At 43.2% G+C, this 57,671-nt stretch carries 56 protein-coding genes (2 of these 56 cut by a window edge); 26 read left to right on the top strand and 30 right to left on the bottom strand.

Annotated elements, in window-relative coordinates:
- The 9 genes from GPM24_RS06775 to GPM24_RS06735 form a co-directional block, all read left to right on the top strand.
- Nucleotides 1–15, top strand: the final stretch of a protein-coding gene (locus tag GPM24_RS06775) for a four helix bundle protein (protein ID WP_158825956.1). 360 nt of this gene lie to the left of the window's left edge; the window shows 15 of its 375 coding nt (coding positions 361–375); its start codon lies off the left edge, out of view; its stop codon occupies nt 13–15.
- A 116-nt stretch (nt 16–131) separates the two neighbouring features.
- Complete coding sequence (locus GPM24_RS06770) at nt 132–1,310, top strand: FtsX-like permease family protein (protein ID WP_233268748.1); 1,179 nt, start codon at nt 132–134, stop codon at nt 1,308–1,310.
- Between the two features lie 9 nt (nt 1,311–1,319).
- Nucleotides 1,320–1,688, top strand: a complete 369-nt coding sequence (locus GPM24_RS06765; RefSeq protein ID WP_158825954.1) for a hypothetical protein — start codon at nt 1,320–1,322, stop codon at nt 1,686–1,688.
- 122 nt (nt 1,689–1,810) lie between these two features.
- Nucleotides 1,811–2,182, top strand: a complete 372-nt coding sequence (gene rbfA / locus GPM24_RS06760) for a 30S ribosome-binding factor RbfA (RefSeq protein ID WP_199269691.1) — start codon at nt 1,811–1,813, stop codon at nt 2,180–2,182.
- A gap of 17 nt (nt 2,183–2,199) precedes the next feature.
- Nucleotides 2,200–2,901: a peptidoglycan DD-metalloendopeptidase family protein gene (locus GPM24_RS06755; protein ID WP_158825953.1), complete on the top strand. Its 702-nt coding sequence runs from the start codon at nt 2,200–2,202 to the stop codon at nt 2,899–2,901.
- Nucleotides 2,902–2,942: 41 nt separating this feature from the next.
- A complete protein-coding gene (locus GPM24_RS06750) occupies nt 2,943–3,617 on the top strand; it encodes an energy transducer TonB (RefSeq protein ID WP_158825952.1) in 675 nt (224 codons plus the stop codon).
- A gap of 177 nt (nt 3,618–3,794) precedes the next feature.
- Complete coding sequence (locus tag GPM24_RS06745; RefSeq protein ID WP_158825951.1) at nt 3,795–4,769, top strand: ATP-grasp domain-containing protein; 975 nt, start codon at nt 3,795–3,797, stop codon at nt 4,767–4,769.
- Between the two features lie 86 nt (nt 4,770–4,855).
- Complete coding sequence (locus GPM24_RS06740) at nt 4,856–5,884, top strand: LLM class flavin-dependent oxidoreductase (protein WP_158825950.1); 1,029 nt, start codon at nt 4,856–4,858, stop codon at nt 5,882–5,884.
- Between the two features lie 165 nt (nt 5,885–6,049).
- The gene (locus tag GPM24_RS06735) at nt 6,050–6,277 is read left to right on the top strand and encodes a hypothetical protein (RefSeq protein WP_158825949.1); all 228 of its coding nucleotides are present in this window, start codon (nt 6,050–6,052) and stop codon (nt 6,275–6,277) included.
- Between the two features lie 109 nt (nt 6,278–6,386).
- Here GPM24_RS06735 and infB read toward each other — a convergent pair whose 3' ends face one another.
- The 5 genes from infB to ypfJ all read right to left on the bottom strand — a co-directional run bounded on the left by infB (nt 6,387) and on the right by ypfJ (nt 13,219).
- Nucleotides 6,387–9,497, bottom strand: a complete 3,111-nt coding sequence (gene infB, locus GPM24_RS06730; protein ID WP_158825948.1) for a translation initiation factor IF-2 — start codon at nt 9,495–9,497, stop codon at nt 6,387–6,389.
- 61 nt (nt 9,498–9,558) lie between these two features.
- Nucleotides 9,559–10,794, bottom strand: coding sequence for a transcription termination factor NusA (gene nusA, locus GPM24_RS06725; RefSeq protein WP_158825947.1), 1,236 nt, complete (start codon nt 10,792–10,794; stop codon nt 9,559–9,561).
- A gap of 1 nt (nt 10,795) precedes the next feature.
- Nucleotides 10,796–11,263: a ribosome maturation factor RimP gene (rimP, locus tag GPM24_RS06720; protein WP_158825946.1), complete on the bottom strand. Its 468-nt coding sequence runs from the start codon at nt 11,261–11,263 to the stop codon at nt 10,796–10,798.
- Nucleotides 11,264–11,444: 181 nt separating this feature from the next.
- On the bottom strand, nt 11,445–12,281 hold the full coding sequence (locus GPM24_RS06715; RefSeq protein ID WP_158825945.1) for an N-acetylmuramoyl-L-alanine amidase: 837 nt from the start codon (nt 12,279–12,281) through the stop codon (nt 11,445–11,447).
- Nucleotides 12,282–12,376: 95 nt separating this feature from the next.
- Nucleotides 12,377–13,219: a KPN_02809 family neutral zinc metallopeptidase gene (gene ypfJ / locus GPM24_RS06710; RefSeq protein ID WP_158825944.1), complete on the bottom strand. Its 843-nt coding sequence runs from the start codon at nt 13,217–13,219 to the stop codon at nt 12,377–12,379.
- Nucleotides 13,220–13,336: 117 nt separating this feature from the next.
- Between ypfJ and GPM24_RS06705 the strand changes: the two genes are divergently transcribed.
- The 6 genes from GPM24_RS06705 (at nt 13,337) to GPM24_RS06680 (ending at nt 17,163) form a co-directional block, all read left to right on the top strand.
- Nucleotides 13,337–13,672: a tRNA-binding protein gene (locus GPM24_RS06705; protein ID WP_158825943.1), complete on the top strand. Its 336-nt coding sequence runs from the start codon at nt 13,337–13,339 to the stop codon at nt 13,670–13,672.
- Complete coding sequence (locus GPM24_RS06700) at nt 13,672–14,148, top strand: nucleoside deaminase (RefSeq protein ID WP_158825942.1); 477 nt, start codon at nt 13,672–13,674, stop codon at nt 14,146–14,148. Before GPM24_RS06705 ends, GPM24_RS06700 begins: the two co-directional genes overlap by 1 nt.
- A gap of 80 nt (nt 14,149–14,228) precedes the next feature.
- Nucleotides 14,229–14,843: a superoxide dismutase gene (locus GPM24_RS06695; RefSeq protein ID WP_158825941.1), complete on the top strand. Its 615-nt coding sequence runs from the start codon at nt 14,229–14,231 to the stop codon at nt 14,841–14,843.
- 104 nt (nt 14,844–14,947) lie between these two features.
- A complete protein-coding gene (locus GPM24_RS06690; RefSeq protein ID WP_158825940.1) occupies nt 14,948–15,121 on the top strand; it encodes a phosphatidate cytidylyltransferase in 174 nt (57 codons plus the stop codon).
- 20 nt (nt 15,122–15,141) lie between these two features.
- Nucleotides 15,142–16,137, top strand: a complete 996-nt coding sequence (locus GPM24_RS06685; protein ID WP_158825939.1) for a zinc-binding dehydrogenase — start codon at nt 15,142–15,144, stop codon at nt 16,135–16,137.
- 9 nt (nt 16,138–16,146) lie between these two features.
- Nucleotides 16,147–17,163, top strand: a complete 1,017-nt coding sequence (locus GPM24_RS06680) for a ferredoxin--NADP reductase (protein WP_158825938.1) — start codon at nt 16,147–16,149, stop codon at nt 17,161–17,163.
- A gap of 143 nt (nt 17,164–17,306) precedes the next feature.
- On the opposite strand, the gene GPM24_RS06675 is transcribed toward GPM24_RS06680, so the two are convergent.
- Both GPM24_RS06675 and GPM24_RS06670 read right to left on the bottom strand, forming a co-directional pair.
- On the bottom strand, nt 17,307–18,515 hold the full coding sequence (locus tag GPM24_RS06675; RefSeq protein ID WP_158825937.1) for a PepSY-associated TM helix domain-containing protein: 1,209 nt from the start codon (nt 18,513–18,515) through the stop codon (nt 17,307–17,309).
- A 3-nt stretch (nt 18,516–18,518) separates the two neighbouring features.
- Nucleotides 18,519–20,900, bottom strand: coding sequence for a TonB-dependent receptor (locus GPM24_RS06670; RefSeq protein WP_158825936.1), 2,382 nt, complete (start codon nt 20,898–20,900; stop codon nt 18,519–18,521).
- 177 nt (nt 20,901–21,077) lie between these two features.
- Between GPM24_RS06670 and GPM24_RS06665 the strand changes: the two genes are divergently transcribed.
- The 6 genes from GPM24_RS06665 (at nt 21,078) to GPM24_RS06640 (ending at nt 27,395) form a co-directional block, all read left to right on the top strand.
- Nucleotides 21,078–22,238, top strand: a complete 1,161-nt coding sequence (locus tag GPM24_RS06665; RefSeq protein ID WP_158825935.1) for an ABC transporter permease — start codon at nt 21,078–21,080, stop codon at nt 22,236–22,238.
- 42 nt (nt 22,239–22,280) lie between these two features.
- Nucleotides 22,281–23,519: a PP2C family protein-serine/threonine phosphatase gene (locus GPM24_RS06660; RefSeq protein ID WP_158825934.1), complete on the top strand. Its 1,239-nt coding sequence runs from the start codon at nt 22,281–22,283 to the stop codon at nt 23,517–23,519.
- 29 nt (nt 23,520–23,548) lie between these two features.
- On the top strand, nt 23,549–24,145 hold the full coding sequence (rnhB, locus tag GPM24_RS06655) for a ribonuclease HII (protein WP_158825933.1): 597 nt from the start codon (nt 23,549–23,551) through the stop codon (nt 24,143–24,145).
- A 57-nt stretch (nt 24,146–24,202) separates the two neighbouring features.
- On the top strand, nt 24,203–25,414 hold the full coding sequence (locus tag GPM24_RS06650) for a glycosyltransferase family 4 protein (protein WP_158825932.1): 1,212 nt from the start codon (nt 24,203–24,205) through the stop codon (nt 25,412–25,414).
- A 62-nt stretch (nt 25,415–25,476) separates the two neighbouring features.
- Complete coding sequence (gene gcvT / locus GPM24_RS06645; RefSeq protein WP_158825931.1) at nt 25,477–26,559, top strand: glycine cleavage system aminomethyltransferase GcvT; 1,083 nt, start codon at nt 25,477–25,479, stop codon at nt 26,557–26,559.
- A gap of 113 nt (nt 26,560–26,672) precedes the next feature.
- Nucleotides 26,673–27,395 carry a 2-phosphosulfolactate phosphatase gene (locus GPM24_RS06640; RefSeq protein WP_158825930.1) on the top strand — a complete coding sequence of 241 codons (723 nt, stop codon included), beginning with the start codon at nt 26,673–26,675 and terminating at the stop codon, nt 27,393–27,395.
- Here the strand turns inward: GPM24_RS06640 and GPM24_RS06635 are convergent.
- Entirely contained in the window at nt 27,387–27,659 is a 273-nt protein-coding gene (locus GPM24_RS06635) for a hypothetical protein (protein ID WP_158825929.1), read from the bottom strand. The two genes, GPM24_RS06640 and GPM24_RS06635, sit on opposite strands and share 9 nt — an antisense overlap.
- A 116-nt stretch (nt 27,660–27,775) precedes the next feature.
- On the opposite strand from GPM24_RS06635, the gene GPM24_RS06630 reads away from it, so the two are divergent.
- Nucleotides 27,776–28,552, top strand: coding sequence for an SDR family NAD(P)-dependent oxidoreductase (locus tag GPM24_RS06630; protein WP_158825928.1), 777 nt, complete (start codon nt 27,776–27,778; stop codon nt 28,550–28,552).
- A 74-nt stretch (nt 28,553–28,626) separates the two neighbouring features.
- Here the strand turns inward: GPM24_RS06630 and GPM24_RS06625 are convergent, their stop codons facing one another.
- The 7 genes from GPM24_RS06625 to GPM24_RS06595 form a co-directional block, all read right to left on the bottom strand.
- Nucleotides 28,627–29,928, bottom strand: a complete 1,302-nt coding sequence (locus tag GPM24_RS06625) for a M20/M25/M40 family metallo-hydrolase (protein ID WP_158825927.1) — start codon at nt 29,926–29,928, stop codon at nt 28,627–28,629.
- A 2-nt stretch (nt 29,929–29,930) separates the two neighbouring features.
- On the bottom strand, nt 29,931–31,760 hold the full coding sequence (locus GPM24_RS06620) for a M61 family metallopeptidase (RefSeq protein ID WP_158825926.1): 1,830 nt from the start codon (nt 31,758–31,760) through the stop codon (nt 29,931–29,933).
- A gap of 623 nt (nt 31,761–32,383) precedes the next feature.
- On the bottom strand, nt 32,384–33,346 hold the full coding sequence (gnd, locus tag GPM24_RS06615) for a phosphogluconate dehydrogenase (NAD(+)-dependent, decarboxylating) (protein WP_158825925.1): 963 nt from the start codon (nt 33,344–33,346) through the stop codon (nt 32,384–32,386).
- A 76-nt stretch (nt 33,347–33,422) separates the two neighbouring features.
- A complete protein-coding gene (locus tag GPM24_RS06610; protein ID WP_158825924.1) occupies nt 33,423–34,739 on the bottom strand; it encodes a GntT/GntP/DsdX family permease in 1,317 nt (438 codons plus the stop codon).
- A 248-nt stretch (nt 34,740–34,987) separates the two neighbouring features.
- A complete protein-coding gene (locus GPM24_RS06605; protein WP_158825923.1) occupies nt 34,988–35,758 on the bottom strand; it encodes an exodeoxyribonuclease III in 771 nt (256 codons plus the stop codon).
- Between the two features lie 33 nt (nt 35,759–35,791).
- Complete coding sequence (locus tag GPM24_RS06600) at nt 35,792–36,508, bottom strand: peptidylprolyl isomerase (RefSeq protein ID WP_158825922.1); 717 nt, start codon at nt 36,506–36,508, stop codon at nt 35,792–35,794.
- 5 nt (nt 36,509–36,513) lie between these two features.
- The gene (locus GPM24_RS06595; protein WP_158825921.1) at nt 36,514–36,858 is read right to left on the bottom strand and encodes a hypothetical protein; all 345 of its coding nucleotides are present in this window, start codon (nt 36,856–36,858) and stop codon (nt 36,514–36,516) included.
- Nucleotides 36,859–36,946: 88 nt separating this feature from the next.
- Here GPM24_RS06595 and GPM24_RS06590 point away from each other — a divergent pair, with 88 nt between their 5' ends.
- Entirely contained in the window at nt 36,947–37,936 is a 990-nt protein-coding gene (locus GPM24_RS06590) for an alpha/beta fold hydrolase (RefSeq protein WP_233268747.1), read from the top strand.
- 95 nt (nt 37,937–38,031) lie between these two features.
- The gene (locus GPM24_RS06585) at nt 38,032–39,582 is read left to right on the top strand and encodes a right-handed parallel beta-helix repeat-containing protein (RefSeq protein WP_158825920.1); all 1,551 of its coding nucleotides are present in this window, start codon (nt 38,032–38,034) and stop codon (nt 39,580–39,582) included.
- A gap of 85 nt (nt 39,583–39,667) precedes the next feature.
- On the opposite strand, the gene hisS is transcribed toward GPM24_RS06585, so the two are convergent.
- Nucleotides 39,668–41,041, bottom strand: a complete 1,374-nt coding sequence (gene hisS, locus GPM24_RS06580) for a histidine--tRNA ligase (RefSeq protein WP_158825919.1) — start codon at nt 41,039–41,041, stop codon at nt 39,668–39,670.
- A gap of 84 nt (nt 41,042–41,125) precedes the next feature.
- Nucleotides 41,126–42,376, bottom strand: coding sequence for a peptidase T (gene pepT, locus GPM24_RS06575; RefSeq protein WP_158825918.1), 1,251 nt, complete (start codon nt 42,374–42,376; stop codon nt 41,126–41,128).
- Between the two features lie 75 nt (nt 42,377–42,451).
- Here pepT and GPM24_RS06570 point away from each other — a divergent pair, with 75 nt between their 5' ends.
- Nucleotides 42,452–42,811 (top strand): MmcQ/YjbR family DNA-binding protein, encoded by a 360-nt coding sequence (locus tag GPM24_RS06570; RefSeq protein WP_158825917.1) that lies wholly within the window; start codon nt 42,452–42,454, stop codon nt 42,809–42,811.
- A gap of 157 nt (nt 42,812–42,968) precedes the next feature.
- Here the strand turns inward: GPM24_RS06570 and GPM24_RS06565 are convergent, their stop codons facing one another.
- The 8 genes from GPM24_RS06565 to GPM24_RS06530 all read right to left on the bottom strand — a co-directional run bounded on the left by GPM24_RS06565 (nt 42,969) and on the right by GPM24_RS06530 (nt 51,939).
- Nucleotides 42,969–43,739, bottom strand: a complete 771-nt coding sequence (locus GPM24_RS06565) for a TerC family protein (RefSeq protein WP_158825916.1) — start codon at nt 43,737–43,739, stop codon at nt 42,969–42,971.
- An 85-nt stretch (nt 43,740–43,824) separates the two neighbouring features.
- The gene (locus tag GPM24_RS06560; protein ID WP_158825915.1) at nt 43,825–45,228 is read right to left on the bottom strand and encodes a hypothetical protein; all 1,404 of its coding nucleotides are present in this window, start codon (nt 45,226–45,228) and stop codon (nt 43,825–43,827) included.
- On the bottom strand, nt 45,209–45,775 hold the full coding sequence (locus tag GPM24_RS06555) for a hypothetical protein (RefSeq protein WP_158825914.1): 567 nt from the start codon (nt 45,773–45,775) through the stop codon (nt 45,209–45,211). The genes GPM24_RS06560 and GPM24_RS06555 overlap by 20 nt, the downstream gene beginning before the upstream one ends.
- Nucleotides 45,772–46,332 (bottom strand): RNA polymerase sigma factor, encoded by a 561-nt coding sequence (locus GPM24_RS06550; protein ID WP_158825913.1) that lies wholly within the window; start codon nt 46,330–46,332, stop codon nt 45,772–45,774. The genes GPM24_RS06555 and GPM24_RS06550 overlap by 4 nt, the downstream gene beginning before the upstream one ends.
- A 73-nt stretch (nt 46,333–46,405) precedes the next feature.
- On the bottom strand, nt 46,406–46,933 hold the full coding sequence (locus GPM24_RS06545; RefSeq protein WP_158825912.1) for an AAA family ATPase: 528 nt from the start codon (nt 46,931–46,933) through the stop codon (nt 46,406–46,408).
- Between the two features lie 9 nt (nt 46,934–46,942).
- Nucleotides 46,943–47,578 (bottom strand): nicotinamide riboside transporter PnuC, encoded by a 636-nt coding sequence (gene pnuC / locus GPM24_RS06540; protein ID WP_158825911.1) that lies wholly within the window; start codon nt 47,576–47,578, stop codon nt 46,943–46,945.
- A 111-nt stretch (nt 47,579–47,689) separates the two neighbouring features.
- Nucleotides 47,690–49,744, bottom strand: coding sequence for a M13 family metallopeptidase (locus tag GPM24_RS06535; protein ID WP_158825910.1), 2,055 nt, complete (start codon nt 49,742–49,744; stop codon nt 47,690–47,692).
- Between the two features lie 143 nt (nt 49,745–49,887).
- Nucleotides 49,888–51,939 carry a M13 family metallopeptidase gene (locus GPM24_RS06530; protein ID WP_158825909.1) on the bottom strand — a complete coding sequence of 684 codons (2,052 nt, stop codon included), beginning with the start codon at nt 51,937–51,939 and terminating at the stop codon, nt 49,888–49,890.
- Nucleotides 51,940–52,654: 715 nt separating this feature from the next.
- Between GPM24_RS06530 and GPM24_RS06525 the strand changes: the two genes are divergently transcribed.
- Nucleotides 52,655–53,869: a peroxiredoxin family protein gene (locus GPM24_RS06525; RefSeq protein ID WP_158825908.1), complete on the top strand. Its 1,215-nt coding sequence runs from the start codon at nt 52,655–52,657 to the stop codon at nt 53,867–53,869.
- Nucleotides 53,870–53,898: 29 nt separating this feature from the next.
- Here the strand turns inward: GPM24_RS06525 and GPM24_RS06520 are convergent, their stop codons facing one another.
- From GPM24_RS06520 to GPM24_RS06500, 5 genes are all read right to left on the bottom strand, one after another.
- On the bottom strand, nt 53,899–54,333 hold the full coding sequence (locus GPM24_RS06520) for a low molecular weight protein-tyrosine-phosphatase (protein ID WP_158825907.1): 435 nt from the start codon (nt 54,331–54,333) through the stop codon (nt 53,899–53,901).
- A gap of 134 nt (nt 54,334–54,467) precedes the next feature.
- A complete protein-coding gene (locus GPM24_RS06515; protein ID WP_158825906.1) occupies nt 54,468–55,265 on the bottom strand; it encodes a S1/P1 nuclease in 798 nt (265 codons plus the stop codon).
- 8 nt (nt 55,266–55,273) lie between these two features.
- Nucleotides 55,274–55,798: a fumarate hydratase gene (locus tag GPM24_RS06510; protein ID WP_158825905.1), complete on the bottom strand. Its 525-nt coding sequence runs from the start codon at nt 55,796–55,798 to the stop codon at nt 55,274–55,276.
- Between the two features lie 62 nt (nt 55,799–55,860).
- Nucleotides 55,861–57,258: a class II fumarate hydratase gene (gene fumC, locus GPM24_RS06505; protein WP_158825904.1), complete on the bottom strand. Its 1,398-nt coding sequence runs from the start codon at nt 57,256–57,258 to the stop codon at nt 55,861–55,863.
- A 158-nt stretch (nt 57,259–57,416) separates the two neighbouring features.
- Nucleotides 57,417–57,671 carry the 3' end of a hypothetical protein gene (locus tag GPM24_RS06500; protein WP_158825903.1) on the bottom strand. It continues 468 nt past the right edge of the window, so 255 of the gene's 723 nt are visible here — the last part of the coding sequence; its start codon lies off the right edge, out of view; the stop codon is at nt 57,417–57,419.

The raw sequence follows: 57,671 nt of genomic DNA, 5'->3' as shown, positions 1-57,671 counted from the left end.
ACAGAAACAACATAATTTAAAACGCTAATAACCGATTCAAGTACCTGACAACAGACACCCCACAACAGACAACTAAATAAGTGAACACCTCGATATACATAGCTAAACGATACCTTTTTTCGCGCAAGAAAATGCACGCGATAAATATCATATCAGGTATTTCGATGCTGGGTGTGTTGGTGGGTAGCGCGGCGCTGATTATTATATTGTCGGTTTTTAACGGGTTCGAAAAGGTGATACTATCCATGTATAACAACTTTACACCCGAACTAAAGATTGAACCGGCGCAAGGCAAAACGTTTGACCCTAACGTGGCGTACTTTAAACAGTTAAAGCACGATGTACGGGTATTTTCTTTTACCGAGGTATTGCAGGAAAAAGCCCTTATCCGCTATAATAACCGGCAATTCATCGGCACCGTGCGCGGTGTAAGCGACGATTTTTTGAAAAACAAACAACTGGATAGCACCATTCAGGTAGGCTCTTTTACATTGAAAGCCAATGGCAAGCAATATGCAGTAATAGGCGGCCTGGTGCAAAACAGTTTGGCCATTAATGTAAACGACCCGTTGGCCACTATGCAGGTATATTCGCCCCGGCGCAATTCGGCGGTCAATTCTATAAATCCGGCCGATGAATTTACGGTACAATTCATCAACCCATCAGGCATATTTGCGGTACAGCAAGATTTTGATGATATGGTGGTAACGCCTATTGAGTTTACCCGCCGTTTGCTGGATATCCCGGTGCAACTATCATCCGTTGAGCTTAATTTTAACAAAGGCACTAATGTAAATGCCATCAAAAAAGAAGCGGAAGATAAACTGGGTAAAGCCTTTGTAGTTAAAAACCGCTATCAGCAAAATACCGAACTGTATAAAACTTTAAACTACGAACGCTGGTTTACTTATTTGATACTGACCTTTGTACTGATTATAGCTATTTTCAACATCATCGGCTCGCTCACCATGCTGGTAATTGATAAGCGTAAGGATATTGCCGTACTAACCAGTTTGGGTGCGGGCAAACCGCTTATACAAGGCATCTTCTTTTTTGAAGGGATGATGATATCGGCTATTGGCTGTGTGGTTGGTATGATACTGGGACTGGGCTTTTGCATACTGCAACAACAATTTGGACTGGTAAAAATGGGCGGACAAATGATGGTGATTGACGCCTACCCGGTTGACATAAAAGCCACCGACTTTTTACTCGTTTTTTTTACCGTAACCATTATATCAGTTATTGCATCAGGCATCAGCGCACGCTTAAGTGTAAAAGGCTTAGATGAAATTAAACAGGATTTATAACTTTGCAACATGCAGTTAAGGCTGAGGATATATATATTGGGAGTGTTGGTGGCCGTATTTTGCTCATGTACCAACAAGTCGGACAAAGCCGGAAAGCCACAGGTTTTCAAAGGCTTATACAGTTTCGGACCCGAAATTAAATCGTTCAAAAACTGTGATGATACTCATGAGTATTGGGTAACCGACAGTTCGGCCCAGCTGGAATTGCAATACTCGCAAATGAATTTTGAAAAGCCTTATGAGCCGGTTTATGTAGAGGTAGAAGGCCATAAAGTACCATCCGGCACCGAGGGTATGGGGTCGGAGTTTGACAGTACCCTGGTAGTAAAAAAGGTACTTAAAATTACCAGAGAGATACCCGAGGATATGTGTAACTGATAATAGGTTTATACTATTATTCAGACTAAATCACTCCTGTTTCCCTTTATCATTCACCTATCATCTTAGCCTTTCTGCCTCACTATAAAATAACCTTTTACGTTTAACAACGTTACATTAACATGGAATCAAAACGTCAACAAAAATTTGCCGGTGTTATCCAGCAAGATCTGGCCGCTATATTTCAGCGCGAAGGCATGAGCTTTTTGCCTAATACACTGGTAACTATTACCAAAGTACGGGTAACGCCCGATTTAGCCATAGCCCGCGTTTTTTTAAGCTTTTTTAATAACACCAATACGCAGCAATCGCTGCAAACTGTAAAATCGCATGCTTCCGAAATTCGCTATAAATTGGGCGCCCGCATTAAAGACCAAGTACGTGTAATACCACAACTGGAGTTTTTTGTGGATGATACCAACGAGTACGTGGAACGTATGGACAAGATTTTTGACAAGATCAGCAAAGAAGATCGTCAGAAAGACGAAGAATAAGCCATTGCCCTGCTTACATGAATAAACATCAGCAACTGGCGGCCTATTTACAGCACCATCCCGAGGCAGTAGGCAAAGTGGTAGATTTTGATTGTACTACTGATTGCCTGTTGCCTTTTGATTTTACCGCAGCAAATACCAACCTAAGCGCAGATGACATTGCCGACACCGGCAAATTTAGCCAGTGGGTACAGCAACAGATAGCGCAAAGCGGTTGCCGTTACGGCATAGGCGGCTATATGGAACATCGTACCCTATATGCCCGCAGTGCATTGTTTGATACCGCCGGGCAGGAACCCCGCCGCTTACATTTAGGTGTAGATATTTGGGCTGCAGCAGGCACGCCTGTATATGCGCCATTGGCAGGAAGGGTACACAGCTTTGCCAATAACAACAACTTTGGCGATTACGGTCCAACCATCATACTGCAGCACAATCTGAACGGCTTGACATTATATAGCCTATATGGCCATTTAAATGCGGCTTGTCTGAACCGCCTACAGGTTGGTCGGCCCATACAAAAGAACCAGCAGATTGCTCTTTTTGGCGATGCTGCCGAGAACGGCAGCTGGCCTCCCCATCTGCATTTCCAATTAATGTTCGATATGAAAGGTAAAGCCGGCGATTATCCGGGCGTAGGCCGTTACTCCGAAAAAGACACCCTGCAACAAAATATTCCCGATCCGGAACTGATTTTACAATTCCACAAAACACTATAATGTAAATTAACTGTTAGCGTTTTATATACATGATTTATAAAATGTTAAAGTATTTATTTACCACAGCCTTAACGGCTTTTCTATATCTATCTCCGGCTCAGGCGCAGCCCATTTTTAAAGGCGGGCAAACTGCATTCAATAGTTTTATTGCCAGCCATTTAATGTACCCTGAATTTTCACGTCAAAATTGTATTTCTGCAGTGGTTCGTGTAGGTTTTCAGGTAGATAAAACCGGAACGGTATCTGATGTGCGTGTAGAGCAAGGTCCGGGTATTGATTTGGATGAGGAAGCCGTACGGGTAATTAAGCTTACCTCGGGTAAATGGACCTTACCCGAAAACATTAGCAGTACCCGCCTTATTTTACCCATACGCTTTACACCTGATGCAGCACGTTGTGCACGTGTCAATAACGGACAGCCTGTGGATATAGGCGCTGCCGTGTTAGCTTATCAAAACCGGCAAGAGTTGGAAAATGCCATTACCAATTACTACGCCAACAAATATAAAGGCACTGCCGATCCGGCCAAAGAGGGCGAAATTATTGCTCTTAAAAAGCAGTTAGGTATTGATGATGACGTTTTGAATGATTTATTGGACCAGGCCAATCAAAAATTTAAACAAGGTGATACCGAAGGTGCTTGTAAAGACTGGAACTTTATCCGTAATCTGGGCAGTACTATAGCGGATACTTACATAGCCAAGAACTGCAAATAAGCTGTAAGAAAAGAAATCTGCAATTTGTAAAAAAAGCAAACCGCATCTGCTTACTCTACTAAAAGAGTAGATATTTGTAACAGTTTCAATATAGAGGCGCTTTTTTTATGTAGGCACTTACATTTAATTTGTGCGTTTCAATAACTTAATTACTTTTGAATTTAATAACTGACTATTATGCAGCCATTTGCTATATTTCATGAACACCCGGATTGGTTTAAACCTTTGTTTGCCGAACTTGAAAAAAGAGGCATTCCTTATCAATCAATAGATCCTACTCAACACCAGTTTGCCATCGAAGAAAAAGCACCGCAGTTTGCGTTATTCTTTAACCGCATGAGCCCCTCGGCTTATTTGCGCGATGGCATTCAAGGTACTTTTTATACATTGAATTACCTTAAGCACCTGGAATTGCATGGCGTACGCGTAATTAACGGCTATCGTGCTTTCACTTACGAAACGTCTAAAGCACTGCAATTGATATTGCTGCAACAGCTGGGTATCAAATATCCAAAATCAAGAGTAGTAAATCATGTTTCACAAATTGAATCGGCTACCGAAGGCCTGCGTTTTCCAATCGTTGTAAAAGCCAATATTGGCGGCAGCGGCGCCGGTATCGAAAAGTTTAATTCGGTTGAAGAAGTTCGTGAAGCGATTAAAAATAACCAGATTGATTTTGGGGTAGACCATACTGCATTGGTGCAGGAGTTTATTCCGGCACGTGGCGGCTATATTACCCGTGTAGAAACTTTGGGCGGCAAATACCTATATGCTATCCGCGTATACACCACCGGTGAGAGCTTTAATTTATGCCCGGCCGATATCTGCCAGACTACTGCCGGTACCGAATTGGTTCGTAATGCTTGTGCTTTAGATGCTCCTAAAAACGGCTTAAAAGTAGAAAACTATACCCCGTCTGCCGAGGTAATCAAAAACATTGAAACCATTGTTCAGCAAAGCGGCATTGACGTAGGCGGCATTGAATATATCATTGACGACCGTGACGGCGAGATTTATTATTATGATGTAAATGCGCTATCCAACTTTGTAGCCGATGCTGTAAACGTAATTGGCTTCAACCCGCACGAGCGCTTGGTTGACTTTTTAGAGCAGGAAGCCGTTAAAAAAAGTGAGGATATAGCGGTAGTATAAATTGAGGGGGTGTGTTGTCTGTTGTGAGTATAAAATTGTATTCACACAAACACACAACACACCCTTGATGACACACAAGTAAAAATATGAACTACGGATATTGGATGCCGGTATTTGGCGGCTGGTTGCGCAATGTAACTGATGAAAATATGCAGCCTACTTGGGACTATGTCAAAAAGCTGGCCATCAGAAGTGAGGAAATTGGGTTTGACATTGCCCTGATTGCCGAGCTATATCTAAACGATATAAAAGGCGAGCAAGCACCATCCTTGGATGCATGGTCTACCGCTGCGGCTTTGGCTGCGGTGACTAATAAGCAGGAACTGATGGTAGCAGTTAGACCTACCTTTCATAACCCAGCACAGCTGGCTAAGCAGGCGGCTAATATAGATCACATCAGCAATGGCCGCATATCGCTCAACGTAGTATCATCGTGGTGGAAGGATGAAGCCGAGAAATACGGCATCCAATTTGAACAGCATGACGACCGCTATGCACGCACTGCCGAATGGCTGGAAGTAGTGGACAATGTTTGGAAACAAGATCATTACAGCTTTAACGGCAAATACTATAAAGTAAATGATAACGTACTGCAGCCTAAACCGGTATCCAGCCCACGCCCTAAAATTTATGCCGGCGGCGAATCGGAAGCGGCTAAAGACCTGATTTCCTCTACCTGTGATGGCTACGTAATGCATGGCGACTCGCCCGAACTGATTGGTCGCCGTATTTCCGATATGCGCGAACGCCGTGAAAAGAAAGGCTTACCGCCTATGCTTTATGGTGTGGCGGGTTACAGCATTATCCGCAACTCGGAACAAGAGGTAAATCAAGAGCTGGAACGTATTACTAACGTACAGGAAGGTTCATCCGGTTATAAAAATTATCAGCAGTGGCTATCAGGTACACAGCTTGAACAGCGCGTATCGCTTTCCGACTACTCGGTTTCTAATCGGGGCTTACGTACAGGGCTTACCGGCACGCCGTGGCAGGTACAAGATCGCATTGCCGAATTTGAAAAGGTAGGCGTTGATTTCTTTTTATTGCAATGCAGCCCGCAGTTGGAAGAAATGGAACGTTTTTCGGAAACCATCATTGCAGCGCAGATTAGCTAGGTGGCATATCTTATTAAAGCTTAAAAGGCTGTAGTCAATGGATATAGCTTTTGAGTTAATAACTTATCTATATGTAATATAGGCTTTGACCTTAAGCATTGCCCCATACCGTTTTAAAACCAAATTTGTCAAGCGCTGTTAACCCTGTATAAATCACACAAAAACATGAATAACTTTTTCAGAGCTTTAATTGCAGGATACGGAGCCAAAAAATTAGGTGGTGGCTGCTTTTCTACGATCATCATATTTATAGTCATTTATACTTTACTTGGCAAATGTGGCAACGGTAACCAAAATAGAACTACCAGTGTAGTACCAGCTAAAGTTAAGACGGAAGTGATGTGTCAGGAGATTCCGGTATCGGAAAAACAAGTGATGGTAACCAGACGCTAATTCTATATTCAATTGACTTGTGTACAAAGTATACTAACAATTAAATATTTTACTATAAAAAAAGCCGCTTTGTATTATCAAAGCGGCTTTTTTTATAATTATCAGTGCATTATAACTTGCGTTTTACTTCCACGTTTTCATAAGCTTCTACAATGTCGCCTACTTCTATGTTGTTGAAGTTTTGGATGTTCAAACCACACTCGTAACCGGCGTTTACTTCTTTCACATCGTCTTTATAACGTTTCAGTGAAGCCAGCTCGCCAGTGTAAACCACTACGCCATCACGAATGATACGGATTTTGCTGTTACGGGTTATTTTACCGTCCAGTACCATACATCCGGCAATAGTACCAACTTTGCTGATCTTGAAGGTTTCGCGGATTTCCACGTTAGCCACAATCTTCTCTTCAAAGGTTGGTGCCAGCATGCCTTCCATCGCTGCCTTAATCTCGTTAATCGCATCGTAGATGATAGAGTACAGGCGAATATCAATCTGCTCTTGCTCGGCCAGCTTACGGGCACTGCCTGAAGGGCGTACCTGGAAACCGATGATGATTGCATCCGATGCCGAAGCTAACAATACGTCTGATTCGGAAATCTGACCCACCGCTTTAGAGATAATATTTACCTGTATCTGATCAGTAGATAGTTTCAGTAACGAGTCGGATAAAGCCTCGATAGAACCATCCACGTCACCTTTAACGATGATGTTCAACTCCTTAAAGTTACCGATAGCCAAACGACGACCAATCTCATCCAGCGTGATGTGTTTCTGCGTACGCAGGCCTTGCTCACGTTGTAATTGCAAACGTTTGTTGGCAATTTCACGGGCTTCCACCTCGCTATCCAGCGCGTTGAATTTATCACCTGCAGTTGGTGCACCTTGCATACCCAACACCTGTACCGGTGTTGACGGGCCAGCCTCGCTTACACGCATGCCACGCTCGTTGCTTAAGGCTTTTACACGGCCGCTATAGCTACCGGCCAGTATCGCATCACCTACACGTAAGGTACCCGATTGCACCAGTACGGTGGTTACAATACCACGGCCTTTATCTAACGCAGCCTCAATTACGGTACCTACAGCACGTTTTTTAGGATTAGCTTTCAATTCCAGTAACTCTGCTTCTAGCAATACTTTTTCCAGTAACAAGCCTACGTTTAAGCCCGATTTTGCAGAAATTTCTTGCGCCTGATATTTACCACCCCAATCTTCCACCAAAATATTCATGGAGGCTAATTGTTCGCGCACTTTATCAGCGTTAGCACCTGGCTTGTCAATTTTGTTAAAGGCAAAGATGATTGGCGCACCGGCAGCCTGTGCGTGGTTAATAGCCTCGCGGGTTTGCGGCATCACGCTATCGTCAGCAGCAATAACAATGATAACAATATCGGTTACCTGAGCACCACGGGCACGCATAGCGGTAAACGCTTCGTGACCTGGCGTATCTAGGAATGTAATTTTACGTTTATCTTCCAGTGTTACCTCATAAGCACCAATGTGCTGAGTGATACCACCTGCTTCGCCACCAATTACGTTGGTTTTGCGGATAAAATCCAGTAAAGATGTTTTACCGTGGTCAACGTGACCCATAATGGTTACGATTGGCGCACGTGGAATCAAATCCTCCGGAGCATCTGGTACGTCCAAGTCAGCTTCGTCTTCCTCAGGTTTTACAAACTCTACCTGGTAACCAAACTCGTCGGCCACAATGGTAAGGGTTTCTGCATCCAACCTTTGGTTAATGGATACGAACATACCCAAACTCATACAAGTTGAAATGATTTGGGTAACCTGTACGTCCATTAAAGATGCCAGCTCGTTGGCGGTTACAAACTCTGTAACCTTCAGCACTTTTGATTGTGCTGCTTCTTCCAATGCTGCTTCCTCGGCCGATGCGGCTACATCATCACGTTTTTGACGGCGGAATTTAGCCCGCTGTGCAAATTTACCTGATTTACCAGCACCGCTTAAGCGGGCCAGTGTAGCTTTAATCTGGTCTTGTATTTCTTTTTCTGTTGGTTCTTCTTTAGGTGTGCTAGGTTGTGGCGCATTGCGATTACCCTGATAGCCGCCTCCAGGACGATTACCCTGATAGCCGCCTCCAGGACGATTACCCTGGTAGCCACCACCAGGACGATTACCCTGGTAGCCACCACCACCTTGACGGTTACCTTGGTAGCCGCCACCTTGTTGGTTGCCTTGTCCATGACCGCCTTGGCCACCTTGTTGGCCTTGGCCTTGTTGTCCTTGCTGACCGCCTTGTTGACCTTGACCACCACCTTGCTGACCGCCTGGCAAATCTTTGCGCTTGCGCTTGCGTTTGTGATCAGCGTTATTAGCGTTTGATGATGACGCAACCGGTTGGTTACGTCGTCCATTGTCAACCGGTAACTGGATTTTACCAATTACGTTTGGTCCGGTTAAACGCTCGGCCTTAGCACGAATCACTTCGTTTTCTGGCGCTGGCGCAGCGGCAGGTTCTGGGGCAGCAGGAGGAGCCGGAGGCGTTACCACCGGAGCAGCAGGCGTTGGTGCCGGAGCTGGGGTGGCAGGCTTTTCGGCCACTGGTGCCGGAGCAGCAGGCGCAGGCGTTTCTTTTACCGGCTCTGGTTTCGGTTCCGGCTTAGGCTCTGGAGCCGGCGTTGGTGCCGGAGCAGCAGGCTTCTCAGCCACCGGAGCAGGGGCAGGCGTTTCTTTTACCGGTTCTGGCGCAGGGGCCGGAGCTGGTGTTGGCGCCGGAGCAGCAGGCTTCTCAGCAGGCTTTTGAGCCACAGGTTCTTCTTGCACTTCCGGACGAGATGGGCGCGCGTTTAAGTTGTTCAGGTCTATTTTACCTACCACTTTAACGCCAGGCAATGAACCTTCCGGCTTATCAGCTGGTTTAGGCTTATCGGTACCTGCAAAATTTCCTGCATTTTTAATCAGGATCTCGTCGCGTTCAAAGTCTTTTGAACGGTGCTCTGTTGGTTTGTCAGGAACAATACCAGGCTCATCACGGCGTATTTTGCCGATATTGATTTGCTTGGCTTTTTCCTTCTGATCTTTGTCAGCAGCAAATTCTTTTAACAATACCGAGTACATGTCACCGTCCAGCTTGGCCATAGGTTGTTTGTCTACCTTGTAGCCTTTAGACGCTAAAAAGTCGACAATGGTACCGATACCAATGTTAAGCTCTTTTGCTGCTTTAATTAATTTTATGCTTTTGTCTTCTGACATTTAATAGTTCTTTCTCTGCTTATTATATGCAAAAATACGATTTTTTATTGGCATATTTAGCTTATTCAAATTCAGCTTGCAGAATTGATACAACATCCTTAATGGTTTCTTCTTCCAAATCGGTACGTTTAACCAATTCACCCAAGTTTAAAGCTAATATGGATTTTGCGGTATCTAAACCAACGCGTTTAAACTCATCAATAATCCAGCCATCAATTTCATCTGAAAACTCTTCCAAATCTACGTCTTCTTCGTGCTCGTCGGCTTCACGGTATACATCAATTTCATAACCAGTTAATTTCCCGGCCAGTTTGATGTTGTGTCCGCCACGACCGATAGCTAACGATACCTGATCTGGTTGTAAGTAAACAGCAGCGGTTTTTTTCTCATCGTCAAGCTTAATTGATGTAATTTTAGCCGGCGACAATGCACGCTGGATATATAACTGAATATTGTTAGTATAGTTTATAACATCTATATTTTCATTTTTCAACTCACGTACAATACCATGAATACGTGATCCTTTCATACCCACACAGGCACCTACCGGATCTATACGGTCATCATATGATTCAACGGCAACTTTAGCACGCTCGCCCGGTTCACGCACAATTTTTTTAATGGTAATTAATCCATCAAAAATTTCAGGCACCTCTTGCTCAAACAAACGCTGTAAAAATTCAGGGGCCGTACGTGAAATGATAATCTTCGGATTACTGTTCATCATGTCTACTTTATGCACCACTGCTTTTACACTGTCGCCTTTTTTAAAGTAGTCGGCCGGAATTTGTTCGCTTTTTGGCAGCAATAGTTCGTTGCCTTCGTCATCCAGTACCAAAGTCTCTTTTTTCCAAACCTGGTATACTTCACCGGTAATAACTTCACCTACGCGATCTTTATATTTTTTAAAGATCTCATCTTTTTCCAGCTCCAGAATTTTAGATACCAGTGTTTGACGGGCAGCTAAAATAGCACGACGGCCAAAGCTTTCTAAAGTAATTTGCTCAATAAACTCCTCACCCACTTCCAAATCCGGATCATGTTTGTGAGCCTCGGCCAATTCAATCTCCAGGTCGTCATCTTCCGAAAAACCATCTTCCATTACGGTACGAGTGCGCCATATTTCCAAGTCACCGTTGTCGGTGTTTACAATTACGTCGCAATTTTCATCAGTACCATATTTTTTACGAATCATGCTCCGGAAAACGTCTTCCAGAACGCTCATCATGGTTGGGCGATCAATGTTTTTAAAGTCTTTAAACTCCTGAAAAGACTCAATTAAATTAATACTGCTCATTTTATTTAAACGATATTAAAACTTTTGTTTCTACGATATCATCCGTTGGGATATTGCTTTCTATCAATTCAGCTTTTTTACCCTTCGGTTTAATTTTTTCTTCAATTTTTAAATGGTCGGTTGTTAAAGCCAACAGCTTGCCTTCGCGCTTAGAGCCGTCTTGCAGCTTTAAACTTACCTGCCGCCCATAGTTTTTCACAAACTGGCGGGGCAGCGTTAATGGTGCATCTATTCCTGGTGAAGATACTTCTAACGTGTAAGCATCTGCTAAAACATTTTCTTCTTCCAAGTGAAAACCTACATGTCGGCTTATCTCGGCGCAATCGCCTACATCCAAACCATTGTCGCCATCAATCAGAATTAACAACTTACCCTGACTGTGCATTTTTACACTTACCAGAAACAGATTAGGCTTTTCGGCAATTTTCTCCTCAACCAGCTCTGTTACCCTTTTTTCAACGTTCGTCATCTGCAGATAATGGTTAATAAATAAAAAGAGGGGACACCGGTCCCCTCTCTCATTATTGCAAAAGTAATAAATTAAGAATTAACAATCAAGTATTTGTGTTGATTAGTTAACAAATCTCTATTATAAGCAACAACATCAATAACTACAAACACACACAATTCAACCATTATATTAATTCAACTTAATATTTTTTATAAACATTAAACAAAACATTTAAATCAAGTTGGGTAAGCTGCGGAGTGGTATCCATTTGTACAAAATGCAATTTAAAGGCTTGCACCGCTGCATTTACATTTTTGGTATCATAACCTATTAAACGCAGGGCAGTCACATAATCAAAATCTTCGGGGGCCAGTTCCAGCACATCATCGCTCCAAAACCCAAATCCACGTTCCGCCAGCGTTTTCCACGGAAAGTATTTACTGGGGTCAGTTTTACGGCCGGGAGCAATATCTGAGTGGCCTATAAAGTTAGCTGTCGGAATATTGTACGTCTTTTTGAGATAGGCTAATAACAACAGTAAACTTTTAATCTGCGGGTCGGTAAAAGGCTGTAACCCATTGTTATCAATTTCGATACCTATAGAACAGCTGTTCATATCCGTTACGTTACCCCATTTGCTTACGCCTGCATGCCACGAGCGCAGGTAATCGTTTAACATATGTACTACCTTGCCATCTCTGCCCACTACATAATGAGCGCTTACCTGCGTACGGGTAAGCGAAAAGGTTTTGACGGTTTGGGCCAGCGAATCTTGGGCAGTATGGTGTATAATAACGTAATTTGGTTTGCGCAGATTAAAGTTTACCGTACCTATAAAATCGGCAGGGATAGGTGTGCCTGCGCTATCTACCAGTAGGGTAGGCTGCATTTGTTTGGCAATATCCAGAAAACTGTCAATTTGCGACTTATATACCTTCTTGTTATCTACCGTAGTTACCACGGCTTTTTTGGCTTTACAGGAAGCTATCAGAATAGTTAAAAATAGAATATAGAATGAAGGTTTCAATAATTTCATACCCGGTTTAGATACGCGCAAAAAAGTGCTTTAAACTTTGCTAATGTAAGCAAAGTATTCGGCGGTTTAAGTCGGTGTTACAGTAATCTATTTCTCTATTCAACAGCGCCCGAGGCAAAGGTGTTGCCCTGCTTAATATCGCCGGTTTGATAGCCTTTTTTAAACCAGTACATGCGTTGCTCGCTGGTACCGTGGGTAAATGAGTCGGGCGAAACGCGGCCTTGCGTCAGGCGGTCGTCGCCTACCGCACTAGCGGCATTTAGTGCCTCATCAATATCTCCCGGGTCAAGCAATCCTTTTTGCTGAATATAATGCGCCCAAACACCGGCATAAAAATCGGCCTGCAGTTCCAGCTTTACAGACAGCTTGTTGTATTCGGTTTCACTCAACTGCCGCCTCGCCTGTTCCATTTTTTGGGATGTTCCTAATAAATTTTGCACATGATGCCCCACCTCATGCGCTATTACATAAGCCCGTGCAAAATCGCCCGAGGCACCAAACTCATTTTGCAACTGTTCAAAAAAACCCAAATCAATATATACTTTTGAATCGCCCGGGCAATAAAATGGACCTGTTGAAGACGCCGCAAAACCGCAACCTTCGGTACCTACTTCGCCGGTAAAAAAGTGCAGAGTGGGTTGCTCATAACGGCTGCCCATATCCTGAAATATCTGCCCCCATACATCTTCAGTATAACCAAATACCACAGCAGCAAATTTTTCCTGCTCGGTTTTAGGTGTGTATTTGCGGTTTACCTGTTGCGTTTGCCCTTGGTCACTGCTGCCATTGTTAAGCAGCTCCGTAGGGTTTACACCGGTAAACATGTAAATTACAAAGCCAATAATACCTATAATACCACCGCCTAAGGCCATGCGGCCACCGCCGCCGCCGCTACCTTCTTCAACGTTACCGCTTTCGCGTCCGCCAATCCATTTCATAATATCCTGAATTTTTATGTAATGGAGGTAACAGGGAGGTAAGGTGGTTTGTTTGTTTATGAACAATATCACATATCTATTTGCTTTACGCACCTGCCCCCACTTATCTTTGCCGCAATGGAAACCATCACCTGGCACGATTTCGAAAAAGTAGAATTAAGGGTAGGCACCATTTTGGAGGTGCAGGACTTTCCTAAAGCCCGCAAACCCGCTTATCAATTGAAAGTGGATTTTGGTCCGCTAGGTACAAAATGGTCTAGTGCGCAAATTACTAAGCACTATACCAAAGAAGAACTGATTGGCCGCCAGATTTTAGGGGTAGTTAACTTTCCGGAAAAACAGATTGCAAACTTTATGTCGCAGTTTTTGGTTACCGGATTGGCCGACGAGAATGGAGATATTGTACTGGCTGCTGTTGAAAGGCCGGTACCTAACGGAAGTAAATTAATTTAATGCGCTATATAAGCTTTGATAATGAGAATACTGTATCGCCCGATGAGTTCTTTATGAACGAGGCGTTACGTGAGGCCCGAATGGCCTATGCCGAGGATGAGATACCTATTGGCGCCATTGTAACCTGCCAAGGTAAAATTATAGGCCGTGGCCATAACCTTACCGAACGATTGAACGATGTATCGGCCCATGCCGAAATGCAGGCGCTTACTGCAGCAGCTAATTATTTAGGTGGCAAGTATTTAAAAGACTGCACGCTATATGTAACTATGGAACCTTGCGTAATGTGTGCAGGTGCATCTTACTGGTTTCAGATTGGTAAAATTGTATTTGGCGCTTATGATACTAAATTGGGCTTTGGCCGCCTGAATCAAAAGGTTACGCACCCTAAAACGCTGATTACCGGCGGCATCCGCGAAAACGAATGTGCCGAGCTGGTGCGTGAGTTTTTCAGGAACAAGCGTCAAAAAATTTAACATTAAACTGAACAAATATGATAGCCACGCCTTTATATTTGCAGCAATACATCATTTTTTAACCTTTAAAAAATAACCATATGGCATTTGAATTACCGGCGTTACCTTACGCTACCGACGCACTGGAACCACATATTGACAAAGCAACTATGGAAATTCACCATGGTAAACACCACCAGGCTTACGTAACCAACCTGAATAAAGCTTTGGAAGGCAAACCAGAGGCAACCAGCAGCATCGAGGAAATCGTTAAACATATTTCTAAATACCCGGCTGCGGTACGTAACAATGGCGGTGGTCATTACAATCACACTTTGTTCTGGACACTGTTATCACCAAATGGTGGTGGTCAGCCAACCGGCGAATTAGCCGATGCTATCAAAAGTACTTTCGGTTCTTTTGACGAATTAAAAACTAAAATGAACGAAGCTGGTGCTACCCGCTTTGGTTCGGGCTGGGCCTGGTTAGTTGTTACTGCTGATAAAAAACTGGCTGTAACTTCAACGCCTAATCAAGATAACCCTTTAATGGACCTACCTGAAATTACGGTAAAAGGTACGCCAATTTTAGGTATCGACGTTTGGGAGCATGCTTACTACCTGAAATACCAAAACCGTCGTCCGGATTACTTATCAGCTATCTGGAATGTAATTAACTGGAACCACGTAGCAGAGTTGTACAACAAAGCCAAATAATTTTATAGCTTTCGGAAGGAAGCTGTAAATAATAAATTTCCGGCAAAGCCGCTGCAACTAATTTGCAGCGGCTTTGTTGTTTTTGAACAATTCAATAACAAGTTATGAAAAAAGCTTTGTTACCCGCTTTAATGGCACTGGTGGTGCTGTTAAGTAGCTGCGATGCTATAAAAGGCGTTTTTAAAGCCGGGATGTATGCAGGCATTGTGGCAGTAATTATTATTGTAGCAGCAATCATTTACTTTTTCAGCAAATTTAGTGGCGGCAGCAACCGCTAATCTTACATTAATATATATACATGAAAGCAATAGTACTTGTAAGCGCCGATGAGCCGCTTACTTATAAAGACGTAGAAAAACCAACTTTAGCCGCAGGCGAAGTATTGGTTCAAATAAAAGCAGCCGCCCTTAACCGTCGTGATTACTGGATATCTATCGGCAAGTATGCCGGTATTAAATACCCAACTATTTTAGGCTCAGATGGTGCCGGTATAGTATCTGAGGTTGGCGAAGGCGTAGATCAATCGCTTATCGGCAAAGAAGTGATCATCAACCCATCACATTACTGGGGTGATAACCCGGATGTACAAAGCGAAGACTTTAAGATTTTAGGACTCCCTGAAGATGGTACACTGGCCGAATACGTAAAAACGCGAGCTGAATATATACACGATAAACCTGCTCATTTAACATTTGAGCAAGCCGCAGCATTGCCTTTAGCGGGATTAACCGCCTTCCGCGCGCTGTTTACCAAAGGCCGTGCTAAGGCTGGCGACAAAGTATTGATTGTGGGCGCAGGTTCCGGCACCGGAACATTTGTGTTACAATGGGCCGTAGCCGCAGGTTTACAGGTGTTTGTCACTTCGGGTAGCGGCGAAAAAATTGAGCGTGCCCGCCAAATGGGTGCTGCCGCCGGTGTAAGCTACAAAGCGCAGGATTGGGCCGATGAACTGAAGCACATGGCAGGCGGTTTTGACGTAGTGATTGACAGCGCCCTAGGTAAAGATTTTGCTAAGATACCGGGCTTATGTAACCCCGGCGCACGCATTGTATTTTTTGGCGCTACTGCAGGCAACATCCCTGAACTGGATGCTCGTCCAATTTTTTACAAGCAACTGCAATTATTAGGCAGCATGATGGGTACTGCCGATGAGTTTAAGGCTATGCTTGATTTTGTAAAAGAGCACCAGATTGTACCTGTAATTGACGAAGTAATGCCTTTGGCCGACGCTCAAAAAGCCGTTGATAAAATGGGAAACTCAGCACAGTTTGGCAAGCTGGTACTAACTGTATAATACAACACTATGCTGCAAATATGTGTTGAATCTATAAAAACCGAAACGCCCGATACTGCTACCTTTTACCTAAGGCCGGTATCGGGCGAGCGGATACCTTATAAAGCAGGCCAGTTTATTACGTTGGTGGTTAATCATCATGGCGAAGAAATCCGGCGGTCGTACTCGTTAAGTTCCTCACCCGATGAAGATTTGCTGTCTATTACCGTAAAGCGGGTAGCTAATGGCGAAATATCCCGTTACCTGCTTGCATATGCTAAGCCAGGCGACGTATGGGATGTTGTAGAACCGGCCGGCCGTTTTACCGTGCCTAATGACGCTGGTAACAAAGAACTGTTATATTTTGCCGCAGGTGGTGGCATACCGCCGGTTTATGCACATCTCAAATATTTACTTAAACATAGTACCGATTGCCGAATTACGCTTTTTTACAGCAATATCAATCCGCAATCCATTATTTACAAAAAGCAGTTGGATGAATTGCAAACACAGCATCCCCAACAACTTAAAATTATTCATTTGCTGAGTAGTGAAGTACAGCGACTGAATAATATTATGGTAGAAAAGCTGGTAAAGCAGTATGTAAAAAAGGATATAGATGATGCTGAATTCTACCTATGCGGCCCTTTCAGCTACATGCGCATGGTGCGGCTAACACTATTGTATATGGGTATACCACCCGAGCACATTCATCGCGAAACGTTTGTGCTGGAAACGGTACCGGTAAGTACGTCGGTCACCAATTTTCCACCCCACAAAATGCGTATCCACTATCAAGGCGAGTGGCATGATTTGATGACGGGCGAGAACCAAACTATTTTACAAGCCGCCCTGCAAAACCAGCTACACCTGCCTTATAGCTGCGCCAACGGTGTATGCGCTGCCTGCGCCGTAAAATGCAAAAGCGGCAAGGTAACCATTGTAAAAAATGAAGTGTTAACAGATGATGAAATGAAACAGGGCTGGGTGCTTACCTGCACAGGGTATGCAGTAAGTGATGATGTGCAGTTGGATTATGAAATTTAGGGCATCCAGAGACTATCTTGGGAAGGTTTTTATGATATAAAATAAAAATGCCATCTCGAACGATAGTGAGATCTTTTAGAAGCGATAAATTAACTAGTCGCTTTTAAAAGATTTCTCGTTAGCACTCGAAATGACAACATACCCTATTTGGCCGCAGCTAAAACCCTTACCCGTTGCTGCGACTTATGGTGCGCTACATCTTTCACCTGCTTACTTTTAGATTTTTTGCCCTTACCAAGCCAGATAATTAACCCGGTTACCGGTAAGCTTGTAGCAATTAAACTGGCTAAAAAGGCCAGTATCTTACCCGGCAATCCCCAAATGGCACCAACATGCAGATCATAGGTCATGCGGATGAGTTTTTCGCCTGCATTTTTATCCTGATAGTTTTCGCGATCGAGTAGTTTGCCGGTATATTGATTAAACTGCAATACATCAAAATCGTAAAAAATCTCTTCACCACGATAACCAGTAGCGTAAATAACCCCTTTGTTGCCAGCGGCAGGCGACAAACCAATACGCTCTGCATCGGCTAATTTTTGCTTGGCTATGTTAAAGGCTATATCCATAGGGTAAGGCAAAGCCTTTGACGTGGTATCTGAAGCAAATAGATGTGGCTTAGGCGGCGTAATAGAACGGGAGGCCACTACATACACCGTTGTTTGAAACCACTTCAAAGCCATCATCATACCGGTTAATCCTAATATCAGCGCAACAAGCATGGCATAAAAGCCCGGTACATTGTGCAAATCATAATTAACGCGTTTAAAACCAGCTTTCCATTTAACTTTAAAGCTTTTGTTAAAGTTGGATTTTTTTAAATTTTTAGGCCACCACAGCACCAGTCCTGAAATCAGCAATATCACAAAAATTAACGTACTGTAGCCTACTATGGGCTGCCCATATTTGGTATTAAGCAGTAAACTCCAGTGAAGGTATTTTACGATTACAAAAAAGTCGGTTTCATAATCGTGCACCATAGTTACCTGACCGGTATAAGGGTTGATAAAGGCAGATTTGTAAGTATCTATCGTATTAAAAAACCAAAAAGCATCTTGATTACCCGCCTGGTAACACATAAACTCCCAAGCTCGGTCAGGAGCATTATAAGTAGTGATAAAACTGGCTTTACCCTTAAGCGTTTTCTGTGCAATATCATTCAATCGCGTAAGCGGCAAAGTAACGCCCTGCTTAGGTGGTGTTACAAACATTTGCTTATGGTACACTGCTTCGGATATCTCTTTCTGGAAGCAGAACAAACAGCCGGTGATAGCCACTATAAACACCACTAGCCCGGATACCAATCCGAGCCAGCGATGTATAAACAATATTGCTTTTTTAGTTTTGGTCATAAATTAAAATCTGTAACCAATAGATGCTCTGATATTACGAGGCGCTTCGGCTTGCCAATTGTAAACTGTAGCACCTGCTCCATTCAGGTAATCCTGATGACCACCTGAAATCAAGAACGCATTGAGTACGTTATTTACATTAACAGCAACGTTGAACCTTTTAAACTGGTAAGAAGTACCGGCATCCAGGCGGAAATAGTTTGGTACATCAGTACCACGAGTGCTTAAGCTCCATGGGTAACGGTGCAATTGCCACAGGTAGCCAGCCGAAAAGCCCAAACCTTTTAATTCACCGCTTTGTAAACGATAAGTTAACCAGGTATTGGTTACGTGTTTAGCAAAGCCAGGTACTGGAGCACCTACACGAGATGCCGTTAAATCTTTTGAAATTTCAGAATTAGTATAAGCATAATTGGCCATTAAGCTTAATCCCGGAACAATTTCGCCGCGGGCGTCAAATTCAACACCATGCGTTTTAGTTTGACCTAATTGAAGTACTGTTCTACCAGTTGGATCTTCAGGGTTTGCGATAAGCTGGTTGTTTTTAGTGATTTGATAGATTGATGCTGTAGTACTCCACTTTCCACCAAACCAATCTCTTTTAATACCACCTTCTATGTTATTACCGGTAATAGGATTTGGGTTGCCACCGCCATTGGCCAGAATACCACTTTGTGGTAAAAACGATTGATCATATACGCCATATACCGATGTTCTATCATTAATAGAATAGCTTAAACCTATACGCGGCGAAAATTTATTGTCGCTGATAGCTTGACTAACATCTGCATTTGACATCCAAACATGCGTATAGCGTCCGGCTAAAGTAAGGCGTAACTTTTGGTCAAAAAACCCTAACTCATCCTGTACATAGGCCGATTGATAGTGCTGCATACTAACCGCACCAAGGCCACGCTGACCAAGCGGTAATGAACGGTCAAAAGTTGGCAAGGTAACCGGACCGTTATTTGGATTATAAATATTGAATGGTGCATTTTCTGGATCTAAAGCTCCTGATTGGAAATAATCAGCGATATAATATTTATCACCAACATCAACGCCTCCCAAAATTCTGTGTTTAACTGCGCCGGTTTTAACCTCGCCGTTTAAAAAGGCTTGGGCATATTTACCACGGTTGCTGGCATCCCATAAACCTAAACTACGGATAACATCGCCATTGGTTTGGATACTGTTAATCCAATAGCTATAGCCGTTTTGCTTATAATTAAATATAGCACCCTGAGCAGTGAATTTCCACTTGTCGTTGAATTTATGCTCATAGTTCAAAAATGCACTATGATCATAAATGTCTGATGCAGGTCCGTTAGATGGCACATTGGTAAAATCTACCGGCAAATCTTTATAGCCTTTTGTTGAAAATAAATAACCCGCGCCAAAAGCGCTCATATGTTGATACTGATAAGTGTACTCAGCAGTAATCATGTTTTTATCATCAAACTTGTAGCGCAATACTGGAGCAACTAAAAAGCGGTTGGTAAATTCATTAGGGCGCCATGAGTCGGCCTTTTGTCCCATTACATTAAGGCGGTATTGCAGTTTACCATTTTTAGTAATCACGCCGTCAAAGTCGGCAGTAGCCCGATAGTTATCAAAGCTACCGGCACTAAAACTAAATGCCTGGTGGGTTAAGCCGGTTGGCTTTTTGGTAACAACGTTGTAAAAGCCTGAGGGATTACCATTGGCCAGCATAAAGCCCGCAGGGCCTTTCACAAATTCAATACGGTCAACAAAAGACATATCTTCTGTTAATGGCCCCCAAGTGGCTTCAATATTAAAGCCATTACGGAAAGCGGCAATTCTATCACCACGACCATACATAAGGGCGTAATTACCCCAGTGCTCTTGTAATACCACACCACTTACGTTACGTGACACCCCTTCCAACATATTAAAAACTTGTTGTTCTTTAACCTGGTCGCTGGTAATTACCTGAATATTTTGCGGCACCTCAAGCAAAGGCTCGTTTAAGCGCAAACTTTGTGATGGCGCATCAACTTTATACTTACGACGGGTATCAGAAATAGAAACCTCTTTTAAATCGTGAGCACTTTCTTTTAACATGAAATCTACAGTTACTGTAGCTCCTGCTGTTATTACAACCGGCTTTTCTTCGGTCATTAAACCAATTGCTGATACGTGCAGCATATAGTTACCAGCCGGCGCTTTAAAACTGAATTCACCATTTTCATTAGTAATTGTACCATATTTAGTCCCCTGCAGGGCAACAGTTACATTATCAGCAGGCTTATTGTCTGAGGTGGATACCTTTCCTTTAATAGTACCACGGCTTTGCTGAGCTGAAGCACAATTTGTTACGGCTAGTATGAGCAGGAGAATCAGGGACAGGTTGTATAATTTTTTCATCTGATTTATTTAGACCAATTATAAATAATGGCCAAAAGTATAAAAACTATCTTTTCTGTCAAACTTATTTTGAATTAATCTAAATAACAACAAGAAAAGACACCCCTTATTTATATAATTTTGCCACATCCGCCATAATAAGCGATATTTAACCGGATAAGAACAACTACAACAGCTTTGACTGACTATACCCCTGCACAACGCACCTGGAAAATATTTAAACGTAATAAAGCAGCGGTAGCCGGCATGTTAATTATTATACTGGCTGTATTGGTAGCTATACTCGGCTACCTTATTATGCCCGACGACAGCCCCAGCGCTAACAATATGTCTTTGCAGCTTAGTTTAAAGAAGCCAGGTGCCAATTACCAGATGTTGCTGTTACGCAAAGAACAGCAAACAGATACGGTTAACTGGTTCACTAAAATGCTATATGGTCAACCGGCACTATACCAGGAGATACCTATTGTAACTTACTACTTCAAAGCGGACTCTATTATTCTGAACGCTTATGTAAGCGATGAAGATAAACCCGACCGGCAAGCTTACAACATTGCCGAAGTGATAAACGGGCAAAAAGCTTTACAAAAAACACAGCTAATCAACCTAAACAGCCTTTATGAACAAATACGTGCAGAGCATATCCAGAGAAAAAGTTTTTGGCTGGGAACTGATATTTATGGGCGCGATTTGCTAAGCCGTATTATATTGGGTGCCCGTATTTCGTTATCTGTAGGTTTAATGGCTGTGCTTATCAGTTTGTTCATCGGTGTAACCATAGGGGCGCTGGCTGGTTACTACGGCGGATGGATGGATGCGGCATTAAGCTGGGTAATGAATATTTTATGGTCGTTGCCGGCCTTATTATTGGTTATCGCTTTATCATTTGCCTTAGGTAAAGGGCTGTGGCAAATATTTATTGCAGTGGGCTTATCCATGTGGGTAGAGGCCGCGCGATTGGTGCGTGGCCAGGTCATCAGTTTAAAACAGGCAGAATATATTGAAGCTGCAAGGGCGTTGGGTTACAAAAATCTGCGTATTATTGCACGCCATATTTTGCCTAATATGGCCGGCCCTGTATTGGTAATCGCTTCATCTAACTTTGCTTCGGCCATTTTATTAGAAGCTGGGTTAAGCTTTTTGGGCTTTGGTGCACAGCCACCTACGCCAACTTGGGGCGGCATGATACGCGAACATTATGGCTATATTATTATGGATTCGGCTTATTTAGCCGTATTGCCCGGACTGGCTATTATGCTGATGGTATACGCTTTTAACCTGGTTACGGTAGGGCTGCGAGACGCCTTTGATATAAAATCACAAAACTTACAGATGTAATCTTAATTTTTCTATTTTAGAACCGCGACTACAAAACAAAGAATGCACATTTTTGACGAAGGCTCTGGTGAAGATGAATTGATTAAACTACTGCTTAAAAGGCAGTGGGAACTCAATTCGTTACTGGAGGTTACGCAGGCTATAAACAAAAACACGTCTGCGCCGGTACTGATCCAGATGCTGGAGGTAATACTGAAAAGTTACCTGCAGGTGGGAAAGCTCCGCTTTCTGATGGACAAGCAGGGCAACTTTGTTTGTGTATCTAAATTTGGCGGCGAATTTGAAACATTGCCTGTATTGCACCGGGCTTGTTTAAAACTTAAAAAGGTTAAAACTGCCACGCCGCTGGCCGGTCATCCCGATCCAGTGCTGAGCACCTATAATTACGTAGTGCCTATTTACCACAAAGGTAAAGCACTAGCTTATGCCCTGATAGGTGATTTCAATATATCGGGCGAAATGCTCAGCAACGACTTGAATTTCATCCAAACGTTAATTAACGTAATTGTGGTAGCGCTCGAAAACAAACGTCTGTTCCGCGAACGTTTGCAAGCCGAGCGTTTTCAGCGCGAAATGGAATTGGCCGTTGAGGTGCAAAACATGCTGATTCCGGTTAAGCTGCATAAGGATACAGCAGTTGAGGTAAGTGCCAAATATTTGCCTCACCAGGATATCGGCGGCGATTATTTTGATTTTTTGCGTCTTAATGACCATGAATTTTTGTGGTGTATTGCCGACGTATCAGGCAAAGGTATATCGGCAGCCTTGCTAATGGCCAACTTCCAAGCCAGCATACGGGCATGGGCTACGGTAGAAGAAGACCTGACCAACGTGGTAAAGCGCCTTAATAAAATTGTTATTAAGAATACGAAAGGTGAGCGCTTTATCACCCTATTTGTAGCCAAATACAATGAAAAGGATCGCACCCTGCACTATATCAATGCCGGGCACAATCCACCCATAATTCAAAGCGGCACCCAAACCGTTTCACTTAAAATAGGCACTACCATGATTGGTGTTTTTGATGACTTACCGTTCATCAACCAAGGCCATCTGATAGTTGAACCCAATAGCTTGATTTTTAATTACACCGATGGCTTAATGGACTATGAGCAGCAACAGGGCATACAGTGGAACGAAGAAAAACTGGTAGAGTTTGTTGAAGAAAATGCTGCATTGAGCCCCGAAAAATTTAACCAAAGCCTGATGGATCACCTGAACCGCACCATCAAAGGCAAGCGTATAGACGACGTTACCCTGCTTACCCTCAAAATATTTTAAGCAGCTTAACGTTAGCTGTACATACACTTATGTTATCTGCACGATATCAGTTTGAATTATTGGAAGCCGGTTGCGACGAGGCCGGACGGGGCTGTTTAGCCGGACCTGTTTTTGCTGCCGCCGTTATTTTACCTCCCGATTTTACACATCCGTTATTAAACGACTCCAAACAACTAAGCGAAGCTACCCGATATCTGTTGCGTACCGAAATAGAGCAGCAGGCATTAGCTTTTGCCGTGGCATCTGTAAGCAATACCGAAATTGACGAAATTAACATACTAAACGCCTCGTTTTTAGCTATGCACCGGGCCATTGAGCAATTACATTTGAAGCCGGAGTTTTTGATTATTGACGGCAATCGGTTCAATAAGTATCTGGATACCCCACACCAATGTATTGTAAAAGGCGACGGCAAATATTTTAGTATTGCAGCAGCTTCTATTCTGGCTAAAACTTACCGGGATGATTACATGCAGCAAATTGCGCTGGACCATCCGGAGTACGATTGGCACAGCAATAAAGGTTATCCCACACAAAAGCACCGCAGTATGGTTTTACAACATGGATTTACGCCACACCATCGCCGCAGCTTTAGTGTCACAGATCCGCAACTTAGTATCTTTTAATTTTGATAAAGGTGCTGGGTTAGATACTTTTGTTACAACCACATTTTAACCTATGCTGTGAAAATTTTAATCGTTACCCATCTGGCGCCCTTTCCGCAAACCAGCGGATATCCTATTGTGGTAGGCAATACCATACGGGGCCTGACGCGCCTGGGTCACGAGGTGGCACTTTTTTCCCTGCATCCCAAAAAACAGCACAGACACCACGGGCCAACGGATGATTTGGCTAAACAAATTAAATTTTATAAGCACAACGTAGATACCAGCATATCTTTTAAACGTGCCGTTTCCAGCTTGTTTAACCGCAGCCGTTTGTATACTATCGAGCGTTATTACAATTCCGATTTTGAACGATTGCTGGTACAAGAAGTAAAGTTGGGCAATTATGATATTATTCAGTTTGAAGGCCTTTTTGTCACCCCATACCTGGCCGCTGTCCGCAAAGTAACTTCTTCAAAAATTATTTACCGTGCTCACCATATTGAGCATTTGGTATGGGAGCGCATGGCCATGCAAAAAGGAGATCCATTTAAGCGCTCTTACTTAAAAATGATTGCACGCCGTGTAAAAAAGTTTGAACTGCAACAGCTGCTGCAATTCGACGGCTTGGCTGCATTTACCGACCAAGATAGCCAGCTGATGTTACAAAACGGCGCAAAAGTACCGGTTGAGGTGCTGCCGGTGGGGTTAGATTTATCACGCTATCAGCCCGATTTGTCTAAAACAGAGTTTCCGAGCCTTTTCTTTTTAGGGGCGATGGATTGGATGCCCAACCGCGAGGGCATTGAATGGTTCCTGGACCACTTTTCGAAAGAAATAACCGACGGCGACCTGCGCGTACGCTTCTATGTAGCCGGTAATGATATCCCCGAGCGCTTTGATGATTATGAGGTAATGGGTAAGATTTACATCCAAGGCGAGGTAGATGACGCGCTGGAATTTGTAAACAGCAAGGCCATTATGATTGTGCCCCTGCTATCGGGTGGCGGTATGCGCGTAAAAATTGTAGAAGGTATGGCGATGCAGAAATGCATCATTTCCACTTCATTAGGTGCTGAAGGTATCAGTTATGAAAACGGCGAAAATATTTTGATAGCCAATACGCAAGAGGAGTTTTTTAAAGCCATTAAACGCTGTATATCCGACGAAAACTTTTGCAAACGCATTGGCCGCAATGCACGCGAACAAGTTCGAAAAAATCACGACACGCACGTGGTTACCCAAAAACTGGTAGAATTTTATCAAAAGGTGCTTTCATCCAACGTTTAGCCTTATTTTATTGTACTTTTGCGGCCAATAAACTACTCGCATACGCAAAACAACGTTATTGGATGAAAAATACCGCTTTAACCGATATTCATATACAAGAAGGTGCCAAAATGGTACCTTTTGCTGGTTATAATATGCCCGTGCAATATGCCGGCATCAACGCAGAACATGACACCGTTCGTAAAGCGGTGGGTGTGTTTGACGTAAGCCACATGGGCGAATTCATTTTAAAAGGTGATAAAGCGCTGGATTTAATTCAGCAGGTAACCAGTAACGACGTATCTAAACTGTACGACGGTAAAGTACAATACTCTTGTTTGCCTAACGAAAACGGCGGCATTGTAGACGACTTGCTGGTGTATCGTATAGACGAGAAAACTTACATGCTGGTGGTTAACGCCTCTAATATTGAAAAAGACTGGAACTGGATCAGCAAATTCAACACTTATGGGGTAGAAATGAAGGATATTTCTGACCGTACCTCATTACTGGCCATCCAAGGTCCTAAAGCTGCTGAAGCACTACAAAGCCTAACAGATATAGACCTGGCTTCGATGGAATATTACACCTTTAAAAAGGGCAAGTTTGCCGGCATTGATAACGTTGTAGTATCGGCAACAGGTTATACCGGTGCAGGCGGTTTTGAAATTTATTTTGATAATGAGCATGCCGAAACCATTTGGAAAGCCGTATTTGAAGCTGGTGCACCATTTGGTATTAAGCCTATTGGATTAGGTGCACGCGATACCCTTCGCCTGGAAATGGGCTTTTGTTTGTATGGTAATGACATCGACGATAATACCTCGCCGTTAGAAGCTGGTTTAGGATGGATCACGAAATTTACCAAGCCGTTTACCAATTCGGAAGCTCTGCAACAACAAAAACAGCAAGGCCTTAACCAAAAGTTGGTAGGTTTTGAAATGGTTGAGCGTGGCATTCCTCGCCACGATTATGAAATTGTAGACGCTGAAGGTAATAACATTGGCCGTGTAACATCAGGTACCCAATCGCCATCGTTACAAAAAGCGATCGGTATGGGCTATGTGAAAACCGAACTGGCTAAGGAAGGTACTGAAATCTTCATCAAGATTCGCGATAACAAGGTAAAAGCCCAGGTGGTGAAAATGCCTTTCTATAAGCAATAAAAACATTTTAAATATCGTCAATTGCGAGGAATGAAGCAATCTCTGCAGAAGGTAATCAAACTGCCTTAGCATTCAAAGATTGCTTCATTCCTCGCAATTGACGTTCTGGAGCTATGGAAACAAAAAGCTTAGAAGTTTGCCTTACGCCAGCCCTGTTGCCGCTGTATAAGGTAGAAGAATACATTGTAGTTATTATTGATATTTTCCGGGCGACATCGTCCATTTGTTATGGTATTGAAAACGGTGCTGAGGCTATTATACCGGTATCACAAGTTGAGGAGTGTGCCGCGTATAGAGAGAAAGGCTTGGGTTACTTACTGGCAGCCGAGCGAAACGGCGAAGTAGTAGCCGGATTTGATTTTGGCAATTCGCCATTTGCTTATACGACCGATAAGGTTGCCGGTAAAACCGTGGTTTTAACCACCACTAACGGCACACATGCGTTGCACTTATCACGTAGTGCCAGGCGGGTAGTTATTGGTTCGTTTTTGAACCTAACCGCATTATGCAACTGGCTCAAAACCCAACAAGACAACGTACTACTGGTATGCGCCGGCTGGAAAAATAACTTTAACCTGGAAGACACCTTGTTTGCCGGTGCCGTGATAGAGCAATTAAAAAACGAAGGCTATAAGCTGGACGACCCCGCTATTGCAGCTAATGATTTATTCCAGTTAGGCAAGGCTGATATTAGGCAATACCTCAAAAAGACCTCACACGGTGAACGTTTAAAAAAGTTGGGCATTGAAAAAGACATCGCTTTTTGTGAGCAGATTGATTTAACCACGGCCATCCCGGTGCTGAAAGGTGAGAAGCTCGTGAAATTATCAGTGTAAAAGTATAAAAATAGCAACTATCGCTATTAAAGCAAGTTCTGTAAAGGCAATCGAATAAAAATGCTGTTTTAATTGTCTAATTGCTAATCTATCTACTAGCAGTACAATTGCACTAAATAAAGTAACTATCACACCAAAAAGCGTTAAATACACATCTCCCTCTTGGCGCTTACCTTTAATAAAGGTAGATGAGGCAAACACGTAGACACCTATCCCTATTCCTACAATAGCTACTATGGCAAAAGGGGTAATTTTATATTTCATTTGCTATGAAGTTAATATGAAAAATACAGTTTGTAACCAAATGTTCACAAACTGTATTTTTATTAAACCGGATACTTAATAAGCATTGCGCATTAAACTTTTCAATACATACAAACATGGATTTCAAACTAACTAACAAAGTAGCCGTAGTATTGGCATCCAGCAAAGGCTTGGGTAAAGCAATTGCCACCACACTGGCTCAGGAAGGTGCTATTGTAGTAATTGCCTCGCGCAATGCCGACGAGTTGAACGCTACTGCCAAGGAAATCAGACAAAATACAGGCGCACAAATTATCACTGTACCTACTGATGTTTCCAAAGCTGAAGATGCTAATAACCTGATTAACCAGGTTGGTGAACAGTTTGGCCGGATAGATATTTTGGTAAATAATGCCGGTGGTCCGCCTTTTGATAAGTTTGAGTCTTTTGACGATGAGCAGTGGCAAAAAGCTTTTGAGCTAAACCTATTAAGCTTTGCCCGTTTAAGCCGCCTGGCTTTACCGCATATGCAAAAAACCGGCAGCGGCCGTATCATTAATATCATCAGCGGTTCTGTAAAATCGGTGTTAGCCAATTCTGTTCTGTCAACTAGTATGCGCATGGGCATTGTAGGGATGGCTAAATTAATGGCCGACGAGCTGGGCCCTTACAATATTACGGTAAATAACGTAGCTCCCGGTTTAATCCTAACCGACCGCATCAAACATACTTTGCCTAAAGATGAAGATCCGGAAGAAGCTATAAAACAACGTGCCGCCAACATTCCATTACGCCGCATCGGGGAGCCTAAAGAACTGGCTGCCCTGGTAGCTTTCCTAGCCTCCGAACCGGCGGCGTATATTAGTGGCACTACTATCCCGGTTGATGGCGGTGCAGGTAGAAGTATATATTAGTACTTAAGCGACTGTCTTAAAATAAAAAGCCCCTGAAAACTAATTGCTATCAGGGGCTTTTGCTTATTGTGATGCTAGCGTTCTAACTTTGCAACCCGCTTCGGCGTATCCTTGCCGGATATGATGCTACGCGAACTTAACGCAATAGCGCGAATAGTGGCTGTAATATTATTAACATCCAGTGTGCTTAATTCATCATCAACACTGTGGTAAAACTTGTCGGTATCAATTTGATCGGTTGATATGGTATGGGCCGGAACACCTAAACGAGCCAGTGTCGCGTTGTCACTACGGTAAAACAAGTTTTGCTGCGGATAGGGGTCCGGGTAAAATTTAAAGGCTGTACCTTCCAAATTGCGTTGCAAAATCTCGCCAAAGTCCGAACGTTCAAAGCCGGTAATAAAAGCCGAGTTAATGCCCCATTTAGACGGTTTGCCAATCATCTCAATGTTAAACATCGCTACCGTTTGATCCGGATTCAACTGCTTAGAAAAATATTGTGAGCCAAAGCCACCAATTTCTTCGGCACAAAAGGCTACAAATATGAGGGTGCGCTCGTTGTTGTGCAGCTTTTTGTAATACTTGGCCAGCGTAATCATGGCGGTTGTGCCCGAAGCATCGTCGTCGGCACCATTGGCAATGCTATCGCCGTCAGCTGCTTTGATAATACCTAAGTGATCGTAATGACCCGCAAACACCACATATTCGTTCGGCTTAGATTTACCCGGAATCATACCAGCTACGTTAAACAGTGGCAGGTTTTCGGGTTTACTCTCGTAATGGACAGCAAACGATTTTACATCATCGAATGTTCCCAGCACCATTGCTACCTGTTGTGTATTGTTGGCTGATGTTTCGAAAGTTGTAGAACCACGACCAATAAAATCCTTTAGGCGTTTAAAAAAGGTTTCGGAAGACGGATCAACCAGCAATAGTGTTTTTTTACCGCTGGTCATATAAGAGCGGTATTCACGTTGAAAGTTTTGATCGGCACCAACTTTCACTACTTGCACATCGGAGTTACTGTTCCAGTCAAAAGATGAACCTGCAACAACCGCAACCTTATCAGCAGATACCGGAGCGCCATTAATAGAAACTTCCATCTTAGATGGCTCTGTGCGCACCATACTGAAACTTTGACGGTAACCGTTAAGCCCTTTCAAAGGCTGCAGGCCAATTTTCTTAAATTCACCCTCAATAAAAGTTGCTGCTTTATCAATACCCGGCGTAAAGGTAGCCCGGCCTTGCATATCATCAGCCGAGAGGGTTTTGATAATGCGTTCTACATCTTTTTCTTCAATCAGCTTGTTTACATTTTGTGCAAAGCTGCTCTGTATGGCTAAGGCCAAGCCAAGGGCCAGTGTATATCTTTTCATTATTATTTTACTTTAGTAGATAACCATTTTGTACGGAATGCCTCTTGTGCCGGTGAGAGTTGTTTGCTAACAGACTCGTAGGTAACAATTTCATAAGCCGGATTTTCTGTTAAGGTTACAACCGCTTCGTGGTTTCCTGTACGGTTTTTATAAGTGTAGGTAATTTTATCGCCTATATTCTTTCCGGCAATTACAGACATATAGGCCTGCTGATCTTTTACTTCTTTACCATCAACCGTAAGCAGAATATCGCCTGCATCTAAACCAGCTGTATAAACCGGTGTGCCGATGATGGTGCTACCGGTAATTTGCAAACCCTCGTTAGATGGCGACAAGCGCAGCTGTCCGGCCCATGCTTTGCCTGCTTGTGCACGGCGCAGTATTAGCCCGGCTTTATCCAGCAAGGCTGTGTAATCGTTCTTCTCGAACCCATAAATGTATTTGCTAAAAAAATCAGCCGCAAACTTAGGGTTCTTGGTTACACTGGCCAGCACATTTTGCAGGTCAGGTATGGTATAAGGCTTTTCGGGTTTGCCATGAGCCAGCCATAGCGCACGCATAAAGTCATCCAGCGTTAGGTTAAACTCATTACGCAAACGTAAATCAAGCGCCAGCGCGGTTGCGCCGCCATAGGTATAATAGCTGGTAAAAATGTTGGCCATATTGGTTTGATCAACCGCCACACCGGCATCAGCAAAAACTGCATAGCGGCTCATTTGTGCAGGCGAGTAACGCGCTGCCGCAGGGGTGTTCAATACGGTATTTACCAAGCCGGCTGCAGTACGCAGATAGTCGGCTGACTGGCGTAAACCGGCACGCACAATCAACAATTCGCCATAGTATTGAGTAAAGCCTTCGGCCAGCCATAATTCGCTGCTCATGTTGGCGTGTTCAAAGTTGAACGGCTCTAATGATTTGGGCCGGATGCGCTCTACATTCCAGCTATGAAAGTACTCGTGCGAAAAGGTGCCTAATAAGCGGGTTTCATTGCCTGCTATTTGTGGCGTAGTTTGTACGATGCTGGTAGAGTTGCGGTGTTCCATCCCGTCGCCGGCATTAGTGCTGTACACATCGTGGATGAACGTGTAATTACCATAATCGTACTTAGGCAGTTCGCCAAAAACAGCCTGTGCTTCTTGCGTAATACGTTGCACCATTTTACCAAAATTATCAACAACGGTTTGATCATCATTGCTGTGGGTGGTTAAGTGCAAATCCTGAACTTTGCCGTCTGGGTTTTTGATGGTCCAGCTATAAGTTTTTACAGGAGCTAATGATGTTGGGCTGTCCATCATGTATTGCAGATTAGGAGCGTAATAAGTACCTGTTGCATCGGGCTTTAACTGGGTTACTACCTGCCAGCCATATTTGTTCAGGTCATTAAACTTAAATCGCGCCGGGCGCTTATCCATACCATACGCCCACATAAAAGCGGCAGGCATATTCAGGTGAGCCGTGCTGGCATCAATGCCCACATATGTACCGTCCATCCAATTGCCAAACAGGGTGTAGTTGATGATAACGGTGTTGCCGTGCTGTGCTATCTCATACACGTCGCCTTCTACTTGTTTAAGGGTAAGTGGCTGATTCTGCTCGCCGTAAGCTTTTATGTTATAAATATTTTTGCCGAATTCATGCGTGGCGTAACGGCCTGGTGAGGACCGGCTCATGCGTACACGCAAGGTACCTGCAGGTACTTCCGGAATACGCATACTGATTTCAGCCTCGTGATGAACAGCATTGGGGAAAGATACCGTGTAAAATATCTCGTTTTGTGCAAAGGATGTTGCCGCTACCAGTAAAGCAGCCGCCGTTAGGTAAAGTTTTTTCATATAACGCTTTAACGAGGCTGAAAATACTATAAATTGTGGAAAGGAATGGTATTGCAAGTGATTGCAATAGGGTTTTTACTTGATGATAGAATTGTTTTGCTATTGATGTTTGATTCGTGCTGTTAGTTTAACTTCCTATAGTGGTTATTCACTTTCTTCGTCCGCTCATTGCCGCGGAGGCTATTTCTTTTGTCATAGCCACAAAAGAAACAAAAAGGCCTAGCTCTCGCGATCCCTACCTAACTCCGCAGGCAGCCGCCGGCCCGGGCGCGATAGCGGGCCTTTGCGCTTCTTTTTGTTTTTTTACTTTTGTTATTTGACGTAAAGCACTGTTAGAACGAGCCCACAAAAGAATCGGCATTCAGCTTCTTTCAGTAGCTACTGTCTTAAGTACTGGTACAACCTAGAGTAGAAAGAAGGTGCGGCCGAGAGCTTTATTCACTTTGTTATTTGTTTTTTAGTGGTGTTCATGAGATCGCTAACGCTAAGTTTTCTTTGGTTACTTTCTTTTTTGCGGTAAAAAAGAAAGTAACTTCCACAGGCTGTGGTAAAAGAACATCTCTATCCTAATGAAACACTACTATAAGTAACCGCAGAAACACAAAGCACCAAATAGAAATCAATTACCCCTTCGGCTCTACCGGCGGATACCCACCTACTTTCCCAAAATGCCGTTCATGCTCAATAACAGCATCCGTACCAAAAGGATGCCCACCGAACCCGTTGCGCATCATGGCAATAGCTTTGGATGAAATTTGGTTACTGTCGCGCGAAGCGATCAGCTGCATTACCGACTGGGCGATTACTGGTATAGAAACCTCCATACTCATGGCATCACTCACCAGCCAATTCACCTCGCCAGTATCTTCTACATAGGATGGCACATTGAAACCTTCTTTTTCATCATACAGTGTTTTCATGAGTTCTATTAACCAGGAGCGCACTACTGAACCATGATTCCAGGTGTGTAAAATATCACTGATATCCAGCTTTTCGCGATAGTTTTGCAACAAGGCCATACCTTCGCCAATAGCTTGCAGCATACCAAATTCAATACCGTTATGAACCAGCTTTACAAAGTGGCCTGAACCTGAGTTACCGGTATAAGAGTAGCCATTAGGCACTGCCAAATCGCGCAGCAAGCCTTCTAGCTGATCAACAGCTTCTTTATCCCCGCCTACCATGAAGCAAGCACCGTTACGGGCACCGCTTACACCACCGCTGGTACCGCAATCAACTAAGTGCAAACCCTGTTCTTTTAGTTTGGCTGCGCGGCGTATGCTGTCGCCCCAATAAGAATTACCGCCGTCTATAATGATATCGCCTTCGCTAAGCAGGGGGGCTAGTTCGGCAATTACATAATCAATAGCGGCGCCGGCCGGTATGTAAATAAAAATTTTACGAGGTGTTTCCAACTGATCAACCATGCTTTGCAAGCTGTGGGCCAGCACCAGATTTTCCTGTTCAATGTCGGTAGGCAAATGCTTGTCATACCCAATCATTTTATAACCTTTTTCGGCCGCCTGTAAAGCCAGGTTAGCACCCATTTTGCCTAAGCCTACTATACCGTATGTTTTATTTTCCATATTCGTTTGTTGCTTATTCAACTACAATCGACCGTTAATTAAGATTGTGTTAGAAGTGTAAAAGTTTGCTAATAATTCAATTTAATAGCAGATTCAACACCATTACGCCCACCAAACCCATAACAGCAATAATAGATTCCATTACTGACCACGATCTGAATGTATCTTTAATACTCAAGTTAAAATATTCTTTAAACAGCCAGAACCCTGAGTCATTCACATGCGAAAAGGCCAGGCTGCCCGCACCTATAGCCAACACCATTAAGTTGGGGTTTACCTGATGGTGCAAAACTATTGACGACATGATGCCTGCCGCCGTTAAGCCAGCCACCGTTGCCGAACCTAAACTGGCACGGATAATGGCTGCAATTACCCAACCTAAAATAAGCGGATGCATGTTGAAGCTTTGCAATTGACCGGCAATCTGCGTACTGATACCACTATCAATTAACACTTGCTTAAAAGCACCCGAACCACCGATGATGAGCAATATCAAGGCGATATCTTTCACCGCATCTACATAAATTATACTTAGCTGCGACATGGTTTTGTCTTGCCGTATACCTAAGCTCCAGGTGGCTACACCTAAAGCCATCAACATAACTACCGACGGATCGCCGATAAACAAAAGCCATTTACTTATAATGGGCGGCATCTTGCAGGCATAAGGCAAAAGCGACGTAAGCATTAATAGGATAACCGGCAGCAATGCAGTTAAAAAACTGTTAACTGCACCAGGCAGTTGTTTAGACGGCAAATCATCAGGCCGGAAGGTAGCCAACGGACTGGAGGGAATAGTTTTGAGCGTTTGTGCAAATACAGGTCCGGCTATAACAATAGCCGGAATAGCTATAGCAATGCCATAAAGTAATGTAATGCCCATATTTCCGTTAAACTGTACCACCAACGCAGCAGGAGACGGATGAGGCGGCAAAAAGCCATGCGTTACCGACAGTGAAGCCAGCATAGGTAACCCAATGTATACGGCCGGCAACTTGTATTTGTATACGATAGAAAAAATAAGCGGAACCATTAGTACGAACCCGATCCCGTAAAACAGCGGTATGCCGATGACAAAACCGGTACATAACAGCGCCCATTGAATATATTTTTCGCCAACGGCATTCACCAGCACTTCGGCAATTTTTTGTGCGGCACCGCTGCTTGCCACCAATTTGCCTAACATAGCACCCAGGCATACTATTATGGTTAGCGAACCTAATGTATCGCCCAATCCTTTTTGTATAGCAGCCAAAATTTTAACCGGTGGTAGTTGCAGCATTAGGCCTGCGGCAACAGATACCAGCAGAAAAGCCAGAAAGGGTGTAATTTTACCCCAGCTGACTAAGACAATTAACAAAATAATGCTAAACAGTACTGTTAACAGCGCCATACAATAAATTATTCAGGTTATAGATGTAGGTAACTTGGCTTAACCTAAATGTAACTATTATATACAGCTTTAAAGAGCGTTTATAGAAAATGTAGCGTGAATTGCGAAATATGGTCACTATTGCACTTCACCAACAACAAGTTCTTGTAAACTTATCATACATGATGATATATGACAAAACGAAAGGCTGACACCATTAAGCATCAGCCTTTTGTTTTATTGACATTTATAAATATGCTTTATATAAATCAGATACTTAGCTCCAACAGCACCGGGCAATGGTCGGAGTGTTTAGCTTCGGGCAAAATGGCCGCACGCTTAATTTGGCTTTGCAATTCGGAGGTAACCATATTATAATCAATACGCCAGCCCAGGTTTTTGGCGCGGGCGTTGGCTCTGAAACTCCACCATGTATAGTTATGCGGTTCTTTGTTTACGTGACGAAAGCTGTCCACAAATCCTGAATCGACAAACTCGTCCATCCAGGCGCGTTCTTCGGGTAAAAATCCTGATGAGTTGGCGTTTGATTTAGGGTTATGAATATCAATGGGTTTATGGCAAATATTATAATCGCCGGATACCACCAGCTTTGGATAGGCCCATTTCAATTGGTTCAGGTAAGCACCAAATTCATCTAAGAAACGGTATTTAAACCCTTGCCGTTCATCTCCGCTTGATCCTGACGGGAAGTAAACGCTCATCACCGATACGTCTTCAAAATCAACCCGCAGGTTTCGGCCTTCTCGGTCAAAATCGGCAATGCCACAACCGTATTCTACATGCTTGGGCGTTTGTTTGGTAAATATGGCGGTACCGCTATAACCCTTTTTTTCGGCCGGATACCAGTAGTGCTGATAGCCCATCTGGTTAACCAGTAATAAATATTCGGTCAGCACATCAGGCGTGGCTTTAATTTCCTGCAGGCAAATCACATCCGCATCGGTTGCTTGCAGCCAAGAAAGCCAGCCCTTGGTCATGGCCGAACGTATGCCGTTTACATTATAAGTGATGATCTTCATTTTTAAATTAGTTAGGCCAAATTTAAAGAGGCGTTATAAGCCTAAAGCCGTTTTATCCGTATTTAAATCTAGTATTTTATCCAGCTGCTTGCATTCCTTTTTGCTGAGCAGTTCTACCGTCATAGGCACATTTTGCTCGGGTCTATCGCGCTGGTCTTTTTTCACGGCTGCAATACGGTCTACCATATCAAGGCCGCTTATCACTTCTCCATAAACGGTGTAATTTTGGTCGAGGTGCGGTACGCCGCCTACGGTTTTATAATACTCGCGCTGCCAGGTAGGTATTTTACGACCTTTCAACCGGGTTTGCTCTAAGGTATCTAAACGGCCATCGGTAAACCGGCGACCTTCCACAATATAGAACTGGCTGGCGCTGGATGCTTTGGCTGGATTATCATCCCGGGCGGCGGCCAGTACGCCACGCTTATGGAACAAACTATCTTTAAATTCGGCATCAACAGTATACTTCAAATCGCCATTGCCCAATTCCTGGCCGGGCTTGGCCGATTTGGAATCTGGATCGCCGCCTTGAATCATAAAGTTCTGGATAACCCTATGGAACAGCGTACCGTTATAAAAGCCCTGCTTGGCAAGCTTTACAAAATTATCCCGGTGTTTAGGGGTTTGATTGTATAGCCTGATAATGCATTGCCCATACGTTGTTTTAATACGAACGTATTGGTTTTTTGGCGGCTTTGCCCAAGCTGTAATCGTAACTAATAAAAGTAATAAGGTAAATAGTTTCTTCATATTTATTAAGCTTCCATTTCGTCAAAATAAGTAACAATCAGCGATTTCATCAGCATTTCCTGCTCCAGTAAGGTGTAGCTGGGAATAGGTTTTACCAGTTTCCAATGCGGCCAGCCATCCTGATCCTGCCCTTCCAGCTCATAAAAGCCCAGCTGACTAAACAGCTTGCAATTGGCAATATGCATCAGCTCTTCTTTTTGACGCTTGCTGAATTTTCGGGGGCCTTGCCCCAGCTCTTGTACCCCTATTAAAAACAACATCACTTTGATGTCGGGCTTATCAGTGTCAAAATCTTCGGCAATGCGTTGCTGCAACTGGCTCCACTTGGCGTTCACTTCTGCTGGTGTCATAAAGGCAAAGATACAGAGAATAGCATCAAGAGTATATAACGGAGCCAACAGACTTACGTTGGATAAACAAATTCAACCCAACTTATGTATGATGAGTATGTGCAAAAAAGCAGCGTTTATATTTTTACTGGTATTAGGGTGGATGCGTGTAGCAGCACAACCCGATACATTATCCATTACCCTCGAGAACGTAAAATATCCATACCCGGTTAAATTTCTGACCGTACAAGCCGAAGGACAGGATTTACGCATGGCGTATATGGATATTAAACCGGCCACACCAAATGGCCAAACTGCTATGCTGTTTCATGGCAAAAATTTTGGCGGCTATTACTGGACAAACGTTATTAAAGCCCTATCGGCACAGGGCTACCGCGTTATAGTACCCGACCAGATTGGCTTCGGTAAATCATCCAAAGCCTTTATTCATTACAGCTTTCATAAACTCGCCCGGTTCAACAAAAACCTGCTGGATACTTTAGGCGTATCTAAAATTACACTGATGGGCCACTCTATGGGCGGCATGCTGGCTACCCGCTTTGCACTGATGTATCCGCAGACCGTAGAAAAGCTGCTATTAAAAGACCCCATTGGCCTGGAAGATTACCGCACATTTGTACCTTACCAATCAGCCGAGCAGGATTATGTTGCCGAGTTGAAAACCAGTTTTGAAAGCGTAAAGAAATATTACCAATCCTCGTACTTTACCCAATGGAAGCCCGAGTATAATTACCTGGTAAAAATTGGTGCTGGCGTAAGTAAAAGTGCCGACTTTCCGCGGTATGCCAAGGTAGCGGCATTAACTTTTGAAATGATTTATGAACAGCCCGTTTGTTATGAGTTTGGCTTGTTAAAAGTACCCACCGTTTTATTTATAGGTAAAGAAGATAAAACCATTGTAGGCAAGGCCTTGCTAAGCGAAGAAGAAAAAGCCAAACACGGACAATACAAAATATTAGGTCCGGCTACAGCTAAAAAGATTCCGGGTTGTAAACTAGTAGAATTTGATAATTGCGGCCATATTCCACATATCGAAATACCCGAGCAGTTTTTAAAATCTTTGGTATCTAATCTGTAATTTAACTTTGCATAATTCTTCACAAGGTTAACCTGTAGGGAATACCATTCCATCTTTTAAATTAAACTTTTAAGGGAGCATGATGTATAATAACTATGTGCAGAAAGATAATTGTGTATGTTACGGCTGCATTATTGACGCTTGGTTGGTTATCTAGCAATGCGGCGGCGCTGAATAGTAGCTATGCCTTGACTGATGTGCAACAGGCAGTTAATGTTAATAAGCTAGGCATATCTGGCGACGGCAAGAGTGATGTAACTACCAAAGTACAGCAAGCATTGGCTAAGTATAAATCGCTTTATTTTCCGAAAGGCACTTACCTTTTTAGCCGTAGTGTTGAACTCACATCAGGCAATATTATTACTGGCATAACCGGAACTACCTTTACTAATCGGGCTGGCTTTATTGGCGAAGGCTTTTTTGTAGCCAATGCCAAAACCAATATTGCAATTAGTACCATCACGTTTGCTAATAAAGTATTGGGTAAACCGGTGTATGCACTGTTATTGAATGATGCCTGCCGACAGGTTTCCGTTAGCCGGATAACTGCCAGCCAATGCGGCATTTTGCACAGTGTGGTTAGCAACGCATCGTACCGGCAGATAGCTGATGGGCAAAGATCAGGTAGCAGCAGCATTACTGTTAACAACTGTACCGGAACCGGCACAGCCGTTGTAATGGGTATTTATTTAGAATATGCCAATAGCTGGAAAGTACTTAACTCTACTTTCACGGGCTACCACCATGGGGTGGAATGGTGGGGCGGCGACAGCAACCCGCAAAAGGATGGCGCGTTGTCTAATCCACGGCTATCTAAGACCGGACAAGTTACCAATGTAACGGTTAGTAGTGTAACCGAAGGTGGCATTTGGGGCAGCATGGGCGACGGCATTACAGTGAGCCGCTGCAGGGTTAGTAACTGCGGAGATGTAGGGATAGATTTTGAAGGCTGCTTTAACAGCCAAGCCAATAATAATACGGTAAGCAATTGCCGCAATGGGGCTCTGGCCACGTTTCATTTTAATAAAAATGTTGTTTTTAATGGCAACAAGGTTAGTCAAACCAATGCCACTTACCCGCTGGCTCGAATTAACAATTCAGCTCAAACGCCCGACAACCGGACGATTACCTTTACTAACAATACTTTTACAGCAGTAAAGGGTGTAGGGGCTATTGACCAGCACGGACCAGCGCAAAGTATTCGTTTTAGCCACAACAAACTCAGCAATGTTGTACTCGATTTGGCTTTTAACAACAACCAATTAGTACAAATTGACCACAATACGTTTACCATTACCCGGCCGGCACCTTCCCGTAGTTTTATTATCAAGGCAGGTGATACGAACAGCAACGGTCGTGTGGTTATTGAAAACAATACTCTAAGTCAGCCAGCCACTCTTAATGCGCAAATGACGGGTATATATGTTACGCAGTTTGATTATAACTCAACCCCGGTTAACGTGATATCAAATAACATACTAACCGGTTTAAAGAAACCCTATAAAATTGAATGGAACGGGCAAAACGGTGGCGTTACCAACAAAACTTATATCACCACTCAACAAAAGTTATCACCCGCAGCAATAGAAAAAGGCGGACAGGCTAAAAACGCGCCCGAGATCTATATTAATGGCATAAAACAATAGTGGCAATAAAGCTAATGAAGCTACAAATAAAAAAAGCCAGCAGTACTACTCTGCTGGCTTTTCTTATTTTAAATTGAACAGGTACTTATGCTTTTACTTTTTCAATAATAGCGTCGGTATTGAGCTTTTCCTGTTCGCCTTTAACCATATCTTTTACGGTTAACAGGCCGCTTTGCATTTCATCACTGCCAATCATTACCGCATACGGAATGTTTTTATTGTTGGCATAGTCCAGCTGCTTTTTAATTTTTGCACCGGCCGGATATAACTCGGCGTTGATGCCCTGTGTGCGGAGTTGTTGCAATAAAGGCAGTGCATAAATTTCACCGTCTTTATCAAACGGGCAAATCAGCACACGGGTGGTTTGATTGCTTGCTTGGGGGAATAGGTTCAATTCCTCCAGTACATCATAAATACGATCGGCTCCGAAAGATATACCGGCACCAGTTAACCCTTTTAGGCCGAACATTCCGGTCAAATCATCATACCGGCCGCCACCGCCAATGCTGCCCATGGCCACTTCATTGGTTTTTACTTCAAATATGGCACCAGTATAATAGTTTAAGCCACGGGCCAGTGTAATATCCAACTCAACAGTGGCTTTTTGCAGGGTAAAGCTTTGCAGGTAGGCAAAAATAGTTTCCAGTTCTTCAATGCCTTTCAATCCTACAGATGATGTGGCTAAAATGGCTTTTAGCTTTTCCAGCTTTTCGGCATTAGTACCTTCCAGTAATATTACCGGTTCCAAGCGGTCAATATCTTCCTGTGTAAAACCTTTGGTCAACAGTTCGGCTACTACACCATCCAAACCGATCTTATCCAGCTTGTCTATAGCTACCGTCATCTCTACTATTAGTTCGGGTTTGCCTATAATTTCGGCAATGCCTGATAATATTTTACGGTTATTGATTTTGATGGTGAAATCTTTCAAACCCAGTTGGCTTAACGCTTCGTCATAAATCAACACAAATTCAGCCTCGTTCAATAAGGAATCAGAACCTACCACGTCGGCATCACACTGGTAAAACTCGCGGTAACGACCCTTTTGCGGACGATCAGCCCGCCAAACCGGCTGCACCTGAAACCGCTTGAACGGAAAAGCAATTTCATTTTGGTGCTGTACCACATAACGGGCAAAGGGAACGGTTAAATCATAACGAAGCGCTTTTTCGGATATAGATGCGGTCAGCTTTTGCGCATTGCGGTCAGTTAGTGCCTGGTCGTTAGCTTTGGCCAGATAATCGCCGCTGTTTAGTACTTTGAAAATAAGCTTATCGCCTTCTTCACCATATTTACCCATTAAAGTGGTTAGGTTTTCCATGGTAGGCGTTTCTATTTGCTGATAGCCGTATTTGCGGAAAACAGATTTAATGGTGTCAAATATATAGTTACGTTTTACCATATCGGCCGGCGAGAAATCGCGCATGCCTTTGGGTACAGAAGGTTTCACAGATGCCATGCCGCAAAGGTAATCAAATCTGTAAATTCAGAATTGCCGGATTAAAAAAGCCTCATTGTGGTTATAATGAGGCTTTGAGATATTTTAACTGCGTTCTTCCCAAACAGCACAGAGGTGCAGAATGGTCTCGACAGCTTTTTGCATATCCTGTACCGACACCCATTCCTGCCGGCCATGAAAGGCATGCTCACCCGCAAAAATATTGGGTGTAGGCAAGCCCATAAGCGATAACCGCGACCCATCCGTACCACCACGGATACTGCACAACTTGGCTTCTAAACCAGCGCGACGAATGGCTTCCATACCGTACTCCACAATTTGCGGATGCTGATCGAGCACCTGTTTCATATTGCGGTACTGCTCTTTTACCTGTAGTATATAAGTAGCGTTCGGGAAGTTTTTAAGTACATCATCGGCTACCTGCTTAATTACGTCGGCATGTTGCTGTAGTTTGGCTTCTTCAAAATCGCGGATGATAAATTCAATGGTAGCCTGTTCCACATGGCCCTGTATCCCTACTGGGTGCACAAAGCCCTGCATACCCTCAGTACCTTCGGGCGATAATTCAAAAGGCAAGGCGGCAACAATTTGCCCGGCTATTTTAATGGCGCTTTCCATCTGGCCTTTGGCAAAGCCGGGGTGTGCACTTACGCCGTTGATAATCAGCTTGGCACCATCGGCCGAAAAAGTTTCATTTTCTATATTGCCGGCCGTTTCGCCATCTATGGTATAAGCTGCAAAAGCGCCTAATTTCTCTAAGTTTACTTTATCTACACCACGACCAATTTCCTCATCGGGCGTAAACAATATTTTAATAGTGCCGTGTTTTATTTCGGGATGATTTACCAGTTGGTAGCAAGCATCCATAATTTCGGCTACACCGGCTTTGTTATCGGCACCTAGTAAGGTAGTACCACTGGCAGTGATAATATCGTTACCCAACTGGTTTTTCAGTTCGGGATGATTGCCTTGTTTTAATACTTGTGAAAGATCATCGGGCAATACCAGATCCTGACCTTGATAGTTTTGGTGGATGATGGGTTTTACCCCTTCGCCACTGCAATCGGGCGAGGTGTCCATATGTGAGCAAAAGCAAATTACCGGCACATCGGCCTTATCTGTATTAGCCGGAATGGTAGCATATACGTACCCATATTCGTCCAGATGCGCATCGCTGATGCCTAACGCCTGCAATTCATCCACCAGCACTCTGCCTAGGTTCTTTTGTTTTTCGGTGGATGGATAAGTGGGCGATTCGGGGTTGGATTGGGTATCAATAGTTACATAACGCAAAAAGCGCTCGGTAACAGTAAAGTTCAATGGTGTATTCATCATATTCCGTTGTATCTGTGCAAATGTGGAATTTTATTTTTGGTTAGCAACATCAAAATTGTGTTACTTTAATACATCATGAATGTTGAAGAATTGCGCGATTATTGCCTGTTGAAACGCGGTGTGGAAGAAAGCTTTCCGTTTGACAGCGAAACGCTGGTATTTAAAGCCGGTGGTAAAATATTTTTGCTGATTGGCCTCTCAACCGGTAATCGCTTCAATGTAAAATGCAACCCGGAGCGGGCCGTCGAACTACGCGAACAGTTCAGTGAAGTGCAGCCCGGCTATCACATGAATAAAGTGCATTGGAACACCGTTTACACCGATGGAACCCTTAACCGCAAACAGCTGTGCGATATGATAGACCATTCGTATGAATTGATCGTGAAAAGCTTGCCGAAAAAGGTAAGGGAAGAAATAACCGGAAGTAATCTTTAAAAAGGCTTTGAACAAATATTAAAAATGTCATTTCGAGTGACAACGAGAAATCTTTGGAAAGCGATTATTAAATTGCATATTCCAAAAGATCTCTCACTGTCGTTCGAGATGACATTCCACTTTTATAAAGGCCGCCACAAAATACTTTATCTTTAGCCTACTTTTTACCCACACCCTCAATCTTCGATTGCTTTTTAGAACGGCTTTTTAAATTAAGCGCTTCCACCAGCATCGCAAAGGCCATGGCCGAATAGATGTATCCTTTGGGTATTTCCTGGTCAAAAGCCTCGGTGAGCAAGGATATACCGATGACCAGCAGAAACGACAACGCCAGCATTTTTACGGTAGCATGCCTATTTACAAAATTGGCAATAGGGCCGGATGCCCAAAGCATAATACCTACCGATATGACTACAGCGGCTATCATCACCTCCACATGATCGGCCAACCCCACAGCGGTTATTACAGAATCGAGCGAAAAGACAATATCCAAAATCATGATCTGCACAATGGTACCCCAAAAAGAATGCGCCTTGGCATCCGTTTCTTCCTCTTCGCCGCCGCCGTCAATCTTTTCATGTATTTCCTGAATGCTTTTGTAAATCAAAAACAACCCACCAATCAGCAATATCAAATCCCGACCAGATATGGCCAGCTTTTCTTCCCAACTACCGGTAATGTTGAATACATGTGCCAGGTTAAATAACGGCGTTTTCAGTTTCATAATCCAACTGATGGAAAGCAGCAGCAAAATCCGGGTAATCATAGCCATGGCCAGCCCCAGTTTGCGGCCCCGGTCTTGCTGTTCGACAGGCAGTTTGCCAGCCTGTATAGACACGAAGATTATGTTATCGATACCCAGTACTATTTCCAGAATAGTTAAGGTGGCTAATGATACCCAAGCTTCGGGGTTGGTAAGTAGTTCCATTAAACGGCAGTTGTTACTGCTACTAAATAACAAAACCCTTGCCGTACTGACAAGGGTTTGCAAGTGCTCGCCACTTTTATTTTAATTAATCAAACTTAACGCTGCCATAGTTTGACCGGATAACGATCAACTTATCAGCATTACCTTTACCCACCTTGCCTTTATAGGTTTTGGTTGATGTCCAGCCACGCTCTTCATCGCCCGGTGTTTTATTAACAATGTTTATTACTTTATCACCATAATTAAAGCTGCCGTAATGGGTGGTAATATCAAAGTCGGCATTATCATTTTCGGCCAGGCCAACTTTTACGTTAGAGTAAGACGAGGTAACCGACAGGTTTCTTAAATTTTTATCCAGATCGGCAATATTTAGGCCGCCGCAGTACCTTATATTTAAGGTACCCGATGTTTTTAGTCTGCCAATAGTAGCCGAACTATAGCTTACATTGGCGTTTAATTTATCCGCTTCGCCTAGTTTCAGACTGCCGTAGGCTATATTCAGTTCACCGCTGTTCAGGTTTTCAATATCAGCGCTGCCGTATTTAACCACAATTTCGTTACCCGGATTTGACAGGTTTTTGGCCACAAAGCTACCATAAGCGTTATCGATGATTACCTTGCCAGACAAATCGGGCAATATGGTAGCACCATAACGGTTGCTTACTTGTAGCTGGTTTCTGGTAGGCATATATACTGTATAGTTCACCTCCATACGGCGCACTGTAGTTTTACTACCGTTAAAAAGGGTGCCTATTACAAAAGTGCGGTTACTGCTGCTTTCTATATTAGTTTTAAAAGACACCAACGAATTTTCCTTACTGTCGGTAATACTTACCTGATCCAGCAGCTTTTGTGCTTGATCCTCCTCATTCGCAATAGCTTTAATTTCTACATCAACCTTTACCTCGTTTTTATTCCAGGTATTAACGGTTACCTTGCCATAGCGGTTACTGATCTGCAATTTATCATCACGATCTACACTATAGCTTTTGCTGTAAGTTTTTACCTTTTCTTTCAGCTCGCCGGTTTGAATCTGCTTCCTGATATCTGCATCACTGTAGTTAAAATTAAAACCGGTTGCAGGCGTTAAAGGTGCAATGGGTGATATATGTATATTTGGCGAAATACCTAAACCATTTAAATTACCTAGGTTTTTATTCAGGTCGCTTAAATCATAGCTGTAGTACTGGGCACTTTCGCGCAGCTTTTTAGCCGATTCCTGTAAGGCTTTAGCTTGTTTTCTAAACTCTTCGGATTGTAGCTTAGTCGACTCTTGTAAAGTTTTAGCTTGCTTTTTAAACTCTTCGGATTGCAGCTTACTCATTTGCTTTTGCAAATCGCGCATTTGGCTGCGCAAGTCATCCATTTGCTTGTGGTAATCTTTGCTGGTATCGGTACTGCCAGACGCCTGCTGCGCAAAACCGGCATGCGCCACCATCAGCAGCCCAATTAGTGCTAGAGGTTTCAGGTTAAATATTTTTGGTTTCATTATTTTGTTCGTTTTTGATTTGCTTAAATTGTTCAATTACCTGTAGCTGTTGATTTAGCACCTCGGTTTGTATTTGCAAGTTCCGGATCATTGCACGTAAAACACGCTCCTGATTAGGGCTGGTGGCTAAATCGCGTTTCAATCGGGTATAAGATGAATCCATTTTCGACAGCTCGCCGCTAAACTCTTTGTACAGCTGCGGGTCGCCTTTGGTCAGTTCCTTCAGCTCGGTACGTTTGGTTTCAATTAATGATGCATATTGCATTTGTTGTTTGGCATACGCTGGGTTAATGGCAGCCAAGTCTACCCCGGCTTTTTGCTGATTACGCAGGTATATCACAAAACCAACACCCATTACCAGTATAATCATAGCGGCTACCCGCAATACAAAACCTAATGAAAAGGTTTTGGCTTCACGCTTTTTTGGCTCATCTGCCACCTCGGCAGGCAATTGCTTTTCTATACGACTCCATAAATCCAGGCGGGGCACTACTTCATCAAACTCCTCGCGATTGGCCTTTATGAACTCCTCTAATCGCTTACTCATAATGCTACTCCTTTCATTTTTAACACTTCGCTTAGCTTTCTTTTAGCCCTCAAAAATTGTGTTCTTGAGGTATTTTCTGTTATGTTTAATATTTGTCCTATTTCTTCGTGATCGTAACCTTCCAGCAGGTAAAGCGACAACACCACCCGATACCCCTCGGGCAGCTCTTTCATGGCTTCTTTCACCTGGGCTACTCTATATTGTACTTCATCATCATCCTCACATTCCTCTTCTGCAATATTTTCAAGTTGCTCACTTTCCATTTCAATCCACTCCAGCTTGCGTTTGCGCAACAGGTTAATAGAGCGGTGCACTACAATTTGTTTGAGCCACAACCCAAAAGTGGTTTCCTGTCTGAAATCCTTTACCTTATTGAAAGCGTCCAGAAATGCCTCTTGCAGCACATCCTCGGCTTCATCAAGGTTGTTCAATATCCTAAAGGCCACGTTTAGCATGGCTTTAGAATACAAACGGTACAGCTCGTAGCAGGCCTTTTTGCTTCCCTGCTTGCACTCAACCACCAGTTGATAATGCTTGTCTACGTATAAGGATTCCAATTGTGATTAGCTTTCGTAGTAATAGACGCAGCATTTTTTACTACGTTGCACGAATGCTAATAAATTATGAAAATTATTTAAGAAAATTGTCAACAGCCTCAACAGCATGGTCATAGCGCTGCTGCCCCAAGCCCGAAATAACGGTATAAGGTGCATTAAGCGCCTGCAACTCTTTATGCCAAACAGCCATAAAGTGCTCGCGCATGGTTGGAAAGTTACGGAGAGGATCATCTTCCCAAGGCAGATCAATGTTTAAAAGAAGGTAAAAATCGTACGGGTGCTGGGGTAGTGCATCCAGTACTTCTTGCGGGGCGCGGCCAAACATCTGCTCGCTCCATATTTTTATGGTGATAAACGTTGTATCGCAGATGAGAAGTTTATTGGCTTGCGGCAGTAGTTCTTTTTCGAGCGCTACTTGCCCGTGATACATATTAATTTCATCCTGCCAGGTACAATCGCCGGTAAGCTTTGCGCAATACTCGCGGGCATACTCGGGTACCCAAACGGTTTCATAATGCTTTGCCAGATAGGCCGACATAGCCGATTTACCGGTAGACTCGGGGCCTACTACTGCTATTTTAAGGATGTTGTTGTTGTTCATGAAGTAGCCTTACAAAGATACGTTGTTCTGTTGCTTTCTATAATCTTTTCGCCAATCTAAGTACCCCAGCAATGCTAGTACGGCATAAATGGCAAACATAATAGCTGTAGGCTGCAAGCCTTTGGTAAAGTAGATGGCTACATAAATGATATCCACAAAAATCCAAATCAACCAATTCTCGACCACCTTACGAGCCATGTATACCTGGGCAGTAAGGCTTACCACCGTGCAAAAACTATCCAAATAAGGATAAGCCGCCGGCTGGTAGTGCAATACGGACGATAAGCTGACCAATAGAAATCCTAACACAGGTGTTACTACCGCTGCAATAAGCACCAAAGCCAATATTTGTTTGCGGTTGATAAGCACAACCGGCTGCTTGGGTGCGTTTGCCGATCTGCGGCTCCAGTAGTACCATCCATATATATTGATGATGAACAGGTAAGCGTTTTGCCCCATATCGGCATATAATGCTGCTTTAGCAAAAATGTAGATATAAATAGCAGTGTTAACAATAGCAAAAGGCCAGTTCCAAATATTATTACGTGCCGCCAGGTATACACACAGCAAACCGGTGAACACACCTACCAGTTCCAGCCAGCTTTGCTGATGTAACCAATTGGCAATGGCATGAATAATATACATAGGTGGGATGCTTTGAATGACGAAAATAGTTTATAATACATAAATAAAAAGCGCCATTGCAATTGTATTGCAATGGCGCTTTCATAAACTCATAAATCTGGGTTTAAAAACTTACCAAATTTTCACCCGCTTTTCAGGTGCAACATACATCTTGTCGCCAGGCTGAATGTGGAAAGCCTCATAAAATTCGGGGATATCTGTAAAAGGCACATTTACCCGCAAAAAGCCAGGAGAATGCACGTCGGTTAAAATCTGATTAGCCAATGACTCGTTACGGGTATGACCTAACCAACCCAATGCATAGCCTAAAAAGAAACGTTGCATAGGGGTAAGGCCATTAATCATTTTGCCTTCTTTGTACTGTTTTGTTTTTTCGAACGCAGTGATACCGATGGCAATACCACCCAAATCGGCAATGTTTTCGCCCAAGGTAGCTTTGCCGTTTATGTGCAAACTATCCAGCACTACTTGATTATTGAATTGTTCTACCAGCATTTGCGCACGCTGGGTAAACTTGGCCGAATCCTGCGGTGTCCACCAAGCACGCAGGTTTCCTTTGGCATCAAACTGACGGCCTTGGTCATCAAACCCATGTGTAATTTCATGACCAATGGTAGAGGCAGCGGCATAACCATAAACTACGGCATCATCCACATCCTCATCTTTTACACCCGGAATAATAAATTGCGCTGCTGGCAAAGTAATCTCGTTGTTTGACGGGCTATAGCTGGCGTTATAAGTTTGCGGTGTCATGTTCCACTCGGCATGGTCAACTGGTTTGCCCAGTTTGTTCACGTTGTTTAGGTAAGCCCAGTGGCGTGCGCGGATCAGGTTACCGGCGTACGATTTACGGTCAATCATCAACGTCGAAAAATCTTTCCATTTATCAGGATAACCGACTTTCGGATGAACGGCATTCAGCTTAACCAATGCTTTTTGCTTGGTTTCAGGGCTCATCCAGTCCAGTTTATTGATATGCTCTCGGTAAGCCTGGCGCATAGCCTCTACCATATCTGTATATCGCTGCTTAGCTTTCAATGGAAAATATTCTTTTACAAACAGCTGGCCCAGCAACTCGCCCATCACACCATTCTCGGTATCCAATACACGTTTCCAGCGCGGCAACTGCTCTTTACGACCCGATAACACGGTACCCGAAAAACGGAAGTTTTCTTCATCGATAGCTTTGTTCAACGATGTGGCGTTGCTGCTGATTACCTTCCAACGCATATAGGCTTTCCAATCGTCCAAACTAAAAGTTTTCAAGGCGGTGTTTACGGCCTGGTAATATTCCGGCTGACCAACGATGACTGAATCAACGCCTTTCAGTTCCAAATCTTTGAAAACTGTCGTCCAGTTAATATCTGGTGTTAGCTGGTTCAACTTAGACACCGGCATTTTGTTGTAGTTGCGATATGGGTCGCGCAGGTCTTCCAGCTTGCGGTTGTTCTCGGCCAGGTACTTTTCTATTTTAAAAACGCTTTCGGCACCTTGTGTTGCTTTGGCCTCATCCCAGCCCGACAGGCGCAGCATGGCCGGCAAGTGCTTAGTGGTATAATCGTTACGCACACGGGTAGTGCGGGCATCGGTTTTAAAATAATAATCGCGGTTAGGCAAACTCAAGCCGCCCTGGCGCAATTGCAGTATCATTTTGGTGCTTTGCTTAGCATCTTGCCCCACACCGGCCGAAATAAAGCTGCGCGTACCATAAGTATTTAAGTAAGCGGCTACATGCAACAATTCCTGCGTGTTTTTAATTCCGTCAATCATGCCCAGTTGTGACTTGATAGGATTGATGCCTTCTTTTTCGATGGTAACAGTATCTAAGCCGCTGTAGTAAAAGTCGCCGATTTTCTGCGTGGTAGTGCCTTTAGGCGCATTGGCTTTTACGGCATCTTCGTTAATTTTTTTCAGCCGGTCGCGAATTTCTTCACTCACCACATTGCCAATACCCCAGCTGGCGTAAGCACCTGGAATAGGATTTTTTTTAATCCAGCCACCATTGGCGTACTGAAAAAAATTATCGCCGGGCTTTACAGACGGATCCAGGTTTTTGTAAACCGGATCGTTGGATTCGCTGATAGGGGCTTGAATATGATAAGCGCATAACCCTAGTAAGGCTACGGCGCTGCCATACATTATTTTTTTAGTTAAAACTGATTTCATGTAAATTGCTGATGCTACAAGTTTTTAAATACGGTTTCTAATATCAGCATTTGCCGATAGATGCAAAAATTTGTAACCGATTTGATAGAAAGCAAAAGGCCATTCTGCAGTAGAATGGCCTTTATAATTATAAATGGTAAATACTACCAGATACGTGCGCGTTTATCCGGGGCTAAATACATTTTATCACCCGGTTTGATATGAAAAGCTTCATAAAATTCAGGCACATTTGCAAACGGACCATTTACACGTAAAAAGCCAGGAGCATGCTCGTTGGTTAATACCTGATTCATCAGGTTTTCTTTACGTTGCTGACCTAACCAGCCCAGTGCATATCCTAAAAAGAAGCGCTGCAGCGGTGTAAAGCCATTAATAGCTTTCCCTTCTTTATACTGCTCTGTTTTTTTAAAGGCGTCTAGCCCAATAACGATACCACCCAAATCGGCAATGTTTTCACCTTGCGTAGCTTTACCATTAACATTCAGGCCGTGAACTTTAAAATTGTTAAACTGATTGATAAGTACTTGTGCATGCTGTGTAAACTTAACCGAATCTTGCGGTGTCCACCAGGCTTTTAGGTTACCATCTGCATCAAACTGCCGGCCAGTATCATCAAAGCCGTGTGTCATTTCGTGACCAATGGTTGAAGCGGCTGCATAACCATATACCACTGCATCGTCCACGTCTTCGTCTTTTGCACCCGGAATCATAAACTGTGCTGCCGGCAATACAATTTCGTTGTTAGATGGATTATAATAAGCGTTGTAAGTTTGCGGTGTCATTTCCCATTCAGTACGGTCAACAGGCTTGCCCAATTTAGCAGCGTTACGTTTGTGCCAAAAATTGGCTGCCCTGAAAACGTTAAGCACATACGCATCCCGGCTAATTTCCAGCTCCGAAAAATCTTTCCATTTATCCGGATAACCCACTTTAGGATTGATGGTAGACAGCTTTTTATAAGCTTTTTGCTTGGTTGGCTCGGTCATCCAATCCAGCTTGGCTATGCGCTCTTTAAAGGCAGTGCGCATTTCTTCAACCAGTTTTACATAACGTTCTTTTGTTTTTTCAGGAAAGTATTCTTTTACAAACAACTGCCCTAATACTTCGCCCATCAAGTTATTTTCAGCATCCAATACGCGTTTCCAACGCGGCAGTTGTTCTTTACGACCCGACAGTATAGTGCCGTTAAATCTAAATTCTTCGTCGGCAAAAGGCTTGCTCAAGTAAGGGCTGGCTTCGTTTAGCAGGTTTTTGCGCAGATATTGTTTCCAATCAGCCAAACTGTACGTTTTTAAAGCTTTGCTTACCGCGCGGTAATACTCTGGTTGGCCCACAATAACGGTATCCACACCTTTATAGCCCATTTTATCAAACAAATCTTTCCAATTGATTTCTGGTGTAAGCTTACTTAAATCGGCCACCGGCATCTTATGGTAGTTGGTGTACGGGTTGCGCAAATCTTCAAGTTTGCGCGAGCTATCGGCCAGAAATTTTTCTAACGCATAAATTTTGCTGGTTGCCAGCTTGGCATCTGCTTCTGAGGCACCACCTAGTTTTAGAAAGATGGGAAGGTGCTTTTGCTGATAATCATTACGAACGTTAGTGCTAAGCTCGTCGTTATTGAAATAATAATCGCGATTAGGCAATCCGATGCCAGTTTGCCAAAGCTGTAATAATTGCTTGGAGCTATTTTTAGAATCCTGTCCTACATATGTGCCTATTGGTGTAGTTACGCCAATAGTTGCCAGATGTGCAAATTCATCCAGCAAACCAGCAATGTTATTAATTTGATCAATACGCGCCAGCTCAGGTTGTAAAGGTTGCAAGCCCTGTTTTTCGATACGGGCGCTATCCATACCTGTGTAATAAAAATCGCCTATCTTTTGTGTATTGCTTCCTTTTGCAGCATTTGCCTTTAAGGCATCTTCGTTTATTTTCTTTAACTGATCGCGCAGCTCTTCTTTAACCACGTTGCCGATACCCCAACTGGAGTAGGCAGCGGGTATTGGATTTTTTTTGAGCCAGCCGCCCTCAGCGTATTGAAAAAAGTCATCTCCCGGCTTAACGGCAGAATCTATGTTTTTGATAATGGCATCGTGCGCAGCATAATTTTTATTTTCATTATGGCAGGCAGCCAGCATTAGTGTTGCGGCCCAGCCGGTAAATGCCCATTGGCGTAAGCTTAAATTTTGCATAGAATTTTAGGCAATGTATTATTTAATGTACAGTATTTTTTACAGTGTGTCTATTTAAGTGGATTTGTTTGTTTTTTGGTACAACACGAGATTTGATGTGTAACTGCTTTTTCAAACTTTTATTCAGTAACTGACATCAAGTCAACAAAAAATTAGTAAAAATCTTATTATCAGATGTTTATAACAAAAAAATCTTTTACTTCATAACTTAATGTAAAAGATATTGAAACTAGCTTACTAAGTTAAAAACATGCAAAACAACTCAAATAAGGCCTTTTCTGCTGAATTATCAATACCTTTATTTATTAAGTAAAATGTTTTACTAATATAATAGAAGCATTGCGTACTGAATGTTAAAAGTAATAAATTTTGAGTTACTGATCCGGAATAACTATCATTTTTGGCCCTAACAAATTTGTGGCTTTACTTTTGTATATATCATTACGACTCTGCATCTGAATTGAAAAACATAAAAAGTAACATCTACCTATGTTACAACTTTAATGAGAATTCTCAGGCACCCAAGCTGAGATGAATTTGTTCTTTGTTTTGGGTTTAATCAATAGTTTAAATTAATTAGGGGAAAGGGAGCTTCAAAAGAGCTCTCTTTTTTTGTGCCCAAATTTTCGCTTTTCACTCACCCTATTGTCATACCCTATAAAGTATACTGTTTTTGTAGAGTATTTTTATTTTCTTTGCTTTGTATATCACGAACATGAAAAAGATACTTTATTTAGCTTTTATATTTTTTGTAACAGCATTAACAGCAACTGCACAAAGCAAGCTATCCACCGGCGTTTGGCGGGGCATTTTAAATACCGCCTCAGGTGCCGATTTGCCTTTCAATTTCGAAATTAAAGATACTGCCGGTCGTCAACAAATGACTATCATCAATGCCGGCGAACGTTTTAAAGTAACAGACGTTAGAACAACTGGCGATTCGGTATTTATTAAAATGCCTTTGTTTGATTCGGAGTTTAGATTAAAACAGCAAAGCAAGCAACTAACCGGTCAATGGGTAAGACATTTGGGCGAACGAGATGTGGCTTACGCTTTTACAGCCCAGCATGGCGCGGGTTACCGCTTTTTTGCTTCACCCGAAAAACCGGCTTATGATATATCGGGCCGATGGTCGGCCGTGTTTGGTGAAGGGACAGACCGTGATACGACTGTAGGTGAGTTTAAACAAAACGGCAACCGGGTTACCGGTACGTTTTTAACCACCACAGGCGACTACCGCTACCTGGACGGCACAGTAAGCGGCAATAAGCTTTACTTGTCTTGCTTTGATGGCGGTCATGCCTTTTTATTTACAGCTACTTTAACAGATGCAAATCACTTAACCGAGGGAACTTTTGGCGGCACCCCGTGGACAGCCGTTAAAGATGCGGCCGCTAAATTGCCTGATGCGTTTTCATTAACAGCCTTAAAACCCGGTTACTCTAAAATTGACTTTAGCTTTCCTGATTTAAATGGCCAGAAGGTATCACTCGGCGATTCGCGCTTCAAGAATAAAGTGGTGATATTACAAGTAATGGGATCATGGTGCCCTAACTGTATGGACGAAACCGCTTTTTTAGTGAACTACTACAAAAAGTACCACAAACGTGGCGTCGAAGTAATGGGTTTGGCTTATGAGCGCACCGCCGATTTTGCCAAATCGCAAAAAGCTGTAATGCAGGAAAAAAATCATTTTAATATTCCATACCCATTGTTGATTACCGGCTATACCAACAACAAAAAGGAGACTGCTAAAAGCCTACCCATGCTGAACAATTTTTTGGCTTTCCCAACTACCATCATCATTGATAAAAAAGGAGATGTACGAAAAATATACACCGGCTTTAGCGGACCGGGTACCGGCAATTATTACACAGAATTTGTAGAAACATTTGAAAAGCTGACAGATGATTTGTTAGCAGAGAAATAAAAAAAGGCCGGTTTTACACCGGCCTTTTTTTATTTGTATTCATTTATAATATCCTTGCAACCACCTTCAATTAACTTGAATACAGGTTCGAACTGCGTGTTGTCGTAATATGGGTCGGGTACTTCTTTATCGTTAAGCAGCATGCGTACTTTGGCAGCATCTTGCTCGTTGCGGGACTGGGCCAATACATCGCTCAGGTTGTTTTTATCCATCACCAGTATCAGGTCAAACTCGTCAAAATCGCTTACCTCAAACTGACGGCATACCTGCTTGCTGATATCGATACCAAACTGCCGGGCGGTACGAACAGACCGATGATCGGGCCCCTCGCCAATATGCCAGTTACCGGTTCCGGCCGAATCAACATCCCAATCGAGGCCGCTTTGCTGCGCCTGGTGTTGCATAATGCCCTCGGCCAATGGCGAACGGCATATGTTGCCGAGGCAAACCATTAAAAGTTTCATTGTATTGATATGGCTTAAGTAAATATTGTCATTGCGAGGAGCGATAGCGACGTGGAAATCTCCTTGCGTTAAATAATTAGCGAAGGGATTGCCACGCTGTCGCTCGCAATGACAATATTTATATTCTAAAAAGACTATCCAAAAATCTGATTTAACACACCAGCCAAACGCACACCAGCTTTCAACAGCTGACGGTTCAAGGTATCTACGTATTTAAAGTTATACTTATAATTCAAGGTATCTCCGGCTTTGGTGCCAGCGTATATCTTTTCGGCTAGCTGCTGGCTTTCGAACAGCCATTGGCTCATGGGTTCTTTTTGCCATAATGCGCGTTGTTCGGCAGTAGTATGATTAATCCAGTTTGCGTACTCTGTGTAGCTCAGGTTCTGGAACTCAATCAGCTTACTATCCCAAACCGAGTGCATGTTCGATTCTTCTTTGAACCACATCACTTTTAAATCATTACCGCCTTTATCATCGGTGTGGGCAGTATGCATGGGTTGATGAATATCTTCAACCACGTGAATAACCATGCGCAGGTAAAGCAACTTTTTATCTTTAGGCAGATTCGGCTTTTTCAGCTCAGCAATCATCATCTGCAGCTTGGTATAAGCATCTACCGAAGTATCCTGCTTTAAAAAAGACTGCATTTCAGAAAGGTTTGCAAATGGCTTGTCAAAATCAACAAAATGCCAGTTGTACAGGTAATTGTAGTTAGGGTCCGATTTAATAAAATCGGCCCAGGTACTGGTCATGGCAACCGATTCGTTACCTAAAATAGCTTGTACGGCCTTGCGGGCTTTAGGGGTTAAGTAACTGTCGGCAATCTGGCCGCAAATGCGGTGACCTTTATCGCCCCAGGCCATGCTTTGCAGGGGTGCGTATAACATTACAGCACCCAACAATAGTTTCTTAAAAAAATTAGCTTTCATAAAAAAGTTTATAGGGGTTTTGGATTACAGGTAATCCTTTTCATTAAATGCAGATTGATAGGCAATACGTCGGCCGTGTTGCGAATTTGAACGCTGGTGTCGGTATGGTTAGTTACTTTAAAAAGCTCCTCGTACACACCTACACGAAAGCAGCCGCCTTCATTTCTAATCTTAAATTTAGAATCACAAAAAAAGCCTTTTACCATCAGCGTATCGTGCTGTTGCTCATAACGGCCTTTGGCATATTCTACCCAGTGGCCCTTGTTCATGCAGGTATCTGCACCATAATTTACTTTGCTGAACGATTGCAGCGTAACATAAAAAGAATCGCAGGTGAACTTATAATGGTACAGGGTATAATTAAGCAACTTGCTGTGTACAGCCTCTTGACGCTGTTCCCACTCGCCCTGCAAATAATCCTGCCCTTTGCCCTGTAAATTAGAATTGGGACTACATGATGATAGAGCCAAGAGCCAGGTGCCAAGAACCAAGATAAACAGGAGTGATATATAATTAAGAGCGGAAAGTTTCATCTGCATATAAACAAAAAAGTCCTCCCCTTGCGGGGGAGGATTTATTAGTGAATCAGCCGTTTTTATTTTAAACTTCCGATCATATCTTCAGGGCGTACCCACTGGTCAAATTGCTCGTTAGTTAGCAGTTCCAGTTTTAGGGCAGCTTCACGTAAGGATAAACCTTCTTTCAACGCGGTTTTTGCAATTTTAGCTGCGTTTTCGTAACCAATATGTGGGTTAAGTGCGGTTACCAGCATCAGGGAGTTTTCCAGGTGCTTTTTGATACCCTCATAATTTGGCTCGATTCCATCTGAACAATGGTCGGTAAATGACACGCAAGCATCACCAATTAAACGGGCCGATTGCAGGAAGTTGGCTGCCATTACCGGTTTAAATACGTTCAGCTCGTAATGGCCGTTTGATCCGCCGATAGAAATAGCGACATCGTTACCCATTACCTGAGCAGCCACCATAGTAACCGCCTCGTTTTGGGTTGGGTTAACTTTACCCGGCATAATTGATGAACCCGGCTCATTATCCGGAATATGAATTTCGCCGATACCAGAACGCGGACCAGAAGCCAGCATACGGATATCGTTGGCAATTTTCATTAACGACACAGCAATTTGCTTTAACGCGCCGTGGCTTTCTACAATGGCATCATGCGCAGCCAGGGCCTCAAATTTATTTTCGGCAGTGATGAATGGCAAGCCTGTAAATTGAGCAATGTACTCGGCTACTTTTACATCATAACCTTTAGGGGTATTGATACCGGTACCAACTGCAGTACCACCTAAAGCCAACTCAGATAAGTGAGCCAAAGTGTTGCGCAAAGCACGTAAACCATGATCCAGCTGTGATACATAGCCCGAAAATTCCTGACCTAAAGTTAAAGGCGTAGCATCCATTAAGTGGGTACGACCAATTTTTACCACATCTTTAAACGCTTCTGATTTGCGTTTTAATGAATCGCGCAGCTTTTCTACACCTGGGATGGTTACATCCATCAGGATTTTGTAAGCAGCGATGTGCATAGCCGTAGGGTAAGTATCGTTTGATGATTGTGATTTGTTTACATCATCATTCGGGTGGATGAAGGTTTTGCCTTCGCCCAAGGTGTTGCCTTGCAGTACGTGTGCACGGTTGGCCACCACCTCGTTTACGTTCATGTTAGATTGGGTTCCCGAACCGGTTTGCCAGATCACCAGCGGAAACTCGCTATCCAGCTGACCGGCTAAAATTTCGTCGCACACCTGTGCAATCAGATCGCGTTTTTCGGCAGGTATTACGCCTAAATCGGTATTGGTATAGGCAGCAGCCTTTTTCAGGTAAGCAAAAGCCGCAATAATTTCTTTGGGCATAGATGCTTCCGGACCAATTTTAAAATTGTTGCGTGAGCGCTCGGTTTGTGCACCCCAGTATTTATCGGCCGGTACTTGTACCGCGCCCATGGTGTCATGTTCGGTTCTGAAACTCATACGTTTGATGTATTTTTTGCAGCGGCAAAGTTAGTTATTCGCATGAAGAATCAAGAGGTAAGAGTGAAGAGTTTTTGGATGTGAGGAAATAGTTACAGTAAAATAAAAACACAATGTTAATAACAAGACTATAAAAATATTGATGGTGAACACATATATTATTGTATCTCAAAATCACTTTCACTTACGTTTTCATTTACAAGTAACTTCTCAATCTTCATTTGCTGAGGTACCCCATCATTGATGAATGTCTCTACTGAATGATAAAACAGCTTACCGAACTGTTTGAATTCCGAAAACATTGCCGCATTGTATCTTCTTTCTTCTTGACTAACCAATTTTTCATCTTTTAGCAAAAGGCCCATTTTCTTACTATAATAGAGAATTTCAGTTGTACCTGACGCTAGTACAGC

It is taken from the genome of Mucilaginibacter lacusdianchii, assembly GCF_009770985.1.
Lineage (GTDB): Bacteria > Bacteroidota > Bacteroidia > Sphingobacteriales > Sphingobacteriaceae > Mucilaginibacter > Mucilaginibacter lacusdianchii.
Note: the sequence above shows the minus strand (reverse complement) of the source record. Positions and strands in the feature narration are given on the sequence as shown.

Coding starts and splice junctions, on each gene's coding strand:
- GPM24_RS06770 (WP_233268748.1), top strand. CDS start 132: ATGCACGCGATAAATATCATATCAGGTATTTCGATGCTGGGTGTGTTG.
- GPM24_RS06765 (WP_158825954.1), top strand. CDS start 1,320: ATGCAGTTAAGGCTGAGGATATATATATTGGGAGTGTTGGTGGCCGTA.
- rbfA (WP_199269691.1), top strand. CDS start 1,811: ATGGAATCAAAACGTCAACAAAAATTTGCCGGTGTTATCCAGCAAGAT.
- GPM24_RS06755 (WP_158825953.1), top strand. CDS start 2,200: ATGAATAAACATCAGCAACTGGCGGCCTATTTACAGCACCATCCCGAG.
- GPM24_RS06750 (WP_158825952.1), top strand. CDS start 2,943: ATGTTAAAGTATTTATTTACCACAGCCTTAACGGCTTTTCTATATCTA.
- GPM24_RS06745 (WP_158825951.1), top strand. CDS start 3,795: ATGCAGCCATTTGCTATATTTCATGAACACCCGGATTGGTTTAAACCT.
- GPM24_RS06740 (WP_158825950.1), top strand. CDS start 4,856: ATGAACTACGGATATTGGATGCCGGTATTTGGCGGCTGGTTGCGCAAT.
- GPM24_RS06735 (WP_158825949.1), top strand. CDS start 6,050: ATGAATAACTTTTTCAGAGCTTTAATTGCAGGATACGGAGCCAAAAAA.
- infB (WP_158825948.1), bottom strand. CDS start 9,497: ATGTCAGAAGACAAAAGCATAAAATTAATTAAAGCAGCAAAAGAGCTT.
- nusA (WP_158825947.1), bottom strand. CDS start 10,794: ATGAGCAGTATTAATTTAATTGAGTCTTTTCAGGAGTTTAAAGACTTT.
- rimP (WP_158825946.1), bottom strand. CDS start 11,263: ATGACGAACGTTGAAAAAAGGGTAACAGAGCTGGTTGAGGAGAAAATT.
- GPM24_RS06715 (WP_158825945.1), bottom strand. CDS start 12,281: ATGAAATTATTGAAACCTTCATTCTATATTCTATTTTTAACTATTCTG.
- ypfJ (WP_158825944.1), bottom strand. CDS start 13,219: ATGAAATGGATTGGCGGACGCGAAAGCGGTAACGTTGAAGAAGGTAGC.
- GPM24_RS06705 (WP_158825943.1), top strand. CDS start 13,337: ATGGAAACCATCACCTGGCACGATTTCGAAAAAGTAGAATTAAGGGTA.
- GPM24_RS06700 (WP_158825942.1), top strand. CDS start 13,672: ATGCGCTATATAAGCTTTGATAATGAGAATACTGTATCGCCCGATGAG.
- GPM24_RS06695 (WP_158825941.1), top strand. CDS start 14,229: ATGGCATTTGAATTACCGGCGTTACCTTACGCTACCGACGCACTGGAA.
- GPM24_RS06690 (WP_158825940.1), top strand. CDS start 14,948: ATGAAAAAAGCTTTGTTACCCGCTTTAATGGCACTGGTGGTGCTGTTA.
- GPM24_RS06685 (WP_158825939.1), top strand. CDS start 15,142: ATGAAAGCAATAGTACTTGTAAGCGCCGATGAGCCGCTTACTTATAAA.
- GPM24_RS06680 (WP_158825938.1), top strand. CDS start 16,147: ATGCTGCAAATATGTGTTGAATCTATAAAAACCGAAACGCCCGATACT.
- GPM24_RS06675 (WP_158825937.1), bottom strand. CDS start 18,515: ATGACCAAAACTAAAAAAGCAATATTGTTTATACATCGCTGGCTCGGA.
- GPM24_RS06670 (WP_158825936.1), bottom strand. CDS start 20,900: ATGAAAAAATTATACAACCTGTCCCTGATTCTCCTGCTCATACTAGCC.
- GPM24_RS06660 (WP_158825934.1), top strand. CDS start 22,281: ATGCACATTTTTGACGAAGGCTCTGGTGAAGATGAATTGATTAAACTA.
- rnhB (WP_158825933.1), top strand. CDS start 23,549: ATGTTATCTGCACGATATCAGTTTGAATTATTGGAAGCCGGTTGCGAC.
- gcvT (WP_158825931.1), top strand. CDS start 25,477: ATGAAAAATACCGCTTTAACCGATATTCATATACAAGAAGGTGCCAAA.
- GPM24_RS06640 (WP_158825930.1), top strand. CDS start 26,673: ATGGAAACAAAAAGCTTAGAAGTTTGCCTTACGCCAGCCCTGTTGCCG.
- GPM24_RS06635 (WP_158825929.1), bottom strand. CDS start 27,659: ATGAAATATAAAATTACCCCTTTTGCCATAGTAGCTATTGTAGGAATA.
- GPM24_RS06630 (WP_158825928.1), top strand. CDS start 27,776: ATGGATTTCAAACTAACTAACAAAGTAGCCGTAGTATTGGCATCCAGC.
- GPM24_RS06625 (WP_158825927.1), bottom strand. CDS start 29,928: ATGAAAAGATATACACTGGCCCTTGGCTTGGCCTTAGCCATACAGAGC.
- GPM24_RS06620 (WP_158825926.1), bottom strand. CDS start 31,760: ATGAAAAAACTTTACCTAACGGCGGCTGCTTTACTGGTAGCGGCAACA.
- gnd (WP_158825925.1), bottom strand. CDS start 33,346: ATGGAAAATAAAACATACGGTATAGTAGGCTTAGGCAAAATGGGTGCT.
- GPM24_RS06610 (WP_158825924.1), bottom strand. CDS start 34,739: ATGGCGCTGTTAACAGTACTGTTTAGCATTATTTTGTTAATTGTCTTA.
- GPM24_RS06605 (WP_158825923.1), bottom strand. CDS start 35,758: ATGAAGATCATCACTTATAATGTAAACGGCATACGTTCGGCCATGACC.
- GPM24_RS06600 (WP_158825922.1), bottom strand. CDS start 36,508: ATGAAGAAACTATTTACCTTATTACTTTTATTAGTTACGATTACAGCT.
- GPM24_RS06595 (WP_158825921.1), bottom strand. CDS start 36,858: ATGACACCAGCAGAAGTGAACGCCAAGTGGAGCCAGTTGCAGCAACGC.
- GPM24_RS06590 (WP_233268747.1), top strand. CDS start 36,947: ATGATGAGTATGTGCAAAAAAGCAGCGTTTATATTTTTACTGGTATTA.
- GPM24_RS06585 (WP_158825920.1), top strand. CDS start 38,032: ATGTGCAGAAAGATAATTGTGTATGTTACGGCTGCATTATTGACGCTT.
- hisS (WP_158825919.1), bottom strand. CDS start 41,041: ATGGCATCTGTGAAACCTTCTGTACCCAAAGGCATGCGCGATTTCTCG.
- pepT (WP_158825918.1), bottom strand. CDS start 42,376: ATGATGAATACACCATTGAACTTTACTGTTACCGAGCGCTTTTTGCGT.
- GPM24_RS06570 (WP_158825917.1), top strand. CDS start 42,452: ATGAATGTTGAAGAATTGCGCGATTATTGCCTGTTGAAACGCGGTGTG.
- GPM24_RS06565 (WP_158825916.1), bottom strand. CDS start 43,739: ATGGAACTACTTACCAACCCCGAAGCTTGGGTATCATTAGCCACCTTA.
- GPM24_RS06560 (WP_158825915.1), bottom strand. CDS start 45,228: ATGAAACCAAAAATATTTAACCTGAAACCTCTAGCACTAATTGGGCTG.
- GPM24_RS06555 (WP_158825914.1), bottom strand. CDS start 45,775: ATGAGTAAGCGATTAGAGGAGTTCATAAAGGCCAATCGCGAGGAGTTT.
- GPM24_RS06545 (WP_158825912.1), bottom strand. CDS start 46,933: ATGAACAACAACAACATCCTTAAAATAGCAGTAGTAGGCCCCGAGTCT.
- pnuC (WP_158825911.1), bottom strand. CDS start 47,578: ATGTATATTATTCATGCCATTGCCAATTGGTTACATCAGCAAAGCTGG.
- GPM24_RS06535 (WP_158825910.1), bottom strand. CDS start 49,744: ATGAAATCAGTTTTAACTAAAAAAATAATGTATGGCAGCGCCGTAGCC.
- GPM24_RS06530 (WP_158825909.1), bottom strand. CDS start 51,939: ATGCAAAATTTAAGCTTACGCCAATGGGCATTTACCGGCTGGGCCGCA.
- GPM24_RS06525 (WP_158825908.1), top strand. CDS start 52,655: ATGAAAAAGATACTTTATTTAGCTTTTATATTTTTTGTAACAGCATTA.
- GPM24_RS06520 (WP_158825907.1), bottom strand. CDS start 54,333: ATGAAACTTTTAATGGTTTGCCTCGGCAACATATGCCGTTCGCCATTG.
- GPM24_RS06515 (WP_158825906.1), bottom strand. CDS start 55,265: ATGAAAGCTAATTTTTTTAAGAAACTATTGTTGGGTGCTGTAATGTTA.
- GPM24_RS06510 (WP_158825905.1), bottom strand. CDS start 55,798: ATGAAACTTTCCGCTCTTAATTATATATCACTCCTGTTTATCTTGGTT.
- fumC (WP_158825904.1), bottom strand. CDS start 57,258: ATGAGTTTCAGAACCGAACATGACACCATGGGCGCGGTACAAGTACCG.